This window comes from Dyella soli (assembly GCF_054482295.1).
This window is the reverse complement of record NZ_JBTFFU010000001.1, coordinates 2,090,630-2,144,665: the sequence shown is the minus strand read 5'-3', so window position 1 is coordinate 2,144,665 and position 54,036 is coordinate 2,090,630. Positions and strand designations below refer to the sequence as shown.

Below are 54,036 nucleotides of genomic sequence, written 5' to 3'. Positions count from 1 at the left end.
GTCGCACCTCCGATACCGCAGGGCCCAGGCGTGCCGCGCTGATCGGCATGCTGGCGTGCGGCGCCAGTGGCCTGCTGATGATCGTGGCCGCGCTGGCCCGCGGGACGCCGGCAATCTCGTTCGCCGTGATGCTGCTTGCCCGGCTTGCGCTCGGTATGGGCGAGAGCTGCGTTGCCACGGGCTGCATCATGTGGGGCATCGGCCGGGTCGGCAGCGCGCACACGGCCCGGGTCATTTCGTGGAATGGCATCGCCACCTACGGGGCGCTCGCCGTGGGCGCGCCGTTGGGCGTCGTGCTGGTATCGGTCGGCGGCTTCATCATGATCGGCATCGCCGGCCTGCTGCTGATGCTGCTGGCGCTCGCGCTGGCGTGGCGGCGACCGGCCGTGCGGGTCGAGGCCGGCGAGCGGCTGCCGATGCGCCATGTGTTCGGTCGTGTCGCAGCCTACGGCATGAGCCTTGCGCTGGGCTCGGTGGGCTTTGGCGTGATCGCCACCTTCATCACGCTGTTCTACGCCAGCCGGCACTGGAGCGGCGCCGCGCCCACGCTCAGCATCTTTGGCGTGTGCTTCGTGGGCGTGCGCCTGCTGCTTGGCTGGACCATCGCGCATTTCGGTGGCTATCGCGTGGCCCTGATGTCGCTGCTGGTCGAGTGCACGGGGCTGCTGGTGCTGGCGAGCGCCGGCCAGGTCGGCGTCGCGATGGCCGGCGCGGCCCTGAGCGGTATCGGCTTCTCGCTGATCTTCCCCGCGCTGGGCGTGGAGGCGGTGGCGCGCGTAAGCCTGAGCAATCGCGGCGCGGCACTGGCGGCGTATTCCGTCTTCGTCGACGTGGCGCTGGGCGTGACGGGTCCGCTTGGCGGATGGATCGTGGCGGGCGGCCGCTATGCGCCGATGTTCGTGGCGGCTGCGGTGATGTCGCTGGCGGCAGCGGCGCTGACCATCACCCTGCATCTGCGTCACGGCGGTGCGACGCGCGCATGAGTTGCGCGCCTGCGCCCCTCACAGCACCGGATCGAACAGTCGGGCCACGTGCATCGCCAGTCGCCTGAGGTAGGGCGCCCTCAGGTACTCCGCCTCAGTCACTTCATGCGCATGCGAGAAATCCTCGCGCAGCATGGCTTCCACTTGCATGGCGAAACGGCGGTCCACGTTCAGCGCACCGATCTCGAAGTTGAGCCGGAACGAGCGACTGTCGAGGTTCATGCTGCCGACCGAGGCCGTGTCGTCGTCGACCAGGATGACCTTCTGGTGCAGGAACCCCGGCTGGTAGCGAAACACCCGGATGCCGGCACGCACGGCGTCGTGCGCATAAAGGCCCGAGGCAAGAAAGACCGCGTGATGATCGGGGCGCGAGGGCATCAGCACGCGCACGTCCACGCCGCGAAACACCGCCAGCCGCAATGCGGACATCACCGCCTGGTCCGGCACGAAATACGGCGTGGTGATCCACAGGCGCTTGCGTGCGGCCTGGATCACCGAAACGAAGAACAGCGAGCAGGTTTCCTGCCGGTCGGCGGGCCCGGTGGTAACGATCAGGGTCTGCGAATGGCCTTCGCCAGGCTGGGGTAGCAGCAAGGGCGGCAAGGCGCCGGTGACCCAGTGCCAGTCCTCGGCAAAGCTGCGCTGCAGGTCGGCCACCGCGGGCCCGTCGATCTGCAGGTGGGTGTCGCGCCACGGGGCCAGCGGCGGCTTCAGGCCCAGGTATTCATCGCCCACGTTGAGGCCACCGACAAAGCCGCGCCTGCCGTCGATCACCACGATCTTGCGGTGGTTGCGGAAGTTCAGCTGGAAGCGGTTGCTGCGCCGCTGCGTGGCGAACGGATGGACGGACACGCCGGCATCGCGCAGCGTGTCCACGTACTGGTGCGGCAGCGCATGGCTGCCGATGCCGTCGTACAGCACGCAGATTTCCACGCCGGCGCGCGCGCGCTCGAGCAACACCTGCTGCATGCGTCGGCCGAGCGCGTCGTCGTGGATGATGAAGAACTGCACCAGCACGCAATGCTTCGCCTCGCCGATGGCCGTCAGCATGGCGTCGAAGGTGGCGTCGCCATTGACCAGCAGTCGCAGCGTCTGCCCGGCATGGAAGTGCGTGCCCAGCATGTGCGCGATTTCCGCATAGCGTGCGCAGGCCTCGCGCGAGGTCGCGCCCGTCTCCAGCCGGACGTTCGCCAGCGCGTGCATCTGCTCGCGCCGCACGCGGTGCAGGTCGACATAGCCGTGGAAGCGGCTGCGCCCCAGGTAGAGGTACGGCACCAGCGTGACGTAGGGCAGCAGCACCAGTCCGAGCGCCCAGGCGAAGGCGCCCTGCGGCGTGCGCGTATTCATGACCGCGTGCATGGCCGCGAGCACGCCCGCGGCATGCAGCAGCAGGACCACCACGCCGATGACCGTGCTCAACATGCGCGAGGCTCAGCAGGCGGGGTGTGCGTGTTGCCGTGGCTCGACATGAGGTCCTCGCAGGAAGCGTGTCATGACGCGGATAAGGTCGTTGATCAGGTCATTGCGTTGCGCACGGTATCGAGTACCTCGCGCTCGCGTTGCTGCAACGCCTGCTGCAGATGATCCACGAACAGGCGGATGCGTGCAGGCAGGTAGCAGCGGCTGGGATAGATCGCGAAGATGTTCGCCTCGGGCAGGATCACGTCCGCCAGCAGCGGTACCAGCCGACCTTCGCGCACATCGGCGGCGATATCCCAGGCCGACTTGAAGGCCAGGCCATGCCCGGCCACGGCCAGGGCACGCATCAGGTCGCCGTCGCTGCAGGTGATGCTGGGGTCGATGCGCAGCGTGCGCGGGCCCTCGGGCGTCTGCAGGATCCACGGCAGGATGGCCTGGCCGGGCCGATGCAGCATCAGGCAGTCATGGCCTGCCAGGTCATCGGCGCTGGCGGGGCGGCCGCGGCGTGCCAGGTAGGACGGCGCGGCGCAGACCACGCGGAAGTTGAGGGCGAGCAAGCGCGATACCAGGCGCGAATCGGTCATGGTGCCGCTGCGCACGGCCACGTCGACGCCGTGCTCGAACAGGTCGAGCATCGCGTCCGAATGGGTCAGGCGCAGCTTGAGCTGGGGGTGCTGCGCGGCGAAGCCGGCGGCGATGAGGCCGATGTACTGGCGTCCCATGTCGACCGAGGCGGTCACGTGCAACTGCCCGCGTACCTCCAGCTGCCCCAGCCCCACGGCGGCATTGGCGTCGTCGACGTCGGCGATGATGGCCAGGCAGCGCTCGTAGTAGATGCTGCCTTCCTCGGTCAGGGTGAGGCGGCGCGAACTGCGCTGCAGCAGTCGCACGCCCAGCGCCTGCTCCAGCCGGTTCATGCGCTTGCTGGCGGCCGCCGGGGACAGCCCAAGCTCCCGCCCGGCCGCCGAAAGGCTGCCATCGGTGACGGCACGGACGAACAGCCGCATGTCCTCGAAGTCGACCATCTTCAACTTTTTGGAAAGGATGCGTCTCTAGTTTGCTCAATTCACGGGGTCGGCGACAAGGCGCACAGTGGCGGGCCTCGCTCCCCGGACTGCCTGCATGAACTCCCCAACCCCCCTGGAGGCCGCCGGTCGCCTCCCGTCCGCCGCCCATGCGGCATCGTCGCGACTGGCGCTGTTTGCCCTGGCCGTGGCGGCTTTTGCGATTGGCACCACCGAATTCGTGATCATGGGCCTGCTGCCGGAAGTGGCCAGCGACCTGCATGTGAGCATTTCCTCGGCCGGCCTGCTGGTGTCGGGCTATGCGCTGGGCGTGGCCGCGGGCGCGCCGATCCTCGCCGCGCTCACCGCGCGCATGGAACGGCGCCATGCGCTCTTGCTGCTGCTTGGCCTGTTCATCCTCGGCAATGCGCTGTGCGCCATCGCACCAGGCTACGGCCTGTTGATGGTGGCGCGGGTGGTGGCGGCGTTCTGCCATGGCTCGTTCTTCGGCATCGGCGCCGTGGTGGCCTCGCACCTGGTGCCGCGCGAGCAGGCGGCAAGTGCCATCGCGCTGATGTTCACCGGGCTGACGCTGGCCAACGTGCTGGGCGTGCCATTCGGTACCTTCCTCGGCCAGTGGGCCGGATGGCGTGCGACCTTTGGCGCCGTCACCGTGCTGGGTGTGCTGGCGGCCATCGCGGTGTGGCGACTGGTGCCGGCCTTGCCCGACTTGCCGGCGCCGAACCTGCGCCGCGAACTGGTGGTGCTGCGCCAGCCGCAGGTGCTGCTGGCGCTGGCGATGACCGTGCTGGGATTCGGCGGCGTATTCACCGTGTTCACCTACATCGCGCCGATCCTGCAACAGCAGGCTCACGTAAGCGTCGGCGCCACCGGCTGGGTGCTGGTGCTGTTTGGCGCCGGCACCACCATCGGCAACATGCTCGGCGGGCGCCTGGCCGACTGGCGCCTGATGCCGTCGCTGGCAGGCGTGCTGGTGGTGCTGTCGCTGGTGATGCTGGCGTTTGCCTGGACCATGCACAGCACCGTCGCCGCCATCGTCACCGTGTTCGTGTGGGGCGTGTTTGCGTTCGCGACCGTGCCGCCGCTGCAGATGCGCGTGGTGCAGCAAGCGGCTGACGGCCCGCACCTGGCATCGACGCTGAACATCGCGGCGTTCAACCTGGGCAATGCCATCGGCGCCTTCATCGGCGGGGTGGTGATCGACGCCGGTCTTGGCCTGCCGTTCGTGAGCATGGCCGGCGCGGCGGTGGCCTTGCTGGGGCTCATCGCCACGCTTTCGAGCGCGGCGCTGGAACGCCGCCGCGTCAGCGCGTCCACGGCTGCCTGTGCCGTGGGTGCCTGAGCATCCGCGTCCGCTCGCCTGCACGCCGGCGATGGCCACGCCACTGTTTGATGACCTTGGCCGGCGCAGAATCCTTCCCCGAGCTTTCCCTTTCGTCCCGGAGCGCACCATGAAAGCCGTTGCCTATCGACACCTCCTGCCCCTTGCCGATCCGCAGAGCCTGCTGGATGTCGAGTTGCCGGCGCCACAGGCGCACGGGCGCGACCTGCTGGTGAAGGTCGAGGCCATCTCGGTCAATCCGGTCGATACCAAGATCCGCCAGCGCGTCGATCCACAAGGCGCGGACAAGGTGCTTGGCTGGGACGCGGCGGGCACCGTGGTGGCAGTGGGCGAGGAGGTGAGCCTGTTCAAGCCGGGCGATCGGGTCTACTACGCCGGTGCCATCGACCGCCCCGGCAGCAATGCCGAACTGCAACTGGTGGACGAGCGCATCGTGGGGCGCAAGCCGGCCACGCTGGATTTCGCGCAGGCTGCGGCGCTTCCGCTGACGACCATCACCGCATGGGAGCTGCTGTTCGACCGCCTGGGCGTGCCGCGCGGCAGCTCCGCGCGCAGTGGCGTGGTGCTGGTGATGGGCGGCGCCGGCGGCGTGGGGTCGATGGCCATCCAGCTGGCGCGACGGCTGACCAACGTCACGGTGATCGGCAGCGCGTCACGCGACGACAGCCGCGCCTGGGTCAGGGAGATGGGCGCGCATCACGTAGTCGACCATCGCGGCGACCTGGTGGCGCAGGTGAGGGCCGTGTCGCCGCAGGGCGTCGACTGCGTGCTCAGCCTCACGCATACCGAGCAGCACTTTCCTGCGCTGGTGGAGCTGCTCAAGCCGCAAGGCAGGCTCGGCCTGATCGACGACCCTGCCACGCCACTGGACGTGAAGCTGCTCAAACCCAAGAGCCTGTCGTTGCACTGGGAATTCATGTACACGCGCTCGCTCTACCAGACCGACGACATGCAGGCGCAGCACCAGTTGCTCAACGAGGTGGCCGATCTGGTCGACGCGGGCGTGCTGCGCAGCACCTTGCGCGAAAACCTCGGTGCGATCGACGCGGCCTCGCTGCGCAAGGCCCACGCGCAGCTGGAAAGCGCAACGACGATCGGCAAGCTGGTGCTCAGTGGCTTTGCCTGAGTGATGGATGCCGGGGGCCATGCGGCCCCTGGCGGGTCGATCAGGTGCCGATGATGCGATCGGCCAGCTGGCGGGCCTGCTGGCGGATTTCCGGCATCGCCGTGGACTCCCACAGCGTGCCGCGCAGCAGCGTGCCGATGGCGTAGAAATGCGGCCACGCCCGGCCGTCGTGTTGCAGATGGCCATCCGTGGTGGCGCGGCAGCCCAGCCCCAGCGGGTCGGGCGTTACATGGCCGTTGGTCGCCAACTGGCGGATCAGGCGATGGCTGGTGCGGCGCACGTCGGTATTGAGGCCCACGGTCTGGATCACCAGGTCGGCGTCCATCACGTGCAGGGCCTCGCCATGTGTTGCGCGAAGTTCGAGGTGCAACTTGTCGCCTGCCACCTCCACGCCCTGCAGGCGGCCGCGGCGGCGGTGCAGCTTTCCCGCGCGCTCCATCGCCTGCATCGACGCCATCACCTGCGGCGGCATGCGATGGCGCACGCGTTCCCACGCCCAGCGGGCATGGCGCAGGAAGCGGGCGCGTTCGGGCTCCGGCAGCAGGCGCCACAACAGCGGTGTGTGTGGCCGCAGGCTGTCGATCACCGTGCGCCAGTCGCTGCTGTGCGCGGCCGCTTCGCGCAGCAGGCGCATCCAGGTGCGGATGTCCGGCGCGTCGCGCATCGACTCGATCAGTTCGCTGCCGTCGTCCACGGGTGCGGACGCGGTTTCCATGTGCGGCTCAGGCAGCAGGCCGTGCCGCGACACGGCGACGAATTCCGCGTTCGGCCATTGCGCCGACAGTTCCAGCAGGACGTCCACCGCGGTCAGGCCCAGGCCGACCAGCACGACCTTGCGCGGGCGCGGGTCCGGTTTCACCGAGGCCAGGAAGCTCCACGGCTCGGTGACATAGCGGCCGCTGGCGAGCGCCGCCTCGCTGACGCCGCCCAGCGGTTGCGGTGGCAGCGAGCCGATCGCAAGCACCGCCGCATCGACGCGACTGCTTTCCTCGCCGTGGATGATGGTGACGCCATCGTTCTCCGGCACCACCGAGTCCACCGCGAACGGCAGCACGCGCACGTCATGCCCCGCGCTGGCGGCATGGTCCAGCGCGCGCTTCACTTCCGCTTCCAGGTAATCGCCATAGAGGCGACGCGGCAGGAAATCCGTGCCCGCGATGGTGTGGTCGCCGCGCTGGGCGAAATCGAGGAAGCCGCGCGGCTTGCCGGCGAACATGCTCATCGATGCCGCGCGCACATTCAGCAGGTGCTTGTCCGACCGCGTGCCATAGGCCACGCCACGGGCCGGCGTGCCACCGCCGGTATACCAGTCCAGATGCAACGGCTGCGACGGCTGGCGCTCCAGCAGTTCGCTCAGCAGTGCCGCCGCTGCAGCACCGCCACCGATGATGGCGACCCGTCGATACATGCCACTCCCTTGAATGATTGCCTTGTGCGACTCAGGCGTACAGGTGGCCAGCGATGGCGCTACGCTGCGGCTTGGCGAGCCACGGGCCGGATTCACCGGCTCGTTCGTATGCAACGTACTGTGCCAGATCACCGCCATAGACGTGAAGCGTCAGCGCGGTGTCGTGGCGTGAAAGGTTGCGGCAGCGGCGCGCGTAATGATCGTCGGCATCGAGCCAGCTGGCATCGCCGGGGCCCAGCCAGTCGCGGCCATGCATTCGCAGCGCCTGGCCGCGGCTGTCGCGCTCCCACGACTCCACTTCCAGCGCGCCGTGCAAGGCGAGTTCCAGGCCCCACAGTCCGCCGTGGTCGTGAACCGGCGTGGCATGGTTGGCCGGCCAGGCGGCGACCAGCACGCTGATGCCGGGCTTGACCTGCCGGGCGACCAGCCAGCGCTCGAAACCGCTGGCGTGCGTGCGCAGGTCGGCCAGGTCGGCACCCAGCGCCTGCCGGTTCTGGTGGACGAGACGGCTTAGGTCCCGGGCCATCGATGCCAGGTCGGGGTGCGCGCCGACCCCGTAGTCAAACGCAATATCACGCAGCGTCTTGAGGTGTTGCATGTGTCTGGCCATGCGATACGACTCGACGGAAACCGGGCCGCAGTGGACCATGCGTATCGTTAAAGTCCCGTAACCCGGCGGCCTGCCGAGGCGCGTCGGGCGCATGACTTCCGCGACATGCGAACAGCGTTGCAAAGGCGCAACATGATTTGCACGAGGGCCTTGAAGCAGGCCTCGACCGCCCGCACGACATGGCGGGCGCCCCGTCATACGGGAAGGAGAAACGTCATGATCGCGATTACCGTGCTCCTGATGCTGCTGGCCTTGTTCTGGGTGGCGGCCGTCCTGGTCGGCACCGTGTTCAAGCTGACATTTGCCTTGATCGGCGGCCTGTTCGGGTTGGTCAGCGCGACGCTCGGCCTGCTGTTGGGCGGGGTCGTGCTGTTGGTGGTGGCGCCGATCGTGGCGCTGGCGCTGTTGCCGTTGTGCCTGCCGGTGTTGCTGTTGGTTGCGGTGGTGTGGGCCATCGCACGCGCCACCCGCAAGCCCGCCGCGCCGGCGCCGGTGTCGGCGCACTGAGTTAGCGCTTGCCGTGGAGTGGCCCGGCCTGGCGTGGATCGCAGGCCGGGCCTTCCCTTGACTCAGGCGGATGGCGAACCGTTCGCCATCAAAGCTGGTTCAGGTCGAAGCTGACCGGGACACGCGCCCACGCACGCACCGTCCTGCCCTGCACGGTTGCCGGCTGGAACTTCCAGCCACGCAGCACCTGTTCGCGCGCGCTGCGATCCAGCACCGGGTAACCGCTGCTGTGCTCGACCGCCACCTCCTGCGGCACGCCGTTCTCATCCACCAGCACCTTGAGCAGGACGGTGCCCTGCATGCGTGCGTGCAGGGCCTGCGGCGGATACTTCAGGGGCACGGCGCGATAAGCCAGGGTCGCTTCCACCGGTTCCGTGCCGATGCTTGCCGGAGCCTCCGTAGTGGGTGCGATGGTGGGCTCCACCGGCGCCACCGCCATCGGGCTGTCCTCGCTGCTGTCGGTGACGGGAGGCGCCACCGTCCGGGGCTGCACGCGCAGCTGCGGTGCGGTGCGGGGCAGGGGCTTGAGGTCGAGCACCGGCGGTTCGACCGGTTTGGGCGGCGGCGTGATCAGGCGGACCTGGGTTTCGGCCAGGTGCCGGACCTGCTCGATCCACTGCGGCGCCATCGGCCGCATCGCGGCGACCAGGGCGATGAGGTTCACGGCGATGGCGGCACTCAGCGCGGCGATGCGCCGGCTGTCGGGATGGGCATGACGGGGTACGGCCAGGCTAGCGGACGACATGAGCGACCTCCTGACGGTTCGATGTTGGGATGGCCTCCGCGACGCTGCGTGGGGACGCAGTGGGATCGTGCGGTGGCGATTCCAGCCTAGGACCGTCAAAAAGACTTGCGCAAGTGGCCGTATGGAAGGCTATTCTGGGTGGAGTGGCCGGTGCTTCCGCGCCAGGGGTTTTTTCAGTGCGCCACCAACATCGGCACATCGCCATGCATGAACAGGTGGCGGGTCGTGCCGCCCAGCACCATCTGCGCCAGCCGCGAGCGGCTCCATGCACCCATCACGATCAGGTCGGCGCCGAACTGATGCGCCGCCGCCTGCACGGCAGGGCCGGCCGCGTGGCTGGGGCCGGTGCCGAACGTTTCGATCCTGGCCTGGATACTGTGGCGCTGCAGCCAGTCGGACAAACCCGGCGGCGGCAGCACGGGCAGCATTTCGGCGTTCATCTCGCTGCCGTCGAGCACCAGCACCTCGTCCGCCTTGCGCAGCACCGGTATCGCGGCGGCCAGCGCCAGCGCCGATTCGCGGCTACCGTTCCATGCCACCAGGATCTTCGCGCCGATGCTCGCGACCGGCGCGATGTCGGGGACCACCAGCACCGGGCGACCGCTGGCGAAGACGCAGCGCGATACGGAGCCGAAGCCCACCGGTGCATCGCTGCGCGCCTGGCTGCGTTCCATGATCAGGAAGTCATAGCCGGAAGCCGCCTGGCTGACCGTCTGCGCCGTATCGCCCTGGGTCACCCGCCAGGTGCCGGCCAGTCCATGCGCGGCCAGCGCCTGTTGCCAGGCAGGCGCTTGGGTCTGCGCTTCGGCCACCCGACGCTGGGTCTCTTCGAGCTGGACAGGCACCGCTTCCGGCAGGCTGAAGGCGGTGGCCGGCAGGTCGGCCACGTACAAGGCATCCAGGCGGGCTTCGAGCCGGCGCGCCAGGGCGAGGGCGGCACGTGGCGCGGCCACCGTCAGGTCGAGGTGATCCAGATGCAACAGTAGGTCGATGGTGGACATCGCACAGTTCTCCCGATTCCTGGCCCGCGTCCAGCTTAGAACCTGCCGACGATGCGGGTGTAGTCCATCCGCCGCCATTTGGCCGGATGGCGGCGACCGGCGCAAAAAAAGCCCCGCACAGGGAGGCGGGGCGCTAAGTCGGGCGTCGGGGGAGAGAGAGGGGACGCCCGCTCCGATTATTCTCGTCGCGCCTGGCTTGGGTTGGCGTACAGCCCGGGTGAAGAGGCGATTCACGCATCTGATGGCGGATACTGCCAGCATCGTCGCCTGTTCCAGAACCGATCCGATCCTGAGGAGACACGGCCATGACGATGGGGAAGATCCTGGGCGCGGCAGCGCTGGCATGGGCGGGCTGGATGGCGTCGCCGGCACATGCGGGCGACATCGAGTGCAAGATGAATTTCCGCCTCGCGGGCTGGTCGGTGTTCTACCAGACCGCCGAAGGCAGCGGCACGGTTCGCTGCAACAACGGTCAAAGCCTGAATGTGAAAATCCGCGTGAAAGGTGGCGGCCTGACCTTCGGCAAGAGCGAGATCGACAACGGCGTGGGCAAGTTCTCCGGCGTCAGCAGCATCAGCGAGATCAAGGGCCATTACGCCGATGCCGGTGCGCATGCGGGTGCGGCGAAATCGGCCGGTGCGCGCGTGATGACCAAGGGCAATGTCTCGCTGGCGCTCAGCGGCACGGGCAAGGGCTGGGACCTGGGCGTGGCGTTCGGCGCGTTCATCATCGAGTGACGTGGGGCACGCGCGCGGACTTTCAGGCCCATGCTCGGCTTGCATTCGAGGGCGGGCCGGCTAAGGTGGCGGGGCACGTACGCTCCTGTACGTTGCGTCTTACCCCGATGAGGACTGCCCATGTCCGCCACTTCCGGCACGACTGTCCCCCACTATGCCTTTGGCGATGAGCTCGCCAGTTCCGTCATCCATGGCATCGGCATCCTGCTCAGCATCGTCGGCCTGGCGACGCTGGTTGCTTTTGCTGCGCTGTATGGCGATACGCGGGCCGTGGTGGCCAGTGCCATCTTCGGCACCACGCTGATCCTCTGCTACACGGCCTCGACGCTCTACCACTCCATTCCCGGCGTGCTGGCCAAGCGCGTGTTGCGCACGCTCGACCACATCGCGATCTTCCTGCTGATCGCCGGCACCTATACGCCGTTCACGCTGATTGCCTTGCCGGGTGCCTGGGGCTGGAGCCTGTTCGGCATCATCTGGGCGCTGGCGCTGATGGGCAGCGCGCTTGAACTGGGACTGCTCAAGAAGTATCGCAAGCTGGCCGTGCTGATGTACGTGGGCATGGGCTGGGTCGGCCTGATCGCGTTCAAGCCGCTGAGCGAGCATTTGCAGACGGGCGGCATGGCGCTGCTGATCGCCGGTGGCGTGGCCTACACGCTGGGCGTGCCGTTCTACCTGTGGCGCAAGCTGCCGTACCACCACTCGGTATGGCATTGCTTCGTGCTGGCCGGCAGCGTGCTGCATTACCTCGCCGTGCTGTTCTACGTGATTCCCGACGCGCCGGTGTGAACGCCGGGCTCGAAGCGCTGCGCCGCGATCTCGAAGACGCCGCCACGCACCTGGGGCGGCCGCACGACCTGCGCGTCAAACCGATGTTCGGCGGCTTGATGGCCTATATCGGCGAGAAGCCGTGCGCGTGGCTCTCCGCGCAGGGCCTGGCGCTGAAGCTGGCCGCCATCGACCAGGACGAGCTGCTCGCCTGCGAAGGTGCCGTGCGTTTCCAGCACAAGCCGGGCGGGCCACCGAGTCGCGGTTACATCATCGTGCCGCCGTGGCTCTGTCGTGACACGGCACGGTTGGCGCAATGGCTGTCGCGCAGCGCCGAAGCGGCTTCCGCCACGCCAAAAAAGAGGCCGCGCCCGAAGGCGCGGCCTTGATGACTGACGGGAGGCGGGCGCCCCGTCAGGCGTGGATCATTATTTCTTCTTCTGGGATGGAATGAACTGCGTGCGCACCGCTTCGGCGAGCTGCTCGGGTGGCAGCAGGCCCTGGCCGATCACGAAGTCGTTGAAGGCCTGGCGATTGAAGTCCTTGCCCAGCGCGAGCTCGGTGTTCAGGCGGGTCTGCTGCAGGCGCATGTAACCGTAGAAGTACGCGGTTGCCTGGCCCGGGCTGTTGAAGGTGTAGCGGTCCAGCTCCTGCTGGGTCATCGCTTCGGACAGGCCCACGTCGTTGTGCAACACGTCGTGCGCGCGTTCCTTGCTGATCAGGCCCAGGTTGAGCATCGGGTCGAGATAGGCGCGGGCGGCACGCTGCAGGCGCGCCTGCAAGGCCACGAACTGGCCTGCCGGCGGTTCGTACGGCAGCATTTCCGATTCCGCGTACAGCGCCCAGCCTTCCACGTTGACGCTGTTGAAGGCGAACAGGCTGCGGGCCAGCGAGACGCCGCGTTCCACCATCGCCGCGAACTGCAGTTCGTGGCCAGGGCGGCCCTCATGCGAGGTGAGCGTCCAGGCGGCGGCCTTGTAGGTGAAGTCGTCGTACGACTCGGACTTGCCGTTGCCCGGGTTGCCCATGGTCAGCACGAAGGTACCCTGTTCGCCGTGGTTGTTGATGAAGGGCGGCGGGTCCATGTGCGGTGCGGGCACGGCCGCAGTCTCGGCCTCCGAGGCCAGGCGCATCTGCATCTTGCGCTGCGGCAGCGTGATGATGTGCTCGCGGCGGATAGTGTCTTCGATCTTGCCGATGATCTCGTGGTACCACGGCACCACGTCGTCCTTGCCGAGCTGCTGTTGCTTGAGCGCCTTGAGCACATCGCGATAGTCGTTGGACGGGATGTTCTCGGCCTTGGCCACCACCGGGGCCAGCATCTGCATCATCGAGCGCAGCTCGACGAATTCCAGCTGCGCCTGCTTGATCAGCTCCTGCGGCGGAATGTCGATGCCGACCTGCTTGAGGTTGTACGCGTAGAGCGGTTCGGGCAGGCGGAAGTCCTCGCGCTGGCGCGGCACGATGGTGGTGCGCACCCAGGCGTCATAGTCCTTGAGCTGGCTGTCCAGCGCATCGAGCGCGGCCTTGCCCTCGGGCGTGTCGAGCTTGTACTTGCCAAACAGCTGGCGGATGCCCTGCGCGTAGCGCGACGTGTTGGAAAGCTTCTGCTCGACTTCGTTCTTGTACGGGCCGATCAGGTCCTTCTCGCCCAGGCGCGCCGTGGTCTGCGCCTTGGCCAGTTCGGTGATGGGCGTGCAGCCCGGCGCCTTGCCCACGTAGCATTCCAGGCGCTTGACCGCGGACGGGCGGCGCTTGGCGTCCACGTCGTCCTTCAGCAGCGCGAATTCGCCCTGGAAGACGGTCTGGCCCACGTCCTGGTAGGGCAGCATGTATTTGTGATTGAGGTCGATGCCCTCGATCTGCCGGTCGACGGCCTTGATCATGATCTGCAGGTCCTGGCGGACGTTGTCGTCCTTCTCGCCTGCCAGCATCTTCTCCAGCTTGCCCTTGGCGTCACTCAGTGCGGCGCGCATGCGTACATCGACGTCGGGCTTGAGGTCGACCACCTTGTCGTCGAAGCCGGGTACGCCAATCTGCGAGGCAAACTCGGGATTGAAGCGCGCCAGCACGTCGAGCAGCACCTTGGCGTCGGTGTTGCTGCGCTCGATCCAGGAGGGTGGCTTCGTGGCGGCATGGGCCGATCCGGCGGCGACCAGCGATACCGCCAGGGCGAGTGCAAGGCGTTTGGACATGAGGCGTTCCCCAGATGATGGTCCGCCGAGCCTATAAGGCGTGCGGCGGCGAGCGCCATGTGCCGAAGGTCGCGGTGGGCCGACCGGGTTCTCAGCCCGCCAGCATGCCCAGGGCGAACAGGCCGATCATCATGAACGAGATGACCAGCTTGACCAGGGCGCCGAACAGCAGGCCCAGCCAGGTCGCCACGCCGACGTGGGCCGAGCGCAGCACGCTGGTGCCAGAGGCCAGCTCGCCCGCCAGTGCCCCCGCGAACGGCCCGAGCAGCAGGCCCGCCACGCCGAAGAACATGCCGACCAGGGTGCCGAACCCGGCGCCCCATAGCGCGAGCTTGCTGGCGCCAACCCGCTTCGCGCCGAGCGTGCCGGCGACCAGGTCGACGATCACGCCGAGCGTGCCCAGCGCGCCGATGGCCAGCAGCCACCACAGGCCCAGGTGGCGATAGCCATCCAGCGCGGCGACGAGCCAGATGCCGCCGAAGATCATCGGGATGCCGGGCAGGGTGGGCAGGATGGTGCCGGCCAGTCCTCCCACGATCAGCACGGCAGCGAGCAGATAGAGCGCAAATTCCAGCATGGCGTTCCCTCGGATGGCCGGGGCCAGCATATCGGCTGCGTGCAGCCTGCGATGAACGACGGGGCGGCAGAGTCGGCGGTTCGTCGCCTGATGGGCCACAATATCGCCAGCCGCGGCGCATGGCGCCGGCTTGCGGAAACACCGTGGACAACTCGCACAACACGCTGCTCAAGGCCGACGAGCTTGGCCGCATCGAAATTGCCGAACGCGATGGCGTGCGGGTGATCCGTCGGGACATCCGCGCGGCGCGCTGGTGGGCGCGGGCGTTCGCGCGCAGCGCCGCCGCCCGCGAGGCGCGCGCGCTGGCCAGGCTCGCCGGCACCGACGGCGTGCCGGCCCTGCTCGGCTGGGACGGACGCGAACTGTTGCGTGGCTACATTGCCGGTGCGCCGATGCAGCAGGCGCAACCGCGCGATCGCGCCTACTACCGCGATGCGCTGCGCCTGCTGGCGCGGCTGCATCGCCGCGGCATCGTCCACAACGATCTGGCCAAGGAACCGAACTGGCTGGTGCGCACGGATGGCCGGCCCGCGCTGGTGGATTTCCAGATCGCGTGGACGCGCGGTCGCCGCGGTCCGCTGTTCCGCCTGCTGGCGCGCGAGGACGTGCGTCACCTGCTCAAGCACAAGCGCACGTATTGCCCCGAGGCACTGAGTGCACGCCAGCGCGCCATCCTCGACACGCCTGCGCCGCATGCGCGCTTGTGGCGCGCCACCGGCAAGCGCCTCTACAAGTTCGTCGCGCGGCGCATCTTCGGCTACTGGGACAATGAAGGGCAGGGGCGCGTGCGCGACTGAGCGCGCGTGTTGCCGCTCACTTCTCGACGAAGGCCCGCTCGATCACGTAATCGCCCGGCTCGCGCGTGCGCGGCGATACCTGGAAGCCGCGGCCATCGAGCAGGGCGCAGGTATCGTCCAGCATCGACGGGCTGCCGCACAGCATGACGCGATCAACCGCCGGATCGAGCGGCGGCAGGCCGATGGCCCCGCCCATGACGCCGTCCACGATGGCATCGGTGATGCGCCCGCGGTGGCGGAACGGCTCGCGCGTCACCGAGGGGTAGTAGACGAGCTTCTCGCGCACCAGTTCGCCGAGGTATTCGTGCTGCGGCAACTCGTGCTCGAGGTGGTGCGCATAGGCCAGGTCGTTGACGTTGCGCACACCGTGGGCGATGACGATCTTGTCGTAGCGCTCGTAGGTTTCCGGGTCGCGCGCCAGGCTCAGGAACGGCGCCAGTCCCGTGCCGGTGCCGAGCAGGTAGAGATGCTTGCCCGGCCGCAGGTCGTTGAGCACCAGGGTACCGGTCGGCTTGCGGCTGACGATCAGCGGATCGCCGGGCTTCAGGTGCTGCAGGCGCGAGGTCAGCGGGCCGTTGGGCACCTTGATGCTGAAGAACTCCAGGTGTTCCTCGTAGTTCGCGCTGGCGATCGAATACGCGCGCATCAGCGGACGCCCGTCCACTTCCAGTCCGATCATCACGAACTGGCCGCTGTCGAAACGGAAGCCGGGGTCGCGCGTCGTGCGGAAGCTGAAGAGACTGTCGTTCCAGTGGTGCACGTCGATCACGTGCTCCGTCGCCAATGCCACCATTGCCGGTTACCGTCGTCAGAGAACAGGGTGCTGCAAGCGGGGCAGCGGCCAGGGCCGCTGCCGGACTCGTCCGGGGAAGGCGCAGCGCCGCTGCGCCTGACGAGTGCTGCCAGTGCAGCCGAGGCGCGCATTATGCCATCGCCCGGCGCCCCGTTCATGACGAGCCGGCGCAGGTCGCTGCGGCATCATGGCGCGCTGTCGGGGGCGGGCGGCTCACCGCCGACGTCGATGACCACCTTGCCCTGCGCCTGCCGGTGCTCCAGCCATGCGTGTGCTTCGCCAACCGTCGTCAGGTCGAAGCGTCGCGCGTCGATGTTCGGCGTGATCTGGCCCGACTCGGCCAGCGCGGCAACCTTGCGCAGGATCTCGCGATGGTGCGCCTTGCCTTCGCCGGTCAGCAGCGGAAGCAAGGTGAACACGCCCGAGTACGAGGCGGCGCGGAACGACAGCGGCGCGAGCGCATGCGTGCCCCAGCCCAGCGCGCTGACCACATGGCCGAAGCGCTTCACCGCCTTGAACGATGCGTCGAGGCTGGCGCCGCCGGCGGTGTCGTAGACGATGTCGAAGCCGCGTCCGTCGGTGTGCGCGGCGACATAGTCCTCCACCGCGATGGCCTGGTAATCGATCGGCGTGGCGCCAAGTCCTGCGATGTCCGCCGCCTTGCCGGCCGAGCTGGTGGCGAACACGCGCGCACCGAAGGCGCGGGCCAGCTGGATCGCGGCCTGGCCCACGCCACCGGCGCCGCCCTGCACCAGCACGGTGTCGCCGGCGCGAACCCCCGCGCGGTCCACCAGTCCTTCCCACGCGGTGATGAACGCCAGCGGCAGCGAGGCCGCTTCGCGCATGCTGAAGTGCGAGGGCTTGCGGGCGACGAGTGATGCATCGACGGCGGCGTATTCGGCCAGCGAACCCTGCACGCCGCCGACGCCGCCGGTCATGCCGAACACCTCGTCACCCACGTCGAAGCCCGTGACGCCGGGGCCGACTTCCTCGACGACGCCGGCGAGGTCGAGGCCCAGGATGGCCGGCAGCGGGTGCCGGGCGTGGCTGGCCTGGCCGGCGCGGATCTTCAGGTCCAGCGGATTGACGGCGCTTGCCTTGATGCGCACGAGCAACTGGCCGGGTGCTGCAACTGGACGCGCCACCGTGGTGTAGCCGAAGGGAGCGCCGTGGCTCTCCAGTACGGCGGCACTCATGGTGGGGGTCGGGGACATGGGTATTCCTGGGAAGCGGGACTGAAAGCCACGCTACGCCAAACCTAATCGCATGAAAATGAAAGAAAATGCAGAAGTTCCATGCAAAAATGCATGGAGTGGTATTCGGGACCGCTGGCGCGGAAAGGTGACGGCATGGCGGCGATGGAATGGAGCGACCTGCGCGTGTTCCTGGCGATCGCCCGTGAAGGCACGCTGGGCGGCGCGGCCAGGAAGCTGGGCCAGAGCCAGCCGACCATGGGGCGGCGCCTGCGTGCGCTGGAAGAGTCCGTGGGACAGCGGCTGTTCCAGCGCACCAGCGAGGGCTTCGTGCTCACCGATGAAGGCGCCGCCGTGCGCCGGCACGCGGAGCAGATGGAAGAAGAAGCGCTGGCATTCCAGCGCGCGCTGGCCGGCCAGCAACAGCAACTCGAAGGCGTGTTGCGGATGACATCCTCGGACTGGTTTGCCGCGCACATGCTCACGCCTGTCATCGCCGAGTTCTCGCGTGCTCATCCGCAGGTCATCGTGGAGTTGATGACCGATACGCGTTTCCTCAGTCTCTCGCGACGCGAAGCCGACATGGCCTTCCGCATTCGCCCCTTCGACGAGCCGGACGTGGTGTCGCGCCGGCTGCTGCGCATGCCGTATGGCCTTTACGCGAAGAAAGGCGCCAGGCCTCCGCAGGTTGGCGACGGCATCGGCACCGGCCTGGTCATCATGGACGTGGCCTTCGGCGACATGCCGGATGTGGCGTGGCTGCAGCGCATATTGCCGCGGGCGCAGGTGGCGTTGCGCAGCAACGCGCGCGACGTCCAGGCGAGGGCGTGCGCCCTTGGTGTGGGCGTTGCCGTGCTGCCGCGGCCGCTGGGTGACGCGACGAAGGGACTGGCACGCATCGACCTCGGCGAGGATCCGCCATCGCGCGACACCTGGCTTGGCTATCACCGCGACCTGCGGCAACTTGGCCGCCTGCGCGCGTGGCTGGACCTGGTGACGGAACGCCTCGGCAGCTGAGTGCCCGCATCTGCGCGCCGATGCGCGTATTCACCGCCGCCCCGCGTCCGCTACGCTGCAGTCATCAGCGTGCACGGCCGGTTGCGCGAGGAAGAAGACCGGCTGGCGCATCGGGAAACGGGATCAGGAGGCAGCATCCATCGTGACGACGCAACTCTTTCACGCCGACACCGACGAGCAGATTGCAGCGACCTTCGACGTCATGCAGCAACTGCGCCCCCATCTCGAGCGGCCGCAGTACGGCGCGCTCATCCGCGGGCTGATGGCCAGCGACGGGCTGAGGCTGCTTGCGCTGGCGGACGGAGGCGTAGTCAGGGCAGTTGCGACGTATCGCATCATGAACATGCTCTATTGCGGACGGCTCATGTATATCGACGATCTCGTCGCCGACGAGCAGTCGCGTTCGCGCGGCTACGGTGCGCAACTGATCGCCAGGCTGAAGGAGGAGGCGAAGGCACTGGGTTGCACGGAACTGCAGCTGGTTTCCCGCGTCACCCGCGAGCAGGCCCACCGGTTCTACTTCCGCGAGGGCTTCGGCATCGAGTGTTTTCATTTCCGCGCCAGAGTCGAATGAGCCAGAACATGTCGGGCACCAGGATCGAGTGGGCCGTTCGCCTCGCGCACTGGTCGGGCTGATCGCCGGCCGCCGACATGGCCGACATGCAACCCCAGGATGAAAACAGGCCTTGCTGCCGGGGCGGACCGGCGGCATGCTCGATCCGCGCGCTTCCTATGCGGGGCGGGCAGGGCGGATTGCGGATCTTGTCCAGGCCGGGAGATGCTTCATGGCGAGCGACTCGGGTTCACCGATGCAAGCGCTGTTTGATCGCGGCGGCCTGCGGGCCATCTTCGACCACGCCAGGAATGTGGTGGTGGCAACGATCATCATCACGGCTGGGCTGGAAACGGCGAAGCGGGTCGATACCACCGACCTCATCGGCTTGCACAACCCCTTGTATGCCGGCTACGTGGTCGCCGGCGTGGGCTGCATTCTCGTCGTGCTGAACTTTATCGATGGACTGCGCAGGCTGGCACGCCTGCCATCGCATCGGTTGATGCAGATTGCACTGGGCATCGCCTATCTGTTCGTGTCGGTCCGCATCGTCCAGTTGGTCATCTTGCTGAGGTCGCTTTCCTGCTGAATGCCGCTACGGCCGCCCGCCGCCATGCCAGCGCAAGGACTTGCGGGCGACCGGGCAGGTTATCGGCAGCGGCGGCCCAGGTGGCTCCCGGACGCAACCTTTGCTCGCAGCGCGAGCACCCACCCCAGATCCTCCTGCAGCCCAGACCGACGTCGACGCCATCGCTCCAGTGCCTCATCATTGCCTGCGATACGGGCGCCACGACGCCCGACCGATGGCAGGCGCTCCAGGCGGCCTGCAGTCCGTCGCCTGGGCATCCGCCGTCGGTGGCTGGCGTTTCATCGCGAGTCCGGGTGGCGGGGCGAACAAGGTTTTCCGCACTGTCTCTTTCATTGGTATGACGAGGGTTACTGCTCATGAACAAACTTGTTAATCGCTCGCTGGCAACCGGTGCCTTGATCGCCGCGATGGCAATGGCGACTTCCGCGTCCGCTGCGATCAGCCAGGGCGCCACCGCACCCGACTTCACCGCCCAGGCCAGCCAGGCCGGCAAAGCCACCACCATCACGCTGGCCAAGGCGCTCAAGAGCGGACCCGTGATCGTGTACTTCTTTCCTTCCGCCTATACCGGTGGCTGCGATATCGAAGCGCATGCCTTCGCCACGGAAGCGGCGAAGTTCACCGCTGCCGGCGCGACGATCATCGGCGTGTCGGCCGACAGCATCCAGCGACTCAACGCCTTCTCGGCTGACCCGAACTACTGCGCCGGCAAATTTCCGGTAGCGTCCGACCCCGAAGGCAAGATCGCCGCTTCCTACGACCTGAAGATGTCGGCGGCCGAGCCCAATGCGACCGACGTGCGTGGCGCGGTCATCGACCACGGCTTCATTTCGCGCACGACCTTCGTCATCGGTCGCGACGGCAAGATCGCGGCGGTGTTCTCCTCGGAAGCGGACCACCTGCATCCGCAGGACCATGTCAGCAAGTCGCTTGCCATCGTCGAACAGTTGCAGTCCGCCAAGTCGCCCTGAGTGGCATGAGGCAACCGCGCGCGCCAGGTGGCAGGGCGGGCGCGGCCCTGCAGTGATGCAAGCATGAAGCGAGCGTGCCCGCCCTGGCAGGCGGGCACGCCCCGTGCGTTTAGTCGTTGGCGCGCACGCGCAGGGTCAGGCCCTTGAGGAAGTTGCGCAGCGCCTGGTCGCCGCAAAGGCGGAAATTCTTGTGGCCGGGCTGGCGAAACAGTGCGGTCAATTCGGGCTTGGAGATCGGGAAGCCGGCGTCCTCGAAAGCCTGGTGCATGTCGACATCCTTCAACTGGAAGGCGACGCGAAGCTTCTTCAGCACGACGTTGTTGGTGATGCGCTTCTCCACCGGTCGTGGCGGCAGGCTTTCGTCCTTGCCGCGATAGTGGAAGACCAGCCCGTCGAGAAAGTGCGCCAGCACCCGATTGCTGCACTCGACGTAGCCTTCGTCGTCTTCCTTCTTCAGGAAGGCCTGCACGTCCGACTTCTCGATCGGGAATTCGGCATCGGCGAGCTTGGTGATCTCGACTACCTTGATGTCGCTGAGATCGAGCATGTAGCGCACGCTGCGCAGTACGTCGTTGTTGATCATTGCCTGTCCTGTCATGCCGCGTCCGGAACATGGCGGACGCAACAGCTTCTCGTTGATGTCCTTCAGCATGGATAGCGACCGACAAGCGGTTCCGCGTCCAGCCAGCTGCGGCGTGGTCGGCCGGGCATCCATGGCACGGCTCCGTCTGGCGACAGCCACGCCGGTGCTTCGAGGGGATGTGCTGGATCCCCGGGCTGGCCGCTCCCGAGTTTAGTCCGGCCACGGCGAGAAGTCCGCTATTCAGCCTCGGCGTACGCGGATTGCCTGGCCGCCTGCACATCGAGCAGGCCTTCCGGGCGCAAGCCAGCCTGGCGCCCAGGCACGGTTGCAGGACCGGCGCATGTGGGCAAGCAAGGCGCGGCCCATGGATCGCGCATGGGGCCACATGCATACTGCGAGCAGGCATCGCGAGTACGCGTTTAGTTTGTATCGCCGTGACGGCTCCAGGGGGAAAACATGACGGGAACGATGGAAAACACATCCGGGGGTGGTTCCAGGGCGATCGTGCCAGCCGAGATTGATCGCTGGAACTGGGGTGCCTTTCTCCTTACCTGGATCTGGGGCATAGGCAATAGCACCTTCATCGCCTTTCTCATGTTCGTGCCCCTCGTCAATCTCGTGATGTGGTTCGTGCTCGGGGTCAAGGGCAGTGCCTGGGCCTGGCAAAACAAGCACTGGGAAAGCGTCGAAGACTTCAAGGTCGCGCAACGAAAGTGGGCCATGTGGGGAGCTGTCGTTCCGGTTCTGTTCGTCCTCCTGTTTGGCGGCACTTTCTGGACCGTTGCGAGCACCATGAAGAACTCCGACGCCTACAAGCTCGCCGTCGGCGAGTTGCAAGTCAGTCCCGGGGCAACCCAAGTGCTTGGCGCGCCGATCAAGACGGGGATTCCCATGGGAAGCATCCAGATATCAGGGCCCGATGGAAAGGCCAGCCTCGCTTTCAGTGCCGAGGGTCCCAAGGGCAAGGGCACGGTGTATGTCATGGCGGCGGAAACGATGGGCCAATGGCGATTGGACCAGGCCGTGTTCGAGGATGCGGCCACGAAGCGACGTATCGATCTCCGCGAGTAGCATCAACGATCGGCAGCGACTTGTTCCTGTCTGCGTGAGATATGTCTGCCGTCGACGCGGGGCGCACACTTCGTGCTGGATCTTCGTGTGGAACGATCCGGTGGTGTGTCGCAACTTGCGCACAAAAATCCGATCCATGCATACTGGATTGGCCGGGCCTCTGCCTTGGAGGTCCATGGCCACACATTCAACAGGGGATGGAAACACATGGAATGGTATCTGGGAGTACTCAAGAAGTACGCCGAGTTCAATGGTCGTGCCCGCCGCAAGGAATACTGGATGTTCGTGTTGTTCAACATGATCATCTGCTTCGCCCTTGGCTTCATCTCGGGGCTGGCTGGTTCACGATCAGGGCCGAACCTGCTGGTCAATATTTACCAATTGGCAGTCCTGATCCCCAGCATTGCAGTGGGCGTGCGACGCATGCATGACACTGACCATAGTGGGTGGTGGATCATTGTTCCGTTCGTCAATCTCGTTTTTGCGTGCACGGAAGGAACCTCCGGCGAAAACCGCTTTGGTTCCAACCCGAAGATGACTGCGCAACCTGCGTGATTGACGGGCGCCAATGTTTTTGGCGCGACGCTAGGCTCATCGCCCGCCGCGGCGATGAGCATCACGCCACCAGGACATCAGGCGCCTGCATGACCTCTCGCGTGTTGGTATCCGCAGTCTTGGCCGTTGCGCTGCTCCTGGGGTCCGGTTGTGCCCTGAAGAGAGAAGCTGACGCTCAGTTTGGCGATCAGAATTTCAAGACAGCTGTCGCGCTTGTCGAGCTTTATAAAGCACGCCATGGGTATTACCCCGAGTCACTGAGCGGTCTCACCTTCATCGGAAAATGGGACGTCTTGGCACTCAACTCGGTGGAATACAAGCGCGTCGACAACGGCTATGAGCTGGACATCGTGCGAGGTTGGGTAGGCCAACCAGAACTTTCCTATCCGCCGGATTTCTGGCGAGGACTTGGGTTGGTCTCCTCGAACGTTGCAGGTGCACCACGTCGCGCGACGCACCCCTAGCCGGCATCGCCAACGGCATGCGACAGACCGGGACCACCGACGCCACCGAGTCGGCTATTTCCGGGATGAGCTTCGTTTCCGGGAAAGCAGATAAAGTGCGATGCCCGGGCCTGGCAGCCGGGTTGGTACGGTGGCATCCCGGAGGGGGCATGTCATTGGGCCCGACGGGCCGTCCATCAGATAGCCAAGCATTGCAGGGGGAAGAATGTCGGACCAGACGTATATCGCTTCGCCGGCGGGACTGAAAGAAGCTGCATCACCCACGATCGCTCTCTACTCGCCCACGCAGGCGTCTGCCGGGGCATTCCTGGGTGGCCCGGTCGGGCTTATCTATTTCCTGTATCGAAACTTCGCGGCGCTTGGAAAGAAGTCCGAAGCACGCATGACCCTGATACTCGGCGCCGTGCTTGTCGTGGCACTGTGGGTGGTCCTGCCAATCCTTCCGCAAAAGATGTCTGGTGTTCCCTTCACCGTGGCGTACATGGTCATCGCCAGGCAGGTGGCAGAGAAGTATCAACTCACCAAGCAGGTCATCGCCTCGTCAAGCCAATACACCTTCCAGTCCAGCTGGAACGTCGTTGGTATGGGTGTGCTCTGCGTGCTCGGCTCCGTCGTGCTGATCCTCGGACCTTTCGTCGTGTTGTACGCGACCGGGGTGCTGAAGTAACGATTGCACCGTGCGCAACCGGGTGTGTTGCGCGCGGGCCCTGTTTCCGCCCCAAAGACTTGCCGACGGTGGTGGTTTCTACCTGTGGTACGACCCAGGCCGACATGGTGACGGTTCCAACGGCGCGCCCAGGCGGTGGGGCCGGTGCTAAGTGCCAAAACCGCCGCAGCACCGGCTGCAGGCGGGCAGAAGGCCTCCGGCCTCGGCGAGTGTTGTCCGCAGCGCTTCTATGCTCGAGTGTTTCCAGATGCCTTCAAGGCCGGCGTCGCGGATATTGGCGATCGGAAACCGATAGCACCGTCCATGAACAGGCACAGACTCGCCGTCAGCATCGACCATCAGGATGCGAAAGGCGTCGTGGCAACGGCGGCCAATGAATTGCGCGGGGTGGTGATAATAGATGTCGAGGTCGGCCTCGCTCGTGCGATCAGGGTGGATCGTGACGGCGAACGGCCAGGTCGCCGCCCTGATGTCGGCCAGCTCGTCGGCCAGGCGAGCGACGTCGATCGTCGTCGGATCGGATTCGAAGCTGTTCGAGGCCGTCGCAGGATAGGTCGCGCCATAGAGCGCATTGTGTTCATTGGCCAGTGCCGGCGTCACGAAGTTGTTGTGGATCAGCCCAACCTGTTTCAGTGGCAGATCACTCATGTCGGCAAGGAAGGTCTTGAGGTGCCCGACGTTGTATTCGCTGATCGTGCAGAAGACGGAGATTTCGGGCGCGCCCTCCAGCGCCGCTACGGCACGGATCCCCTCCACGGCCCGCGCAAAGCTGCCGACATGGCGCCGGATGCGATCATGCAGGGCCGCCGGACCATCGAGCGAGACGAACAGGCTGCGGCAGCGGCCCGACGCAAACTCGGCTGCCCGCTTTGGCAGCAGCAGGCCATTGGTGGTGACGGTCGCATGCAAGCCCAGCCCAGACGCATAGGCCAGCGCGTCGCCGAGCGGCCGCCAGGCGAGCGGCTCGGTGAAGGCGAAGCCCAGGTGTGCCTCGGGGCAGAAGGCCGCCATGTCATCGGCGATGAGTTGAAACAGCTTCCACGGCATGACCCGCGTCCGTGCACCCATCAGATTTGCGCCGAAGTTGGTCTCGGCATTGCCGGTGCCAACGTCACACATGACGCAACGCAGGTTGCAGAAATTGTTTACCCCGAGAACGACGTGCCTGGGCCGCGGTCCCGCCGTGAGGCGTTCTTCGAGAGCTGGCTGGCTGAGTGCGAGCATGGTGGGTGGATTTCCTCTGGCGATCGCGTTTGCTTCTTTCGGCTCCAGCTCGAGGCATAAACAAGCCTGCGCCCGGTGTTAGTGCCGTATGGGGGCCATATGGTTTACGGCCGCCGTCGGGGCGAGGGCCTGTCACGTAGCTGCCACACCGCTGATCCACCGATGAAAGGGCGAGTTCGTGGCAGCGGGGAACTGCAAGATCCTGCGGTGCGCCGATCCAGCGGCGACGCCGGCCGGACAAAAACGCCCCGTTCGCCCTGCAGGTCGGGCCATACCCTTCCGATACCACCTGGTCCGGCTGACCCGCCGGCGCAGCGCGCCTCGGCAGACGTGGCTTTCCGGTGTGGGTCATGGTTTCGCTCCGGGGGCCCGCAGGCGAATTCGCCCGCCAGGTGCTGGCTGATCGACGACCAAGGGATGGACTTCGAAGCGGCCGTCCTGATACTTCGAAATCCCATGGTCATTCCAGGTGACGTCGACGCGTCGAATACGCCAGGCTGGCCTTACCCGATGCCCGGGCTTTCTCTCGATGCCGTTCGTCAGATGGTGTACGACCCCGACGGATACAGGCCATTTGACGTCCGCTTTCAGCCCGCAGCAGTCCATGAGATCCACGGCGTTGAACGCAAGGGCGCAGGCCCGGCACCCGATGGTCGCCACAGAACGCAGCTTGCGTAGCCCGTATCAACAGGTATCTTTGGTTTCATCGTGCTTGACCACCAACAGGGGAAGTTATGGCTAGCAGCACAGAGGACCTGGAACGGTTCGTGCGGAGCGCGCTCATGCGTGGCTGCTCCAGGCAGAGCGTCGACAAGGCGCTTATGGATGCGGGCTGGGCGCCGGAGCAGGTGCGCACTGCCTTGTGCAGTTTTGCCGAGGTGGAATTCGCCGTACCCGTGCCCCGGCCGCGGCCCTACTTGTCGGCGCGGGACGCGTTCGTCTATCTCGTGCTGTTCACGACGCTGTACCTGAGCGTCTACCACTTCGGCAGCCTGCTGTTTGAGCTGATCAACCGCAGCTTTCCGGACGTGGCCACTCCTTACGGCAATGGCGTTGCGCGAAGCATCCGCTGGTCGGTGGCCTCGATCCTGATTGCTTTCCCGGTTTTCCTGTGGCTGTCCGCGAGGATTCGGGGCGAGGTAAGCCGCCAGCCCGTGAAACGGCAGTCCGCCGTGCGCCGATGGTTGACCTATCTCACCCTCTTCGTTGCCGCCGTGGTGCTTATCTGTGACCTGATCACCCTGGTCGATGGCGTGCTTGGCGGGGAAATCACCGTTCGCTTCGTGCTCAAGGTCGCCGTCGCCGCCGTCATTGCCTGTACCGTCTTCGGCTACTACCTGTGGGATTTGCGTGCCGACGAGCGTGTTGCATGACGGCCCGCACCGGCGTGCGAATCCTTGCCGTCGCGGCTTCCATCGGCATGGCGGCTGCCATTCTCGCGGGCCTCCTTGTGCTCGGCTCGCCCATGCATCAACGTGCGCTGCGACTGGACTCGCGCAGGGTGTCCGACCTGAGCGTGATCTCGTTGCAGATCACCGAGTACTGGTCGCAACACAAGGCCCTGCCGCCTGACCTGGCATCGCTGGGTATGGCACGCAACCTCACCGGCGACCCGGTGAGCGGGGCAGCCTACGAGTACGCCGTCATCGGGGCCGAAAAGTACCGCTTGTGCGCGAGCTTCGATGCCGCCTCCGAACCATCGGGACGGTCTTCGGGCGCCTATATCCCGGCGGGCTCTGCGCTTCGCTGGGACCATCCGGCCGGGAAGCATTGTTATGAGCTTGGCGCGAAGCATGGCAGTGCGGTGGCGGAACAGATGACCAGCATGGGGCCGTAGGGAAGCGGCGTTGCCGTTGCGGTGACCTCGCCGCGGGCTTCCCGCCTCGCGGAATGCTCCTGGTTCAGAACGAGAGCCCGGGCGCCAGGCGCATCAGGACGCTTGGCGCCACTCACTCCGTCTCGTCATCAACCTCCCGGCCATTCGCCTTTTGCAGTGGGCGATGGTTGTCGGGGAAGATTTTCGAGAACGAGTGGATCTGGTCCTGGGACATCTGGATGGGATGCGAAAGCACGATCCAGCGCACGCCTTCCGAACATGGCGGCGTCGTCAGCGAGCCGCTGTAGACATAGGCCTCATGATTCCTGGGAAGCACGGAGGCAAGGTCCACCGACACGGAGGGCTTGCTCTCGGTGGCCGCTTTCTCCCCGGAGGCAGGAAGGTGGCTGAACAGCGCAGCGAGGCTGTCGTTCTTCTTGCCAAGCTCGACCAGGACGCCCACGACGACGATCTTCTTCCGGTCATTCTGATTGACGAAGTGGATCTCCAGCGGAAAGCGCTTGCCGTCGGTGGTGTGCTCGCTCGGCGTGTGGAAGTGGAACTGGGCCAGCCGATAGGTGTCGCCATCGAAGGCCACGGTGTCCTTGGGATCGCTCACATTGGCCTGTTCCGTATGCCCGTTGTTCACGACGGAAACGGTGCCTTTCTCGTAGTCGATATGGAACTCGCCCGCCTTGCCGGCCTTGGCAGTGCTCGACACGAGGTCGATGGGCGACTGGGTCGCGCCTGTCGCGCAGGCGGAGAACGCCGGGTCCATGGTTGACCAGTGCGTGGGACCGGTGTCACCCGAATAGGACCAGTGCGGAGCCGCCGCATGGTCCGCCGCTGAGGGCAGGGGCAAAACGCTGATGGATACTGCCGCGACCGCCATCGCAGTCAATGCAGCCATGGACCATTGGGAAGTGCGCATGAGCTTTCCTCACGACTTTGCGTTTCGTTGGTCGGGTACCGGCCGTATCGACCTTGTCGTCAATCGGTGGTGATGCCGCCGGGATCGAGGTGCCGCCGATCCAGCCTTGCTTTCCGGCAGGCAACCGGCTCGCCATACGATTCTCGCGCCTGGTCCTTCGCGTCCCTGTGAAGAGCCGGCGGGTCGCAAGCTCCACGGTGCGGGCATTGGCCGCCCGGGCGTCCGACCGTGGCGGTGACCATTCGATGAGACCGGCCACCAATCCCTTGGCAACTTGAGATGTCCCTCGTGGCGCCCCTTGGGGCGATGACAGCAGGGCGCCGGACGAGATCGTGGTGATGATGCAACTGCCATTCGGCACCATGGCGGGCAGTAGTCGCGTCGCCGACTCCGGCCCCATACTGCGAAGCATCCTTGCCATCGGTCCGGAGTCTTCATGCGTCGTCGCGACTTCCTCACTGGAGCTGTAGCCGCCACGGCCGCCGCGTCCACGGCCCTCATGCTGGCCGGCCGCTCGGCGCAGGCCGCACCGGCCGCGGCCACCGCGCCGAATGGGCTGGCCGGATTGACCTCGATGACGACCGGCGCCAAGCCGATTCCGGTGGAAGAGCGCATGGCGCGGATCGCCAGGCTGCAACGGCTGATGGTCGAGCAGAAGATCGGCGCCCTGATCCTGGAGTCGGGCTCGAGCCTGGACTACTTCACCGGCGTGCAGTGGCATCGCTCGGAGCGTGCGACGGCCGCCGTGATTCCGGCGCGAGGTGACATCGTCGTCGTGACCCCGGCCTTCGAAGAACCCTCGATCCGCGAGACCCTGGCGGTGCGTGGCGACGTGCGGCCCTGGAATGAGCACGAGAGCCCGTTCGCCCGCCTGGTTGGCGCGCTTCGCGACCGCGGCGTGACCTCCGGCCCGATCGCCTTCGAAGCGACCACGCGATTGTTCATCGTCGACGGCGTACGCGACGCAAGCGCAGGGGCGTACAACGTGGTGTCCGGCGACGCCCTGGTCAAAGCGGTTCGCCTGATCAAGTCGCCGGCCGAACTCGCGCTGATGCAGACCGCCAACGACGTCACCCTGGCGGCGCTGCGCTACGTCCACGCCAACGTCCGCCCCGGCATGCGCCCCGGCGAGATTGCCGACATGATGAATGCCGCCACCATGGCCCTGGGTGGCGCGCCGGAATTCGCCCTCGTGTTGATCAACGAGGCCAGCGCCTATCCGCACGGCTCGCGCCAGGCACAGACCCTGCACGAGGGTTCGGTGATCCTGATGGACGTAGGCTGCGCCGTGCATGGCTATCAATCGGACATCTCGCGCACCTGGGTGATGGGCCAGCCGACCGCGAAACAGCGCAAGGTCTGGGATACCGTCAAGAAGGGCCAGGAGATCGCGCTGGCCACCGCCAGGCTGGGTACCCCGGTGGGTGCGATCGACGACGCCGTGCGCGCCTACTACGAAAAGGAAGGCTGGGGCCCTGGCTACAAGCTGCCGGGTCTCCCCCATCGCACCGGCCACGGCATCGGCCTGGACGGCCATGAGTCGCCCTACCTCGTGCATGGCGACGCCACGCCGCTGGCAGTTGGCATGTGCTTTTCCGACGAACCGGGCATCTACATTCCCGGCGAATTCGGCATCCGCCTGGAAGACTGCTGGCACATGACCGAGACCGGCCCGAAACTCTTCACCGAACTCGCGCGGTCGATCGACGACCCGATCTGATCGGTTCCGCGGTTATGGAAGTGGTGGACTGGTCGCTGTCGACGTAGGGGCCGCCTGCGCCCCGCAGCGGACCCTTCGCGTCGAAGTACGAGGTTCAGCTATCACTCGTCAGAACCTTCGTCCGCTCCGCTCGAACGATAGGCCCTGGCAACAGTCAACCTGGGAATAGCGATGCTCGAAGGAAATCGTCAGCGTGTCCAAAACCTGAGCGGCGGCGAAATTTGGATGTTCATCGTCGCGAGAGTCCTGCTTGGCTTTGCGGCCGGCGTGTTGGTGACCCGCTATTTTCCGGCCGTGGCTTTGTATCTTGCATGGCCTGCACTCGTTGGCGGTGCGCTTTTGTTTACGCTGGCCGCCAAGGGGTTGTTGCGGATTCAGCCGCCTGACTAATCATTCAAACGGCCCGCGAGCGCCGCATAGCCAGGTCTTCGAGCGTCCGCTTTCGACCCGAACGGACGCAAGCCGAGACTGCAAGGGGACAACAATCTCCATCACTGAGGCCTCTGGCCCTCATGGTTAGATATCGAGCTGATTGACTCTGGTCGGTGGTAGCTGCTTTGGCGCGAGCTATGTAGAGGATTCTCCGCGAGGCAGAGGCAGTTCACCGCGAGGTAAACTCTGTCGACGTGGGCAAAATGAAGACGTTGGATGAAGGGACTATTTCGAGTACGGACACTCACCGATGCAATGAGCCAGGAGCAGGACAACTTCCTGCTACTTCGCCTGGTGGCAGCCAGCTTGGTGATCTATGGGCACGGCCCGGCGATCAGTGGTGACACGACACACCCTGATCTGTTCACTTGGCTCGGCTGGGGCATCTATTCGGGCGACCTCGCGGTCAACGCCTTCTTTGTCATCAGCGGCTTCATGATCACCGGTAGCTATCTTCGCCGCCGTCATCTTCCCGGTTTCCTGTGGGCGCGCTTTCTGCGCATCTACCCCGCCTATGCGTTCTGCCTGTTGGGTTCAGCCTTTTTGCTTGGCGCGGCCTTCACCGAACTCCCGCTGCGGGATTACCTGCACGCCCCTCAGGTCATGCACTACGTCGCGAAGAATCTTGAGCTTGGGAGGTATCTTGCTTACCACCTTCCTGGCGTGTTCACCGGAAACCCGATGGATGGTGCGGTCAACGGTTCGATCTGGACCTTGCCCGCTGAGGTTCGAATGTATCTGTGGGTTGCGATCGCGGGTTCTCTGGGAATCCTTGGTCGCAGGTACCTGGCGATCACTCTGATCGTGGCGCTGTTTGTCTGGGGCCTGCTACGGCCTTCCAACATCCCACTGGTTCCGCTTCCGGACTTTATCCATCTGGCCGCGTACTTTGCCGTAGGCGCCTTCTGCTTCGTCAATCGCCAGTGGGTACCAGTAGGTTGGCCCGTCGCATTGGTGGCTATTGCCCTGGCCTGGCTCCTGCGAGACAGCCAACTTTACCCATTTGCCATGGGGGCGGCGTTGGTCAGCTTTGTATTTGCATTTGCCTACGCCATTCCGTGGCACGGCTACAATCGCTTCGACGACTATTCGTATGGGGTATACCTTTGGGGATTTCCCATCCAGCAGGCTGTGGCGCATCAATGGCCTGGCATGTCGTCACCAGCAAATGCTCTCATCTCGTGGCCCATGGCTTGTCTCCTGGCCATGTTCTCGTGGCACGTCGTCGAAAAGCCAGCCCTCTCACTCAAATCGCTTCCGCGCAAAATTTATTTGCGCGTTAAACCAACGGCGCATCGGGAAATACGCGGCGTTGCCGCCGATGGAAGGGGGACAATGTAACCCGAGCGCCGAGACCGTCCGTAGGCGAGCAAGCCGTGACCTGGCATGGCGCCGATCAAGGCCCGCACTTTGGCTGACGCGTTCCTGCACCGGTGTTTAACCCGACCGGAGTCCGCATCAATGTCCGCCTTCGACCCGGAGCGGACACCGACCTTGCCCGAGAATCACCAGGCCGAGGTGGAAGAGGCACAAGTGGCATTGAATTGTCCGGCGACGCCCGTGGTAACGCCATCGACTCACGTCCATTGCAGAATTATTGCCAACGACGACCCGCGGCCTGCCGAATGCAGCACGCGCTACCAGAGCACCATCGCGAGATTCGCCACCCCATGGATACGCTTGGATCAAACCGTGTCTGCCACTGCGTGCACCTGTATGCACAAGCGACCAGTGTGAGTGGCGTATCGCCATGAATTATCATCTGGAAGGATCTACAACCAAGGAGCGAAGGTGCTGACAAGAATGATGCGGCTGCGGCGATGGGCGCAGGATGTGCTACAGGAGGGGGCCGGGCTGGACGTGACGCGTTCCAGTTTCTACTCGCCGATTGTCGATCGCGCCGAAGTCAGGGACCGCGCGATTAGCGTGTGGTCACCGCAGACGCAGTCGCCAACCGACATGCCCGGGCTGGATTTTCGACCCGACCATCAGGCGACATTGCTCGCCGGACCGTTGGGAGGCTACATGCGCGAGTGTCGATTCGCCCCCGATGCGCCAGCTGACGGCACAGCCGGGTATTACCCTAACAACGGCCAGTTCGGCGAGATGGACGCGCGCATGCTGACCGGTATGCTTCGGCACTATGCGCCGCGAAGAGTCGTCGAAGTGGGCTCGGGCTTTTCCACGATCGTCATGAACGATGTGGTGGCCAGCCACTTTCGCGGCGCGATGAGCGTGACGGCCATCGAACCGTTCCCGCGCCCGTTTTTGGCGACGCTTCCCCACGTCCAACTCGTCCAGAGCAAGGTTCAGGACGTCGGGATGGCCACCTTCGAGCAGCTCGAGTCCGGCGACGTGCTATTCATCGACTCGTCGCACGTCAGCAAGACCGGTTCAGACGTGAATCACCTGTTCTTCCATGTGCTTCCTCGCCTTCGACCGGGCGTCTTGATCCACATCCATGACATCTGGCTTCCGCTCGAATACCCAGAGCAGTGGGTGCTCACAGAAGCGCGCAGCTGGAACGAACAGTATGTGCTTCGGGCGCTGCTTACGGGCTCGCACCTTTACGACGTAGAACTGGCAGGCATATATTTGAGCCACTTCCAGCGTCCGCTCCTGGAAGCCACGCTCGGTGACGTCTCCGCCACGATTGGAGTGGGATCGAGTTTCTGGATCCGGAAAGTCGGCTGACCCACCAGCGGACCTCCAGCGAGCGCAATTCTTCCGGGTCACCATCGATAGGCCGACAATGTCCGTTTCCGACCTGGAGCGGACATTCCACGAAGCGCGAAGTCGATGTAGCCAATGGCCGGCGGCATCGGCAAGGCTCGAACTATCGTTGGACCATGATTGCGCGCGGTCACCACATAACCCTTACGTAACTACTACACGCGCATCCTGCATGGGCGCCAGGATAGAAAGTCTCCTCCTTGGCAGGCGTCTCAGCCACGCGGTCCTCTCCCTAACGCCCTCTGAGTATTTCTCCGATCTGTATCGGAGTTTCGGCTTCGTCCGCTCTGGATCCGCCTTGCGGATCTCCACTGAAGGCAAATACTCATGTCCAACAACGATTCCAACGTTTCTCGCGTTAGCAGCAAGAACCTCGTCGACACAGCCGCCGCCAATGGAAGCTTCCATACCCTTGGAAAAGCCCTTGAAGCAGCAGAACTCACCAACGTCCTGAAAGGCACGGGGCCTTACACCGTCTTTGCACCGACGGACGAGGCTTTCGAGAAGCTGCCCAAGGACACGCTGGCCAACTGGCTCAAGCCGGAAAACAAGGCGGAGTTGATTTCCGTGCTGAAGTATCACGTCCTGCCGGGCCGCGCGTCGGCCGTGGACGTCGAGAAGCTCACTACGCCGAAGATGATGCAAGGTCAGACGGCGACGATCACCAAGGATGGCGACAAGCTCCGCATTGGCGGGGCCACCATTACCAAGTCGGATATCGCATCGAGCAATGGCATCATCCATGCGATTGACGCGGTGAATGTGCCAACCAAGCAGTAAGCTGCCCAGGTTTGTGGTGGGGCCAGCTCCACCACATTACCTGCTGGAACACCTGCCTGGATTTGCGTCCGCGATCTTGCACGCATCGAATGCGGCGGCGAGTTCGGTCACTGTCTCCGCTGGATAGGCGGAACTTGAAGCTGATCCACCGAGGCCACAAGTCGCCTGGCCTCATTCGCACGGCGCCAACCCCAAAGGTAACGCTCATGGCTGGCCAATTTCGCTATCAGTCCAAACCGTCCCGGTTTTCCAGGCTCACCCGATACGTCGTTGATCTGTTCGATTACATGTTCGGCGAGCCGTACACGCGGCTTTCTCCTGTGATGTCTCGAAGGCAGCAACTTGCCACGGCAATGGAAGCTGCACGAAGACTCAGGCGAGGCGGCGGGCGATGATGCTCGGTGCCCTCGCCAGGTTCGGGTATTTTTTCCGACCCTTCCGGCGAGGGGCCTATAAGCACGCACCGTCTATCGAAGAGCTGTACGTCTTGCGGAAGAGCAGGACGTTGCAGGTGAACGGTCTATGCAAGCGGCTCCTTCGCACCGTTCTGAAAGCAAGGGCAGGATAGCGGGCATGGCCCTCACGCGAGCTCAGCTTGTCGACGCATTCCTGTCTTTGGATGCAGAACTGCGTGGGCTCGAGACAGGCGGATTGTCCGAGGACGCGTCTCAGTTGGCGTTTGAGCGCATGGTCAACAAGTCAACGGGTACCGTTCGACCGCAAGATCGCCTGTGGTGGTGGGGCCAGCTGTATGCGGCCATGGACCAGCAGGCAGTTCGAGTCAAGCGCATGGCGGGACTGACTCATGAACTCGAATCCTGATCCGACCCACGAAGGCCAGTTGCGCTATCCGGCGACACGCGGATTCTTTGATATTGCCGTGTTCTTCGTGATGCGCAGAGGGCAGACGCGATGGGTATCCTGTCGATGCAGGTCGGGGTGCAGCCAACCTTGCATGGGCCGGTGCGGCTGCCAAGCCTGCGCCTGGCGCTCTGCGGCAGAGGGACCGGAGCGCAAGAGTTACTTCGTGAATGCTGGAGTGCCGTAACGTCCGCTTCCGACCCAAAGCGGACATAAAATACCTTGGCATGGCATTACTTCACGAACTTCACAGTGGAAAATGCCGGCGGCCGTGCCGTTGCCGCGCTCAGGGCTGCTGAGGGCGTGCGCCAATTCCGCGCAAAATACGTTGCACAATCTCAGCGCCTACGCGCTCGACTTCGCCCTGCGCCGGAGCTACGTTGCCGACCCGTAGCGCTGCCGCACCGTGCACAGTGCTCCAGGTGAACAACAGGTCTCCGGGCGACGGCGGAGCCACCATTAGGCCGGCTTCGTGCAGGCCCTGCAATGCCGCCGGCAGATATGAATAACTAGTCGGTTTGCCCGTGCGCAAAGCCTCGGCGCGGGCCTGGACGGCATGCGTACCAAAGATCAAGCGCCACATCGCAGGCTGTTCGTCGGCAAAGCGCAGGTACGCCACGCCCAGGCGGTGCAGGCGCGCAATCGCCTCCTGGGCATCTGCTGGTGGCGAGTGAAGATCGAATGTCTCAGCAAAACGTTGCTGGAGCTGGGCGATGCCGATGGCAGCCAGCTCGGCTAGCAAAGCATCGCGGCTGGCGAAGTGCCGGTATACAGCAGCGCCACTGACCCCCAGTCCGGAGGCTAGCTCCCGGAGAGAGATGTGCTCGATGTCTGCAGCCTTCGCCGCAGCCTCAAGCAGGGCTCGTCGCAGGTCGCCGTGGTGATAGCGCCCACCGGCGGACTCGGGGGGTTTATTCATAGGTCCATGTTAACACTGTTGACATTGGTGGTTTTGGGGTCTAAGTTAACGCCTATAACATCGCTTCGGTTGTCGGGGCGACCCGTGGGCTCCGCAGCAAATCTCGAGCCACTGACCTCACCCCTTCCAGAGACGGCCCCCATGACGCCTTCCGAACCCGATTCAGTCAAGACCCGGTCGATCCTGACCAACCTCAGTCGGTTAGCGGTTTACGATACCGGCATACCTAACCGCGCGGCGGCCTCGTCGGAGGTGCTGGTCCTTTGGCCTTCGGTTCTGGCTGACCACCGAATCTACGACGCGCAAGTGGCTGACCTGCGTGAACATCACCGACTGATCCTCATAGATGGCCCCGGTCATGGCGCCAGCGGCCCGTCCTCGGGGCGCTTCAGCATGGAGCAATGCGCGGATGCACTTTCGCAGGTGCTGGACACTCTCCAGATCGTCAAGCCTGTCGTTGTCATTGGCACGTCGTGGGGCGGCCTCGTTGCGGGCGAGTTCGCGTTAAAGCATCCCGGGCGCACGCGCGCTGTCGTCATGCTGAACACTCCCGTCTTCAAGACTCGAGCGCGCTGGCGCGATAGCTTCGTTAGTTGGGGTGCTCGCTGGCTGAAATTTACCAACAGATACGTACAGGGCGTGGCCGACGCCTACTTTATGCCCGAGACGAGAAAGCGTGAGTCCGCTTTCATGGAAGGATTCCGCAAGCATATCCGGGGAGTAAGCGGTGCAGCGCTGTCGCGGGCTGTTCGCTCGGTACTGCTGGAAAGAGAAGACCTGGCGTCGCGTCTGAACAGCATTGCCGCGCCAACCCTGTTCGTCGCCGGAACGCATGATTCCATGTACCCGGTGGACGATCTTCGGCACGCCGCCGCTCAGTTGACGCGCGGCCGCTTCATTGAACTACCAACGGCCCACCTCTCGGTCGTCGACGCTCCCTCTGAAACTACCCAAGCCATCGATTCGTTCTTGACCGAACTTCAATTGACGAGCTCTTTTAGCTCGCCAGGAGCTAAAGCTTGAAGAATGAGTCGCGAGTGATACTGGTCACGGGTGGCACGCGCGGGATTGGCTCTGCGATCGCATCCCAGCTCCGCGGACGGGGGCATCGCGTTTACGTGACCCAGCGCGCCCCAGTGGAGGGCGAGCCGCAGAGCGGCCTCGACGTGCTGAATCTCGACATTACTAGCGCGGCCTCGGTCGAAGCATGTGTGGGAGAACTGCTGCGGCGTGAGGGCCACCTCGATGTTCTTATCAACAACGCCGGTTACGACCTCTTCGGCGCCGTGTTAGAGACTCAGTGGCACGAATTCATGGACCAGCTGGACACGAACTTTCTTGGCGCTGCGCGCATGGTCCAAGCCGTCTTGCCGCATATGCTGGAGCGCCGCTCGGGTCGCATCATCAATATCAGCTCGATCGGAGGCGAGGTCGGCCTTCCGATGAACGCAGCCTACTCAGCTAGCAAGTTCGCTCTCGAGGGCTACACAGAATCGCTCCGCCAGGAGCTGATGCCGCTCGGCCTCTATGCTTGCACTGTCAGTCCGAGCCCAGTGGCCACTGGCTCGCTCGAGCAGTCGATCCGGGAAGTCAGTGCGGCTGACAATCCGTTCGCTGGGAGGCGAGCCGAACTAGTTAGGCGCATGCGCCGCGATGGCCTTATGAGTCGCACTCGGCCAGAGCACGTGGCGGCCGCTGTCGCACAGGCCGTACATGCCCAAGTGCCGGCACCGCGCTACCGGGTAGGTTCGCTCGCCCGTTGGATCCCTCGCCTGAAGGGATGGCTACCTGACTCGCTGTTTGAGCAATTCATGCGCCGCACCTTTCCCTGATCTGCAAGTCCCCTTGTACGAACCATTCGGCTTGGCCGTCGGAGAATCACCGTGATCGTCGACCACATTGGCATCGTTCTACTGGTTAGCGGCGCGTTTACGCTGCTGCCGATCGTGATCTTCCTACTTCCAGCACACGGGACAAGACTCTTGTTCGGAGTCGATGCGGCCGATGGGATCGGCGGGCTGCTCACGCGACATTGGAGCTTGCTGGCACCGAGCCTTGGAGCGCTATTGATCTACGCCGCGTGGCACCCGGAACTACGCGTTCCGCTGATGTTGGCTGCAGGTGTCGAGAAAGCCGGGCTGGTTGGATTGATCGTAGCCAGTTCGAAAGAGCCGTACGCGGCCCGTCTGCGCCCAATCGCCGTCTTCGACTCGGTCATCGTGCTGGTCTACGCCATCTATCTATGTCACGAACTTTGATTGGGCGACCAAGCCTGCGTTTCTCAAGGACACGGGCTCAACGAAGGATTCCCCAGCACTGCGCGGACAGCTGGCCGCTAGCCGCAAACAAGCCGTGACATCTAGTGATCCACTCTCAGTATTTCGGGACATCAGCCATGTTCTCCGGCTCATCAATGCTGCCGACGGCCCTGAGCGTGCCGCCACAACGAACGCGGATCTCGATTTCTACCCTAAAGACGGACCCTCGCCGTAACGCTTCGATGACACCACAGCACTCCCCGAACAGCTTGATCCGCGGGTGCGTCCTGGGCAGTTTGCTACGTCCCACCGCTTACGTAGACGGCTAGGCACTCGAAATGACCCGAAGCAGACAGCATTCGAACGCAGACCTCGGGGGTGGCAGACCGACATCTACCGACCGTCTGTTCATTTATTATGCTGTCGCTGACCAGCTTTCTCGAGAACCTCGCATGAAAAGCCAGTTGCGGGTCATCGGCGCCCTTGCTCTGTCACTCGCCGTTTTCATGATTGACGCGTTCACGACGGTAAATGGAGCTATCGCCGTCGTCTACATCGTGGCAATTTTTCTGGTTGCCCCTCTCGGCTTGCGAGCCATTATCGCGGCTGCCATCGTCGCCATCGCGTTCACGCTTCTGGCGTTCGGCCTTCAACATGGGGAGCAGCTCAACAGCAGCGCGCTGATCCGCCTTGTCGTTTGCATTGTCGCTATCTCGTTGACGACGGTCCTTATCCTTCGGGACCGAGCTACCCGCACATCACTGGTTGAGCAGGCCAGAATTCTTGAGCTATCACACGACACCGTCATCATTAGGGACAAGGACGATGTCATCGTCTATTGGAACGATGGCGCTGAGAAGCTGTACGGATGGATGCGCAGCGAGGCCGTAGGCAAGCATTGCGAGAGCCTTCTTAAGTGCCGCTTCTCCTCGGAAGAAGTACAGGCTGCCTTTGATCTTGAAGGCCACTGGACGGGTCAACTGATTCGTACACGCCGCGATGGTGCCTCACTTACCCTGGCAAGCCGTTGGCTCCAGCGTAAGGATGATGGAGGGCGCCCTGTTGGAGTCATTGAGTCGAGCGCGGATGTCACAGCGCAGCTACAGCATGACGAAGCGCGACGCGCCTCGGAACAACGATATCGGACCATATTCGAGACAGCCGGCTTTGCTACCTGGGAGTCGAATTGGCTTGATACCAAACGCGTGCTTGATCAGTACACAGGAGACATCAGCCAGTTCGAGGATTGGCTATTGGCGAATCCGCAGGTCACTCAAGCCGCCATCCGGGGGGCCATTATCCGCAACGCGAACCCCGCCGCTGTACGGCTATTCCAAGCAGGCAGCAACGAAAAGCTGTCAGGGACAAATCTGTGTGGTCGATATCTTCCCGAGAGTTTCCCTGCGATCGCACAGCTACTTGCGACACTACGTAAGGGCGAAATGGGCGCAGAGAACGAAGTCCGCTTGAAATCGCTGGCAGGGGAAGTTGTCGACGTGGTCCTTCGCGTCAATATCCTTCCGGACTCCCGGGACTGGGCACATGTATTGGTCATGGCTTTCGATGTGACCGAGCGGAACCTGTCGCGCGCCCGAATAGAGCAGACATCCGCGGAGCTTGCTCACGCTGCCCGAGTATCACTTCTAGGGCAGCTCTCCGCATCCATCGCGCACGAAGTGAATCAGCCACTCACAGCGATCCTCAACTACGCCCGCTCGGGCGAACGCTGGCTATTACGGGAAGAACCCGATCTCACGGAAGTTTCATCGAGTCTTCAGCGCATTGTGACCAATGGGAACCGGGCGGCAGAGGTGATCAAGCGAGTGAAGGCTTTAGCCAAGAAAACCGTGACTCCCGCGGCAAGCTTCAGTCTGCCAGAGATCGTCGAGGACGCTCTGGGACTCGTACGGCATGAGGCGAAGTTACAGGGAGTCAAACTAAAGCAATCATCGGAAGGAACTCTGCCCCTTGCCTTCGGTGACAGAGTCCAAGTGCAACAGGTTCTCGTGAACCTTATCGTTAACGGCCTACACGCCATGCGAGACGTGACCGATCGGAAGAGGGAGTTGCGGATCCTTCTTGGTGTCGCGCCTGCCGGCATGCTTCGCGTTGAAGTGCGAGATGTCGGTATGGGCTTTGCCCAGGAAGCCATTGGGAAGGTTTTCGATCCGTTCTTCACGACCAAAGCTGAAGGCATGGGTATGGGTCTTTCCATATGTCGGTCCATTATTGAGACCCAAGGAGGGCACATCATCGTGAGAAACAACGAGGGGCCGGGTGCGACTGTCACTTTCACCGTCCCCGCGACCCCGGAAAACACATAGGCGACGGTGTTACACCTATACATTCGGATGGTAGAGAACGGGACCTAAAACATGGAGAATGGCTCCGAAAGTCCCTGTACAGGGCATGGAGTTGTGCTTGAGCCAGGTTCACACCATAGGCGTCGTGGATGATGACGAGGAAGTGAGGGACAGCATCGTTGCTGTCTTTCGTTCCGAGGGCATCAGCGTGTGTGCCTTCCCGAGCGCCGAGACGCTGCTTGCTTCTCCTCTGATCGATACGCTGGAATGCCTCGTCACGGATTTACACATGCCCGGAATGGATGGGTTTGGCTTAAGGCGCGTGCTGATCGATCAGGGAAAGCCGCTGCCGGTAGTCATGATGACCGCGTTCGCGAGTCCCGAGACGCGAGAGATTGCCAATCGCCTTGGAATTGCGGAATTCCTCGAGAAGCCGACCGATCCGGACGTGCTCTTGAAAATAGTCAGGTCACTTCTCGCCAACTAGTAGCTCGATCATTCGGTGTCCATCCAACAGGTCGAGGCGCGCCTTGGAAACTGAACTGATTTGCGTGTTGGATGATGACGAAGAAGTCAGGTCGTCATTGGAAAGCTTGCTGCGTGCCGCGGGGTATGGGGTCCAGGGCTTTGCGACCCCCGAGGAATTCCTGGCATGTGATGCGGCCGACACGGCTGTTTGCCTTGTTCTTGACGTTCAGCTGGGTAGCGTTAATGGGCTGGATTTCCAGCAGGAACTGGTCGAGAGTGAAACGCCGATTCCCGTCATTTTGATCAGTGGCCACGGAGATATTCCGATGACGGTTCGCGCCATGCGGGCCGGAGCGGTCACGTTTCTACCCAAGCCGTTCGAGGAGCGTGAATTGCTCGCGGCCGTACAAGAAGCTGCCATCCGGGATCGCAACCGAAGAGCGGAGATCGATGCCTTTGCCTCCGTTCGCGCCAAATTCGATAGCCTCTCCGCCAGAGAGCGCGAGGTCTTTGGCCTTGTAACATCAGGTCTTCTCAATAAGCAGATTGCCGGTCGCCTCAAGCTGAGCGAGATTACCGTGAAGATCCATCGGGGAAACCTGATGCGAAAGATGCGGGCCGAATCGTTGGCGAACTTGGTGCGAATGGCAGAAGCGCTTGGCATTCGCGAGGCGGTCTCTCGCTACAAGCACGACTGAAAGCAGCTACGACCGCTCTGGACGACCGACGAAACCCGTACGAATCCTTTGGCCCACCGGCAAGACTGTCGGTGGGCCAATTTTAATGGTCATTCCCGAATGAACGCGAGCAGATCGCGATTGAGATCGTCTTCGCGAGTGATCGGCAGGCCATGCGGAGCGCCGGTGTAGACCTTCAGCTTTGCGTTGGGAACGAGCTCGACGGAGCGCTTGCCGGCGGCATCGATTGGAACAATCTGATCATCATCGCCGTGGATCACCAGTGTCGGCACTTGGATGCGCTTCAGATCGTCTGTGTAATCGACCTCAGAGAACTCGTGGACGCAGTCGTACTGTCCCTTGATGCTTCCCATCATCCCCTGCAGCCAGAATGATTGGCGAATGCCTTCGGAAACCTCGGCATGAGGTCGGTTGTACCCAAAAAATGGCAGCGTCAGGTCGAGATAGAACTGGGAGCGATTCTGGAGCACGGACTGCCGAATACCATCAAAGACCTCGAGCGGCGTGCCATTGGGGTTGCTGGCGGACTTCACCATGATCGGCGGAACCGCGCTCACAAGAACGGCTTTGCCCACTCGGGGGGCGCCCTGGTTTGCAACATAGCGTGCAACTTCACCACCACCTGTCGAATGACCGACAAGCACCGCGTTGCGCACATCCAGGTGATCTAAAAGCTCGGCCAGGTCGGCGACGTACTGGTCCATGTTGTTGCCATGCCAGGTCTGATCCGAGCGTCCGTGGCCACGGCGATCGTGCGCAATCACCCGATAGCCGTGGGTTGCCAGGAACAGCATCTGCGAATCCCAGGCGTCGGAAGACAGCGGCCATCCATGGGAAAAAACTACGACCGGTCCGGTTCCCCAGTCCTTGTAGTAGATATTGGTGCCGTCGGACGTTTTGAAAGTGCACATGGCGATGCCTCTTGTGGTGGTGGCCATGATGGTTGGGCATCGAGTACGAAAAGCAAAGGTGGAAAAGGCTTATACAAAAGTATGGAGGCGTGCGTAACCCTCCACTTGAGTGCGTGAGAAAACGCTTGGAAACAGCAGTTTAAGGCGCAATCCGTGCTCCATGTTCGGCTCGCTAATACCTTGGCATGAATGTCGTTCGTTCGATGGTGCTGCTTAGATGCGTTCGTCCTCGGCATCGACTGATGTCGCAGAAGACGAACCCATCTCGGAGCTTCTCCGAGTCAAGTCACTCGCTCACGGAGAACACCATGAAACGCATCAACGGCCTTTGGGCCCTCATCATCGGAGCAGCCGTCATGTCTCAGTCCGTTTCCGCCGAAGACTTCAAGAACAACACACACCTGGATCCAACCGTCCGGTCGTTCCTCACCGAACTCAGCAAGAATCCGAGTCCGTTCTGGCAGCTTCCACAGCCGAAGCCGCAGGAGATCCTGACGGCCTTACAGAACCAGACGCCCGTCGATATGTCTGGTGTGACGACGACGGAACGGACAATTACGCAAGACGGTCAATCCGTGAAGATCTACATCATGAAGCCAGATCACGCTGCGGCCAACCCCGGCGTCCTGTTCTTCATCCATGGCGGCGTCTGGATCGTCGGCAACTTTGACAACCATCAGCGCCTGCTGCGCGACCTCGTCGTCAAATCTGGCCAGGTCGGCGTTTTTGTCGAGTACACCCCGCTGCCACAGGCGAAATTTCCGACGCAGTTGGACGAGACCTATGCCGCACTGGTGTGGGTGGCAGCTCATGGTAAGGAGATCGGCGCAGACGGCAGCCGCATCGCGGTGGCGGGTAACTCGGTCGGCGGCAACATGACGGCGGCTATTTCTCTCATGGCCAAGGATCGCAAGGGCCCGAAGATTGCCTATCAGGTGCTGCTTGTACCCGCGACCGACGCCAGTGTCGATAGCGAGTCCTACAAGAAGTTTGCGGATGGCTACTTTTTGTCGCGTGCTTTCATGAAGTACGGCTGGGATCTCTATGCGCCTGACGCCAAGACGCGTGATAACCCGTATGTCTCGCCGTTGCGTGCAAGCAAGGATGAGCTGACCGGTCTTCCGCCTGCACTGGTCATTACGGCGGAGAACGATCCGCTCCGTGACGAGGGTCAGGCCTACGCGCGCAAACTAACGGATGCCGGCGTTCCGGTGGCGGCTGTGCAGTACAACGGAACGATCCACGACTTTGTTGCACTCAACGCTTTGCGCAAGGTCCCGACGACCGAGGCGGCCCTTGATCAGATCGCCGAAGGCATCCGTGAGCACCTGAACTGATCGGACGCGGAAGCACGAGCTTCGTCATATCAGCCACGTCCCCTGCCGTCATTTGACGGCAGGGGTCTGCCTCGTTCTTGGGAGCGCTTGCTATCGATCCAGAGCAGCCCTGTACATCGCAACGATGCACGGTGTGGAAGTGGTCCGCGCCTTTGCGGATCGGACATCTGCGATACCACAAAGTGATCTTACCTCTACCTTCAATAGTCTACGAATGCGTGGGCATACGAGAGTTGGCCTCCAACCGCCCAAAGCACAAGGCGGTAATGGCCATAAACGTCACGATCTGACGCTTTTGGGACCGGATCAGCGGAATTTGTGCGATCGCCGTTAGCAACAACGTCTAGCGCTCTAAGGCACGAATCATCGAGGAATCGCTATGAACAATTTCGAACCTAAGGACCTGCGCATGTCGCCGTTGCGGACGCGTAGCAATTTCCCACAAGAGATAGTCGCCAGCTTGGCTGGCGAGCTGAATGCGCTGCTTGCGGATGTCTTTTGTCTCTATGTAAAGACCAAGAACTTTCATTGGCACATGTCCGGTCCGCACTTCAGGGATTTCCATTTGTTACTGGATGATCAGGGCGCAGAGCTCTTTGGTGCTATCGATGACATCGCGGAGCGAGTCCGCAAGCTTGGAGGAACTACGATCCGGTCGGTCGGTCATCTGTCTCGCTTACAGCGGCTGAGCGATAGCGATGCGGATTACGTCACTCCGCCGGACATGTTGGCCGAGCTTCGCGAGGACAACCTGCGATTGTCGACCTACATGCGAGAAACACATGGGCTCTGCGATGAAGTGGGCGACGTCGCTTCGGCCAGCTTGTTGGAGAACTGGATAGATCAGGCGGAGAGACGCACCTGGTTTCTCTTTGAGGCGACGCGTAGTTGATGAAGTCGATGATGCGATCCGATGGCCTATTTATAGTTGACAGTGCCGGGGACGTTACCTCTGGAATTTTGCTCGTAATCAGCGCCATGCGTGTGGAGGTCAACGCTTCCTTTGGTCTCAGTGGGCGGAGGTGGCGAAGCGCTGCGCGCTTCGCCACCCGGCTTGGAAGAGGCGGCCTGGACGCCCCTTCCCACGCACCGAAGAAATCGTTGGCGGCGCCGAGCCTGTCGGTAAGTTGCTCGAGGCAGATGCGGACTGAGGAACTATCCACTTCCGACCCGAAGGGGACATGAAAAGTAAAGGGGTACGGCGACATGCTGCTCACCGATCACCGATCACCGATCACCGATCACCAGATCGATCAGCGATCCCTATTGCGCTTTTGCGCCGAAGCGGCCGAGTTGCTCGATAGCCAGGACTTTTGCGCATTGGCGCATCGTTTTGGCTATGAGATGGCGTATAACCGGAGGGCGTCGGATGTAATCCGGGCCGACTTCGCAGCCTGCCCGACTGGGGCCGATCCAGGACGTGGTCAGGTGATTCCGTGGCAAACAGTCAAGGATTTCAAGCCGAACGACACGAATCTGTTCGCCGCTGTTGAAGGAGTTGCGCACATGCCCGAGGGTCCATCGGTCCTGGTGGATCTCATCGTGACGGAAAGCGGGTCGGACCGATATGTCACTTCGGAAGACATCAGTCCCGCCCAGCGGCCGCGTGTGTGGCCCGCTTCCTACCCAGGCGGACATCCCAGGCCATCCCGGAAATGCGCCTTACCCCAGGGCGCATCTCCATACGACGGCCGTCGCCTCGCCGGTATGCGCCTCTATGAATGGACGCGGCGCCACACGACTTCGCCACGGGCGCCTTCAGCAGCACCGCTGGATGGCTTGGCGACGGTATAGGTCAGCTCGTCGCCATGGATGGTGTAACTGGACTTGCCGATGCGGCCGTCCCAGTTGGGGAACGACGCGTGCACGATTTCGCTGTGCAAGACCTGGGCGTCGGCGCTCATGTGACCGTAGTGGGCATTGCTGTCCATCGAGGCGGCGCGATACTCCGCAGGCGTGCCCTTGGATTTGTCGTTGGCTGCAAACGGCATGCGCTTGGCGCGCACGATCTGCATCATGTAGTCGCCCTGCGAGTCGATAAGCCACATACCCGTGGGGTTGGGGCCGTAGAGCTCCACGCGATGGCCATCGGGATAGACGTTGTCGCAACGGACCAGCGTCCACGCGCCGACCAGTTCCTTGGGAACCATGCCGTGGCCGGTGCTTTCGCCAGGCCTGATGGCGTCCTGGGCAGCCAAGGCCGGCGCTGCGGCCATGCAGGCAACGAGGCAGGCAATAAGCAGGCGTTTGGCGATCGACATGGCGACACCTCCGGTAGATGGGTGGGTCGGATCGTCGCTCATGCATTTGGATTTGATAATGGGTCTTCTCTTTGATTGACCTGCAAATGCTATTTGAAGATGATCCAGCCCAGGTCTCCCGCACCAGGGCTGGAACTCATGAACCGCTTCAGCGACATGCAGCTTCTTGTCGACGTGGCCGACCTCGGTAGCCTCTCGGCGGCCGGGCGTCGGGCGGGGCTTTCTCCTGCTGCGGCCAGCGCCTGCGTGCAACGGGTGGAGACCATGCTGGGGGCGCGGCTGTTCGAGCGCACGACGCGTCAATTGCGCCTGACCGATGAGGGGCGCATGTACATCGCCTCCTGCCGGGTCGCGATTGAAACCATGAAGGAGGCCGAGCGCGCGGTGCGCAGCGGCACCGACGCGGTCAGCGGAACGCTGCGGGTGTCGGCGCCGTCCGATCTGGGGCGCAACCTGCTGGTGCATATCCTCAACCGCTTCATGGAGCTTCACCCCGACGTGCGCGTGGTGCTGACGCTGTCGGACTCGCTCTCGCGCTTCGTGCCGGACGATGTCGACGTCGCCATACGCGTGGGTCCTTTGGCGGACAGCGACCTCGTCGCGCGCCATCTTGCCGACAGCTGGCGCGTGGTATGTGCATCGCCCGCATGCATCGAAATCCACGGCATGCCAACACAACCCGAGGAACTCGCCGAACTGCCCACGCTGGTATTGACCACCCATGCGGGGCCAAGAAACGAGTGGCAACTCGGCGAGGACGTCGTACGCGTCCGGCGCTATCACGAGTGCACTGACAGTGAGGTGATACGCACCTGGGCGGTCCTGGGGCGCGGCTTTGCGTATCGACAACTTTGGGCAGTCGCGGCGGATGTAAGCGCTGGCAGGCTGAAGCTCGTCCATGCGCCGGCCTGGTCCGCGCCATCCCCCATCCACGCGATGTACCACCCCAACGTGTTTCAGCCGCCACGCGTGCGCCGCTTCGTCGATTTCCTGCAGGAAGAATTTTCACGGCGGTTTGCTGCCGAGGGCGAGAACGCCTTGGCGTCGGCATTCAAGGGGGAGCCATAATCCGAGCGTCCGCTTGCGGCACCAAGCGGACTTGGGGGATGGATCCATTGGCGGGCGGGCAGTCGCCGTAAGTGCTGCGGGAGATAGCCAGCAACCGAAAGACGTTTTGAATAGGAGTGAATGCCCTAGCCAAGGACAGGCGCGAGGCCGATGTGACTGGAAAGCCGGTCCAGGCTGTGGACCTTCGCTGCAATCAAGCATCATCCGGGGGTGTCGTGACCAAGCGCCTGCTTTGCCTGATCATCGGCCTGGCTTTGTCGAGGCTTTGTCCTGCCGCGGACTTCAACCCGTTCGAGGGGCCGGAGCCGCTCCTGGTCGTCATGGAGTTCGACCCATGGTCGATGGTGCTGGGCGCCGATTCACCGCGGCTGGCCATTTACGAGAACGGCGACGCGATCTTTATTGGCAAGGATGGCGGTGACCGGGCTTACCGCTTCAAGCGACTGTCGACCAAGGAGCTGGAAGCGCTGAGGCAGCAGGCGGGCAAGGTGTTTCGCGGCACGGAGCTCAAACATCATTACGACCTGCGCGGTGTCACCGACCAGCCGGTGGCCGAGTTCTACTTCCACGACGCCAGGGGCTTCGTCGCTACCGAGGTGGTTGGCCTGGAGTGCGAGCCGTCGAAGCCATTTCCGTGGTACAGGGTGGTTGCCCCGCCTCCGCAGGCGCTGCTCGACTTGAACGCGTCCCTTTGTTCGCTGGACTTTCCCGGCAGCGAAAAATGGTTGCCGCCCTATGCGGAGGTCATGATGTGGGACTACCACTACGCACCGGGCACGTCGGTCCCGTGGCCAACGACCTGGCCAGGGCTGGGATCTTCCAGAACCCTCAGACGTGGCGAGGACTATTCGATCTTCATGGACGGAGCGATGCTCCCGCAGCTGAAGGCCTTCGTGCACGGGATCCCCGAGAAGAGTGCGGTGTCCATTGACGGAAAGAAAAAGAGTGTTTCGGTGCGGATCCCGTTTCCCAGCGAACCGGTCTGGCGTCGGGCGCTTGAATCCATCCGCTAGTTGGTGGGAAAGAGCTCCATGCGAACGTCTCGCGGCTGTCGCCCATCCAAGGTTCGCTGTCGGGGCCTGGCCGGCGCGTATGACCATGGTCTGAGGAATCAAAGTGACTGACATGTCGGATCGGTTCGCAGAAGCCTCGCCGCGCCTGATGGCCAGGATCACAGGCGTGGTCTATTTGCTGTACTTTCTGACCGCCATCGCCGCCGAGGTATGGGTCGGTCGAGGGCGACCGCTTGCCTACGAGGTCGTCACACTCGCAGCGCACCTGCTCTATGTCGCCCTGACGCTGTTTCTCTACGTCATGTTCAAGCGGGTGAACGCGAAACTTTCCCTGCTGGCGGCGCTTTTCAGTCTTGCCGGATGCGTTGTCGAGGTCCTTGGCATCTTCCACGTCCTTTCGCCTGGTGTCGGCTCGCTGGCATTTTTCGGGCCCTATTGCCTGCTGATCGGCTACCTGGTCTTCAGGTCAAGCTTCCTGCCGCGGCTGCTTGGCGTGCTCCTGATGCTCGCCGGTCTTGGCTGGCTGCTCTTCCTGACGCCACTCGCCAGCCATGTGGCAAACGGACTCAAGGTGCTTGGATTTGTCGCCGAGCTATCGTTTTGCCTGTGGCTTATCGTGATGGGCGTTGATGCGACGAAATGGCAGGAAAGGACCGACGCCTGACCGCTGGCGCGCACTCGCGGCTCGAAGGTATCGCAGCGAGCTACAGCGAAGAACATGCCTTCGTGCATGCCTCCGTCCAGGGCAGGCAGCTCGAAAGTGGATCGTGGATGCAACAAGCATCCGCTCGCTCGAGGCCTGCTCCGATTGCCTGCGCCTCGATGGAGTGGCCCAGCGACGCTGTCGTCCTGGCTGCGCGCCATCACGAAGTGTTACATCGCTGATACGGTCAGCTCGTGTTGTCGCCGAAGGCTCGTCGCGATCGGCACGACAAGACAAGACACGTGGCACAATGGCTTGCCGCGCCTGCGGTGGCGGATCATCGGCACACGCGCTGCTGGTCCGTTGATCGAACCTTCGTGTCGATCAACCAGCGACGGATCGCCTTGCAGAACCGCGCTCTCATGCATGCAAGCCTGCCGTAGATCCCGCTACTCCACCGTTCGGAAAAGTGCAGGGGGTCGGTGATGGTTTTCAACTCGCTCACGTTCATCGTGTTCTTCGCGGTCGTGCTGCTGTTGCACTCGTTGCCGTTGAACTGGGTGACGAAAAAAATCAATCTGCTGATCGCGAGCTATATCTTCTACGCGGCCTGGAATCCGCCCTTCGTGATCCTGCTGTGGATCTCGACCGTGGTCGACTGGTACGCCGCGCAGGGCCTGGTGCGCGCGCAGAGGCCTGCCAGCAGGCGCGCCTGGATGCTGCTGTCGGTGGTGGCGAATGTCGGCATGCTGGCCTACTTCAAGTACGGCAGCTTCCTGCTCGCGAACTTCAGCGCGTTGATGGCGGGGCTTGGCGTGGACTACCGGCCGCCGGCGTACGACATCGTGCTGCCGGTGGGTATCTCGTTCTACACCTTCGCCACCATGTCCTACACGCTCGACATCTTCCTGCGGCGCGCGCAACCGGCGCGAAATTTTCTCGACTACGCGCTGTTCGTGACGTTCTTTCCGCACCTGGTGGCCGGGCCGATCATGCGGCCAACCGAACTGGTGCCGCAGTTTGCGCAACCGCGTCGCGCCAGTTCGAGCCAGCTGCGCTTTGGCCTGGCGCTGATCACGCTGGGACTGTTCCAGAAGGTGGTGCTGGCGGACAGTTTCCTCGCCCATCCGGCGGAACTGGTGTATGACGGTGCCGCGATTCCGGGCGCACTCGACGCCTGGGTGGCCACGCTGGCCTTCAGCGGCCAGATCTTTTGCGATTTCGCCGGCTATTCGACCACCGCGATCGGTGTCGCGATGTGCCTTGGCTTCGCCATGCCCGACAACTTCCGCTTCCCGTATGCGGCGATCGGCTTTTCGGACTTCTGGCGACGCTGGCATATCACGCTGTCGTCGTGGTTGCGCGACTACCTGTACATCCCGCTTGGCGGCAATCGCCACGGCGAGCCGCGCACTTACCTGGCGCTGATGGCGACGATGCTGATCGGCGGCCTGTGGCACGGCGCCAGCTGGACCTTCGTGGTGTGGGGCGGGCTGCATGGCTTGTATCTGTCGGCCGAGCGGGCACTGCGCACGCGCTTTCCCGGCTATCGGCCCGGCCCAATCGCGCTGCTGGGGTTCGGCTTGCTGACCTATGCGTTGATCAACGTGACCTGGGTGTTCTTTCGCGCCAAGACTTTCGGCAAGGCGGGCGTCGTGCTGGGCGGAATGTTCGGGCAGAACGGCTCGGCGGCTCCGATCCTCGACACGGTGTATCTGGTCACGGTCAGCGGGATCATCGCCGGCATCGTCACCGCCCACTGGCTGATGCGCACGCGCACGCTCGAGTCGGTGGTCGCGCGCGCGCCGACATCGGTGCTTTCGGTCACCTGGGCCCTGATGGCCTTCGCGATCATCATTTCCCAAGGAACTGGCAATGCATTCATCTATTTCCAGTTTTGAACGAGCGGGCTTCGTACGCCTGACGGCGTCCGATCGGCCCGGCGTCGCGCAACCCGTGCCCGAGAGGGATGTGCCCGAGCGCCCCTGGCGTGGCATCTTCATTGTCGCGCTCGTGTTGACGGTGCTGCTGCTGGCGGCGTGGGAGTGGCGCTGGCGGGATTTTGGCGCCACCCCGGGCTACCGCAACAGCAACGGCCTGTGGGCGATGCAGCGTCGTCGCATTGACCAGGGCGAGGGCGATGCCACGGTGCTGATCGGCGCGTCGCGCGTGCTGTTCGACGTGCAGTTGCCGGTGTGGGAACGCCTGGCGGGCAGCCGGCCGATCCAGCTAGCGCTGGAAGGTACCTCGCCGCTGTTTGCACTCGAGGACCTTGCCGACGATCCCAGGTTTACCGGACGCTTGCTGGTGGGCATTGCGCCGGATGTGTTCTTCAGCGGCTTCCAGTATCGGCCCGGCCTGGTCAAATACTTTCGCAAGGAGACGCCGACGCAGCGGGCCGGGCAGTGGCTGTCGATGCACCTGGTCGAACCCTATCTCGCCTTCGACGATCCCGACTTCGCGCTGTTCACCGTGCTGAAGCGCCAGGCCTGGCCGGTGCGGCCCGGACGGCATCCGTTTGTCGACGTGCGCAAGCTGATGACGATGGAGGCAGATCGCAACTGCCATCTGTGGAGCAAGGTGGAAACCGATCCGGAATATCGCGATCTTGCCAGGCAGATCTGGATGCAACGCTTTGGTCCGCCGCCACCCGGCGCACCGACGGCAGCCGAGATGCCGGGCATCATCAAGGAGCAGATCACGCGCACGGCGGCGGCGGTGGCGAAGTTGCGTGCACGCCACGTGCAAGTGCTGTTCGTGCGGATGCCGAGCGCTGGTCCGTACCTGGCTTTCGAGAACAAGGTCTTTCCGCGCGAGAAGACCTGGGACGTGCTCATCGCCAGTACGGGCGCACCCGGCATCTTTTTCGCGGACTACCCCGAACTGAGCGGGTATGACCTGCCGGAGTGGTCGCATCTGTCTGCCGCCGATGCGGGGCGCTTCACCGCCTCGCTGTATCCGATCATCGAACGGGAGTACTGGCCTCGCGAGCAAGCGCGTTGAGCGAGGGCCGTGGAGTCAGGCGACCGACGGCAGGAAGGCGAGCATGCTCACGCATGCGTTGCGCGGCCTTGCCGTCGGAACGCGGCTCCGCAGCGTGTTCTTCGCGAAGTCGTCGCAACCTCGGTTTCGCGACATAGCGGAACGCTTCAGGTCTTTTTCGAGCGCTGCGGCCTGGTCGCCTGCTCGCAGCTGGCGCGGAAGTCACGGAGCTGGGCCTTGACGGGGTCGAGCTCGAGCGCGAAGCCATAGCGCACCGCGCCGCCCTTGTCGCTCAGCCAGGCGCCCATCGAGCGCGCCGCCGTCAGATGCGCCAGCTGGTCCAGCGGCACGGGACGAGTGATGACCACCGACTGGTTGACCGCGCTGATGCTCTCGCGTTCCTCCTGCAGGAAGGGCTGCAGGTCGATCTCGAAATAGGAATGCGCCCCGCGCGCCGCGATCCGCCTGGAGCGCTCGCCGCCAATCATGTAGTACGCCGTCAGCGTCAGTCCGTCGGGCTTGCACAGCATGGTGATCCGATGTTCGCCATCGCGGGCCGTCTGGCTCAGGGTCAGATACGGCGCGCCCGACATCAGGTGATAGATCGCCGTGGGCGGGAGCCGCCCGTTGTTGGCCAGTCCCGTCGACATCATCTGCTCGGCGGAGAGCCAGGTGACTTCACCGCCTGAACTCGCAGGGTCCCGCGCGAGTGCGGCCGGGCTGACGCCCATGTCCTTGAGATAGGAATCCAGTGCATCCGCCGCCCGGCCGTCGTCACCCGCCTTCTGGCCGGCCGCGTCGACAGGTTGCACGCCGAAGCGGTCGTTGCCCGACGGTGCCCAGCGGTACAGGCCGCCCATGTAGGCATACGAACAGGCGTTGGTGCAGAGCGCGGTGGTGGGCGGCGCGCCCGAACGCAATGGGCGCCTTGGTGTGCCCAGGTGGGTGGACATGGTGCCGGAACGGAACAGTCGCCCCAGGCTCAGGCCTGCATTGAGGTCGCCGCCGGGCGAGTTCAGATAGACGTCGGAACCCGGCGGTATCTTCGACGACCTCATCAGGGCAGCGAAGCGGTTGGGCGCATCGGCATCGATGACGCCGAACAGATAGACCTGCGGAACCTTGGCCGCCGCCAGCGTGAAGCGGTCGTCGTTGATCTGGATGGACAACTGGCCAGCGGCCGATGCCTGCGACGGGTGCCGGGTGGTTCCTGGTTCGCCATCCCTTGCATGGATCGTCATGGCCACGCCGACGCCGATCACCAGCGATGCGATGCCTGGCCAGCAACGCGCGCGTCGGCGGCAAGGGGAGGGGGTATCAGCCTGCATGAGTCGCACCGACGGAATCTCGCAATAACAGTCGCGCAGTTTCCCTTGTTTCACATGGCGCGCAGGTGAACGCGGCGCCGCTCGCACTACGGGCAACAACCATGCCAGCGCGCATCGCGTCGCGCGCACGCCTTCGGGCCTCAGTGCACGCCGCCAACGCCAAGCCGTCCGGCCATGGCGACGGCTTCGCTGCGCGTACGCGCATCGAGCTTGCGCAGGACCGCCGAGACATGATGTTCGACGGTTTTTTCCGAGCGTGCGATGCGACCGGCAATCTCCATGTTCGAGAGACCTTGCGTCAGCAGGGCCAGTATCTGCAGCTCGCGAATGGTCAGTCCGGCCGGGTTCGCCGTGGTGCTGGCGCGTGGGCCGCGCGCCATGCCTCGCACCCCGGCGCGATAGAGACACTCGCGGCAGCGCCGCAGCGAGGCGGTGGCCTCCAGCGCCGACAGCGTGGCGAGCGCTTCGATCATGCCGGCCTCGTCGCCCTCCAGCAGCGCGAAGGCGCGCTCGTAGGGGCAGCCGAGTGCCTGCCACGCCAGGGCGGCTGCGTCCCATCGGCCTTCGCGCTGAAGCGCGTAGGGCGCGTCGATCTCGCCCGTGGCGTGCCAGTGTCCATGGGTCCAGCGACACCAGAACAGCAGTTCGCCCAGCGCGCGCGGATCGTGGAGCCGTTCGGCCAGTTCACAGGTTTGTTGCACGATCGGGTCGGCGGTGGCGTCCTCGTCGCGCAGCCATGCGGCCTCGGCGCGCGCGGCCGCGACCGGCGCCAGCCGCTGCAGTTCGCCGGTGGCGCAGGCGATCTCGGAGACTTCCTCCAGCAGATCGTCGGCGCCCGGATCGCCACGACGCATGCGAATGCGTGCCAGCACGGTCATGGTCGGAATGCGCGTGACGATGGTGACGTCAGGTCGTGCAAGCAGCTGGTCGGCGAGTGCGGCCGCGGCATCCCAGCGGCCCTGTTCGAAATCCAGGCGCGCCTGGTAGGCCATGACATAGTGTGACCAGGAGTCGAGGTCGTGCTCGCAAAAATAGGCGCCGGCGCGGCTGATGAACCAGCCCGCGGCAGCATAGTCGCGGGTCGTCACGGCCGTGCTGGTGAGGTTGGCGTAGGCCCGCGCCACGTGCTCGCCGTAACCGTGCTCGAGCGCCAGCGCGAGGCTTTGCTCGAGCATGGCCATGCCTTCGCGATGGGCGCGCGCGGTGAGCGCCGTGCCCACGTTGTTGAGCGCGTGCGACAGTACCTCGTTGTCGCCGTGCCGTGTCGCCAGTTCGATGGCCCGCTTGCCCCAGGCGATCGCCTCGCCGGTGTGGCCCGCCAGCATGTGCAGCTGCGAACGGTTGCTCAGTGCCCATGCAAGCTCGGTTTCGTCGCCCTGCGTTTCCAGCAGGCGCACGGAAAGATCCGCATAGGCCTCGGCATCGGCATTGCTGCCGACGAACCAGCACATGCGCGAGAGCCAGCGCAGCATGTGGCCTTCCTGGCGCCGGTTGCCCAGCTTGCGCCAGATCGCCAGCGCGGAAGCGCAGGCATGGGTGGCGCAGTCGATCTGGCTGGTGAGGTAGCACTCGTAGGCATGGCGTTCGAGCAGTTCGGCGCGCTCCTCGTCGGACAACCGCTCGGGATGCGCGAGCGCCTTTCCATACAGCCACG

The 54,036-nt window shown here is 63.9% G+C and carries 55 protein-coding genes (2 of these 55 only partly in view); 37 read left to right on the top strand and 18 right to left on the bottom strand.

The genetic code is table 11. From position 1 onward, the window contains the following. On the top strand, positions 1 to 983 hold the 3' portion of the coding sequence (locus ACXU4B_RS09895; RefSeq protein ID WP_131410044.1) for an MFS transporter. The gene continues 217 nt to the left of window position 1, outside the view; only the last 983 of its 1,200 coding nucleotides appear in the window; its start codon lies off the left edge, out of view; the stop codon is at positions 981 to 983. Positions 984 to 1,001: 18 nt separating this feature from the next. Here the strand turns inward: ACXU4B_RS09895 and cls are convergent, their stop codons facing one another. Together cls and ACXU4B_RS09885 are read right to left on the bottom strand one after the other, a co-directional pair. Then, complete coding sequence (cls, locus tag ACXU4B_RS09890) at positions 1,002 to 2,405, bottom strand: cardiolipin synthase (RefSeq protein ID WP_131410042.1); 1,404 nt, start codon at positions 2,403 to 2,405, stop codon at positions 1,002 to 1,004. A gap of 92 nt (positions 2,406 to 2,497) precedes the next feature. Continuing rightward, positions 2,498 to 3,427 (bottom strand): LysR family transcriptional regulator, encoded by a 930-nt coding sequence (locus ACXU4B_RS09885; RefSeq protein ID WP_131410040.1) that lies wholly within the window; start codon positions 3,425 to 3,427, stop codon positions 2,498 to 2,500. Between the two features lie 97 nt (positions 3,428 to 3,524). Here ACXU4B_RS09885 and ACXU4B_RS09880 point away from each other — a divergent pair, with 97 nt between their 5' ends. Both ACXU4B_RS09880 and ACXU4B_RS09875 read left to right on the top strand, forming a co-directional pair. Then, positions 3,525 to 4,769: an MFS transporter gene (locus tag ACXU4B_RS09880; protein ID WP_131410038.1), complete on the top strand. Its 1,245-nt coding sequence runs from the start codon at positions 3,525 to 3,527 to the stop codon at positions 4,767 to 4,769. Positions 4,770 to 4,878: 109 nt separating this feature from the next. Continuing rightward, positions 4,879 to 5,895, top strand: a complete 1,017-nt coding sequence (locus tag ACXU4B_RS09875; RefSeq protein ID WP_131410036.1) for a zinc-binding alcohol dehydrogenase family protein — start codon at positions 4,879 to 4,881, stop codon at positions 5,893 to 5,895. 40 nt (positions 5,896 to 5,935) lie between these two features. Here ACXU4B_RS09875 and ACXU4B_RS09870 read toward each other — a convergent pair whose 3' ends face one another. Together ACXU4B_RS09870 and ACXU4B_RS09865 are read right to left on the bottom strand one after the other, a co-directional pair. Beyond that, the gene (locus ACXU4B_RS09870) at positions 5,936 to 7,303 is read right to left on the bottom strand and encodes an FAD/NAD(P)-binding protein (RefSeq protein WP_131410034.1); all 1,368 of its coding nucleotides are present in this window, start codon (positions 7,301 to 7,303) and stop codon (positions 5,936 to 5,938) included. A gap of 31 nt (positions 7,304 to 7,334) precedes the next feature. Next, entirely contained in the window at positions 7,335 to 7,901 is a 567-nt protein-coding gene (locus tag ACXU4B_RS09865) for a cysteine dioxygenase (protein WP_240734067.1), read from the bottom strand. Positions 7,902 to 8,129: 228 nt separating this feature from the next. Here ACXU4B_RS09865 and ACXU4B_RS09860 point away from each other — a divergent pair, with 228 nt between their 5' ends. Further along, positions 8,130 to 8,420, top strand: coding sequence for a hypothetical protein (locus tag ACXU4B_RS09860; protein ID WP_131410030.1), 291 nt, complete (start codon positions 8,130 to 8,132; stop codon positions 8,418 to 8,420). A gap of 88 nt (positions 8,421 to 8,508) precedes the next feature. Here ACXU4B_RS09860 and ACXU4B_RS09855 read toward each other — a convergent pair whose 3' ends face one another. Beyond that, complete coding sequence (locus ACXU4B_RS09855) at positions 8,509 to 9,165, bottom strand: energy transducer TonB (RefSeq protein WP_131410028.1); 657 nt, start codon at positions 9,163 to 9,165, stop codon at positions 8,509 to 8,511. A 173-nt stretch (positions 9,166 to 9,338) separates the two neighbouring features. Next, on the bottom strand, positions 9,339 to 10,166 hold the full coding sequence (locus ACXU4B_RS09850) for a universal stress protein (protein WP_165583178.1): 828 nt from the start codon (positions 10,164 to 10,166) through the stop codon (positions 9,339 to 9,341). A gap of 305 nt (positions 10,167 to 10,471) precedes the next feature. On the opposite strand from ACXU4B_RS09850, the gene ACXU4B_RS09845 reads away from it, so the two are divergent. The 3 genes from ACXU4B_RS09845 (at position 10,472) to ACXU4B_RS09835 (ending at position 12,060) form a co-directional block, all read left to right on the top strand. Continuing rightward, on the top strand, positions 10,472 to 10,903 hold the full coding sequence (locus ACXU4B_RS09845; RefSeq protein WP_205746546.1) for a hypothetical protein: 432 nt from the start codon (positions 10,472 to 10,474) through the stop codon (positions 10,901 to 10,903). A 120-nt stretch (positions 10,904 to 11,023) separates the two neighbouring features. Then, positions 11,024 to 11,692, top strand: a complete 669-nt coding sequence (gene trhA / locus ACXU4B_RS09840) for a PAQR family membrane homeostasis protein TrhA (protein WP_131410024.1) — start codon at positions 11,024 to 11,026, stop codon at positions 11,690 to 11,692. Then, positions 11,689 to 12,060 (top strand): TfoX/Sxy family protein, encoded by a 372-nt coding sequence (locus ACXU4B_RS09835; RefSeq protein WP_240734066.1) that lies wholly within the window; start codon positions 11,689 to 11,691, stop codon positions 12,058 to 12,060. Before trhA ends, ACXU4B_RS09835 begins: the two co-directional genes overlap by 4 nt. Positions 12,061 to 12,099: 39 nt before the next feature. Here ACXU4B_RS09835 and ACXU4B_RS09830 read toward each other — a convergent pair whose 3' ends face one another. Both ACXU4B_RS09830 and ACXU4B_RS09825 read right to left on the bottom strand, forming a co-directional pair. Next, entirely contained in the window at positions 12,100 to 13,866 is a 1,767-nt protein-coding gene (locus tag ACXU4B_RS09830; RefSeq protein ID WP_131410020.1) for a DUF885 domain-containing protein, read from the bottom strand. A gap of 91 nt (positions 13,867 to 13,957) precedes the next feature. Further along, on the bottom strand, positions 13,958 to 14,440 hold the full coding sequence (locus tag ACXU4B_RS09825; protein ID WP_131410528.1) for a DUF456 domain-containing protein: 483 nt from the start codon (positions 14,438 to 14,440) through the stop codon (positions 13,958 to 13,960). A gap of 122 nt (positions 14,441 to 14,562) precedes the next feature. On the opposite strand from ACXU4B_RS09825, the gene ACXU4B_RS09820 reads away from it, so the two are divergent. After that, complete coding sequence (locus tag ACXU4B_RS09820; RefSeq protein ID WP_131410018.1) at positions 14,563 to 15,240, top strand: RIO1 family regulatory kinase/ATPase domain-containing protein; 678 nt, start codon at positions 14,563 to 14,565, stop codon at positions 15,238 to 15,240. Positions 15,241 to 15,256: 16 nt separating this feature from the next. On the opposite strand, the gene ACXU4B_RS09815 is transcribed toward ACXU4B_RS09820, so the two are convergent. Next, positions 15,257 to 16,033: a ferredoxin--NADP reductase gene (locus ACXU4B_RS09815; protein WP_131410016.1), complete on the bottom strand. Its 777-nt coding sequence runs from the start codon at positions 16,031 to 16,033 to the stop codon at positions 15,257 to 15,259. Between the two features lie 185 nt (positions 16,034 to 16,218). Then, entirely contained in the window at positions 16,219 to 17,247 is a 1,029-nt protein-coding gene (locus tag ACXU4B_RS09810) for a zinc-dependent alcohol dehydrogenase family protein (RefSeq protein ID WP_131410014.1), read from the bottom strand. Positions 17,248 to 17,328: 81 nt separating this feature from the next. Between ACXU4B_RS09810 and ACXU4B_RS09805 the strand changes: the two genes are divergently transcribed. From ACXU4B_RS09805 to ACXU4B_RS09790, 4 genes are all read left to right on the top strand, one after another. Beyond that, positions 17,329 to 18,243 carry a LysR family transcriptional regulator gene (locus ACXU4B_RS09805; protein ID WP_240734064.1) on the top strand — a complete coding sequence of 305 codons (915 nt, stop codon included), beginning with the start codon at positions 17,329 to 17,331 and terminating at the stop codon, positions 18,241 to 18,243. Between the two features lie 142 nt (positions 18,244 to 18,385). Next, positions 18,386 to 18,817 (top strand): GNAT family N-acetyltransferase, encoded by a 432-nt coding sequence (locus ACXU4B_RS09800; protein ID WP_240734063.1) that lies wholly within the window; start codon positions 18,386 to 18,388, stop codon positions 18,815 to 18,817. A gap of 136 nt (positions 18,818 to 18,953) precedes the next feature. Then, positions 18,954 to 19,385: a hypothetical protein gene (locus ACXU4B_RS09795; protein ID WP_131410012.1), complete on the top strand. Its 432-nt coding sequence runs from the start codon at positions 18,954 to 18,956 to the stop codon at positions 19,383 to 19,385. 356 nt (positions 19,386 to 19,741) lie between these two features. After that, positions 19,742 to 20,356 (top strand): peroxiredoxin, encoded by a 615-nt coding sequence (locus ACXU4B_RS09790; protein WP_131410010.1) that lies wholly within the window; start codon positions 19,742 to 19,744, stop codon positions 20,354 to 20,356. A gap of 109 nt (positions 20,357 to 20,465) precedes the next feature. Here the strand turns inward: ACXU4B_RS09790 and ACXU4B_RS09785 are convergent, their stop codons facing one another. Further along, positions 20,466 to 20,939, bottom strand: coding sequence for a YehS family protein (locus ACXU4B_RS09785; protein WP_131410008.1), 474 nt, complete (start codon positions 20,937 to 20,939; stop codon positions 20,466 to 20,468). A gap of 456 nt (positions 20,940 to 21,395) precedes the next feature. Here ACXU4B_RS09785 and ACXU4B_RS09780 point away from each other — a divergent pair, with 456 nt between their 5' ends. The 4 genes from ACXU4B_RS09780 (at position 21,396) to ACXU4B_RS09765 (ending at position 23,696) form a co-directional block, all read left to right on the top strand. Further along, positions 21,396 to 22,010 (top strand): cytochrome c oxidase assembly factor Coa1 family protein, encoded by a 615-nt coding sequence (locus tag ACXU4B_RS09780; RefSeq protein WP_240734062.1) that lies wholly within the window; start codon positions 21,396 to 21,398, stop codon positions 22,008 to 22,010. 207 nt (positions 22,011 to 22,217) lie between these two features. After that, positions 22,218 to 22,565: a DUF805 domain-containing protein gene (locus ACXU4B_RS09775; protein WP_131410006.1), complete on the top strand. Its 348-nt coding sequence runs from the start codon at positions 22,218 to 22,220 to the stop codon at positions 22,563 to 22,565. An 89-nt stretch (positions 22,566 to 22,654) separates the two neighbouring features. Next, positions 22,655 to 23,029, top strand: coding sequence for a hypothetical protein (locus tag ACXU4B_RS09770; RefSeq protein WP_131410004.1), 375 nt, complete (start codon positions 22,655 to 22,657; stop codon positions 23,027 to 23,029). Between the two features lie 205 nt (positions 23,030 to 23,234). Continuing rightward, a complete protein-coding gene (locus tag ACXU4B_RS09765; RefSeq protein ID WP_131410002.1) occupies positions 23,235 to 23,696 on the top strand; it encodes a hypothetical protein in 462 nt (153 codons plus the stop codon). A 147-nt stretch (positions 23,697 to 23,843) separates the two neighbouring features. Here the strand turns inward: ACXU4B_RS09765 and ACXU4B_RS09760 are convergent, their stop codons facing one another. Then, positions 23,844 to 24,920, bottom strand: a complete 1,077-nt coding sequence (locus ACXU4B_RS09760) for a radical SAM protein (RefSeq protein WP_131410000.1) — start codon at positions 24,918 to 24,920, stop codon at positions 23,844 to 23,846. A 782-nt stretch (positions 24,921 to 25,702) separates the two neighbouring features. On the opposite strand from ACXU4B_RS09760, the gene ACXU4B_RS09755 reads away from it, so the two are divergent. Continuing rightward, positions 25,703 to 26,293, top strand: a complete 591-nt coding sequence (locus tag ACXU4B_RS09755; RefSeq protein WP_458910863.1) for a DUF5671 domain-containing protein — start codon at positions 25,703 to 25,705, stop codon at positions 26,291 to 26,293. Beyond that, on the top strand, positions 26,290 to 26,757 hold the full coding sequence (locus ACXU4B_RS09750) for a hypothetical protein (protein WP_131409997.1): 468 nt from the start codon (positions 26,290 to 26,292) through the stop codon (positions 26,755 to 26,757). The genes ACXU4B_RS09755 and ACXU4B_RS09750 overlap by 4 nt, the downstream gene beginning before the upstream one ends. A gap of 112 nt (positions 26,758 to 26,869) precedes the next feature. Here ACXU4B_RS09750 and ACXU4B_RS09745 read toward each other — a convergent pair whose 3' ends face one another. Continuing rightward, positions 26,870 to 27,667, bottom strand: a complete 798-nt coding sequence (locus tag ACXU4B_RS09745; protein WP_131409995.1) for a carbonic anhydrase — start codon at positions 27,665 to 27,667, stop codon at positions 26,870 to 26,872. Positions 27,668 to 28,103: 436 nt separating this feature from the next. Between ACXU4B_RS09745 and ACXU4B_RS09740 the strand changes: the two genes are divergently transcribed. From ACXU4B_RS09740 to ACXU4B_RS09715, 6 genes are all read left to right on the top strand, one after another. Beyond that, positions 28,104 to 29,387 carry a M24 family metallopeptidase gene (locus ACXU4B_RS09740; RefSeq protein ID WP_131409993.1) on the top strand — a complete coding sequence of 428 codons (1,284 nt, stop codon included), beginning with the start codon at positions 28,104 to 28,106 and terminating at the stop codon, positions 29,385 to 29,387. Between the two features lie 171 nt (positions 29,388 to 29,558). Then, positions 29,559 to 29,777 carry a hypothetical protein gene (locus ACXU4B_RS09735; RefSeq protein WP_131409991.1) on the top strand — a complete coding sequence of 73 codons (219 nt, stop codon included), beginning with the start codon at positions 29,559 to 29,561 and terminating at the stop codon, positions 29,775 to 29,777. A 258-nt stretch (positions 29,778 to 30,035) separates the two neighbouring features. Then, entirely contained in the window at positions 30,036 to 31,160 is a 1,125-nt protein-coding gene (locus ACXU4B_RS09730) for an acyltransferase family protein (protein WP_131409989.1), read from the top strand. Between the two features lie 462 nt (positions 31,161 to 31,622). Further along, positions 31,623 to 32,513: a class I SAM-dependent methyltransferase gene (locus tag ACXU4B_RS09725; protein ID WP_131409987.1), complete on the top strand. Its 891-nt coding sequence runs from the start codon at positions 31,623 to 31,625 to the stop codon at positions 32,511 to 32,513. Between the two features lie 366 nt (positions 32,514 to 32,879). Beyond that, entirely contained in the window at positions 32,880 to 33,332 is a 453-nt protein-coding gene (locus ACXU4B_RS09720) for a fasciclin domain-containing protein (RefSeq protein ID WP_131409985.1), read from the top strand. Between the two features lie 573 nt (positions 33,333 to 33,905). Next, the gene (locus ACXU4B_RS09715; RefSeq protein WP_131409983.1) at positions 33,906 to 34,154 is read left to right on the top strand and encodes a hypothetical protein; all 249 of its coding nucleotides are present in this window, start codon (positions 33,906 to 33,908) and stop codon (positions 34,152 to 34,154) included. Between the two features lie 325 nt (positions 34,155 to 34,479). Here the strand turns inward: ACXU4B_RS09715 and ACXU4B_RS09710 are convergent, their stop codons facing one another. Then, the gene (locus tag ACXU4B_RS09710) at positions 34,480 to 35,112 is read right to left on the bottom strand and encodes a TetR/AcrR family transcriptional regulator (protein WP_131409981.1); all 633 of its coding nucleotides are present in this window, start codon (positions 35,110 to 35,112) and stop codon (positions 34,480 to 34,482) included. Positions 35,113 to 35,253: 141 nt separating this feature from the next. Between ACXU4B_RS09710 and ACXU4B_RS09705 the strand changes: the two genes are divergently transcribed. The 6 genes from ACXU4B_RS09705 (at position 35,254) to ACXU4B_RS09680 (ending at position 40,839) form a co-directional block, all read left to right on the top strand. Continuing rightward, positions 35,254 to 36,135 carry an alpha/beta fold hydrolase gene (locus ACXU4B_RS09705; protein WP_165583177.1) on the top strand — a complete coding sequence of 294 codons (882 nt, stop codon included), beginning with the start codon at positions 35,254 to 35,256 and terminating at the stop codon, positions 36,133 to 36,135. A gap of 14 nt (positions 36,136 to 36,149) precedes the next feature. Next, positions 36,150 to 36,944, top strand: a complete 795-nt coding sequence (locus ACXU4B_RS09700; RefSeq protein WP_240734099.1) for an SDR family NAD(P)-dependent oxidoreductase — start codon at positions 36,150 to 36,152, stop codon at positions 36,942 to 36,944. 51 nt (positions 36,945 to 36,995) lie between these two features. Further along, positions 36,996 to 37,370 (top strand): hypothetical protein, encoded by a 375-nt coding sequence (locus tag ACXU4B_RS09695; RefSeq protein WP_131409975.1) that lies wholly within the window; start codon positions 36,996 to 36,998, stop codon positions 37,368 to 37,370. Between the two features lie 452 nt (positions 37,371 to 37,822). Beyond that, entirely contained in the window at positions 37,823 to 39,694 is a 1,872-nt protein-coding gene (locus tag ACXU4B_RS09690) for a PAS domain-containing sensor histidine kinase (protein ID WP_165583176.1), read from the top strand. 97 nt (positions 39,695 to 39,791) lie between these two features. Beyond that, the gene (locus ACXU4B_RS09685) at positions 39,792 to 40,160 is read left to right on the top strand and encodes a response regulator transcription factor (RefSeq protein WP_205746545.1); all 369 of its coding nucleotides are present in this window, start codon (positions 39,792 to 39,794) and stop codon (positions 40,158 to 40,160) included. A 43-nt stretch (positions 40,161 to 40,203) separates the two neighbouring features. Then, entirely contained in the window at positions 40,204 to 40,839 is a 636-nt protein-coding gene (locus ACXU4B_RS09680) for a response regulator transcription factor (protein ID WP_131409971.1), read from the top strand. A gap of 89 nt (positions 40,840 to 40,928) precedes the next feature. Here ACXU4B_RS09680 and ACXU4B_RS09675 read toward each other — a convergent pair whose 3' ends face one another. Next, the gene (locus ACXU4B_RS09675; protein WP_131410519.1) at positions 40,929 to 41,750 is read right to left on the bottom strand and encodes an alpha/beta fold hydrolase; all 822 of its coding nucleotides are present in this window, start codon (positions 41,748 to 41,750) and stop codon (positions 40,929 to 40,931) included. Between the two features lie 308 nt (positions 41,751 to 42,058). Between ACXU4B_RS09675 and ACXU4B_RS09670 the strand changes: the two genes are divergently transcribed. Both ACXU4B_RS09670 and ACXU4B_RS09665 read left to right on the top strand, forming a co-directional pair. Beyond that, entirely contained in the window at positions 42,059 to 43,087 is a 1,029-nt protein-coding gene (locus ACXU4B_RS09670; protein WP_131409969.1) for an alpha/beta hydrolase, read from the top strand. 379 nt (positions 43,088 to 43,466) lie between these two features. Next, positions 43,467 to 43,979, top strand: a complete 513-nt coding sequence (locus ACXU4B_RS09665) for a Dps family protein (protein ID WP_131409967.1) — start codon at positions 43,467 to 43,469, stop codon at positions 43,977 to 43,979. A gap of 823 nt (positions 43,980 to 44,802) precedes the next feature. Here the strand turns inward: ACXU4B_RS09665 and ACXU4B_RS09660 are convergent. Further along, positions 44,803 to 45,348, bottom strand: a complete 546-nt coding sequence (locus ACXU4B_RS09660) for a lipocalin-like domain-containing protein (protein WP_165583175.1) — start codon at positions 45,346 to 45,348, stop codon at positions 44,803 to 44,805. Positions 45,349 to 45,486: 138 nt separating this feature from the next. On the opposite strand from ACXU4B_RS09660, the gene ACXU4B_RS09655 reads away from it, so the two are divergent. From ACXU4B_RS09655 to ACXU4B_RS09635, 5 genes are all read left to right on the top strand, one after another. After that, positions 45,487 to 46,416: a LysR family transcriptional regulator gene (locus tag ACXU4B_RS09655; protein WP_131409963.1), complete on the top strand. Its 930-nt coding sequence runs from the start codon at positions 45,487 to 45,489 to the stop codon at positions 46,414 to 46,416. Positions 46,417 to 46,631: 215 nt separating this feature from the next. Next, positions 46,632 to 47,429 carry a hypothetical protein gene (locus ACXU4B_RS09650; RefSeq protein ID WP_131409961.1) on the top strand — a complete coding sequence of 266 codons (798 nt, stop codon included), beginning with the start codon at positions 46,632 to 46,634 and terminating at the stop codon, positions 47,427 to 47,429. A gap of 112 nt (positions 47,430 to 47,541) precedes the next feature. Further along, positions 47,542 to 48,093, top strand: a complete 552-nt coding sequence (locus ACXU4B_RS09645; RefSeq protein WP_240734098.1) for a DUF4386 domain-containing protein — start codon at positions 47,542 to 47,544, stop codon at positions 48,091 to 48,093. A gap of 464 nt (positions 48,094 to 48,557) precedes the next feature. Then, positions 48,558 to 49,973, top strand: a complete 1,416-nt coding sequence (locus ACXU4B_RS09640) for an MBOAT family O-acyltransferase (protein ID WP_131409957.1) — start codon at positions 48,558 to 48,560, stop codon at positions 49,971 to 49,973. Positions 49,974 to 50,043: 70 nt separating this feature from the next. Next, positions 50,044 to 51,075 (top strand): hypothetical protein, encoded by a 1,032-nt coding sequence (locus tag ACXU4B_RS09635; protein WP_458910862.1) that lies wholly within the window; start codon positions 50,044 to 50,046, stop codon positions 51,073 to 51,075. Between the two features lie 146 nt (positions 51,076 to 51,221). On the opposite strand, the gene ACXU4B_RS09630 is transcribed toward ACXU4B_RS09635, so the two are convergent. Both ACXU4B_RS09630 and ACXU4B_RS09625 read right to left on the bottom strand, forming a co-directional pair. Then, positions 51,222 to 52,295 (bottom strand): hypothetical protein, encoded by a 1,074-nt coding sequence (locus ACXU4B_RS09630; RefSeq protein ID WP_458910861.1) that lies wholly within the window; start codon positions 52,293 to 52,295, stop codon positions 51,222 to 51,224. A gap of 227 nt (positions 52,296 to 52,522) precedes the next feature. Then, positions 52,523 to 54,036, bottom strand: the 3' portion of a protein-coding gene (locus tag ACXU4B_RS09625; RefSeq protein ID WP_131409953.1) for an ATP-binding protein. The gene runs 1,072 nt beyond the window's last position; only the last 1,514 of its 2,586 coding nucleotides appear in the window; its start codon lies off the right edge, out of view; it ends in the stop codon at positions 52,523 to 52,525.

What these genes read in the sequence shown, in the direction of transcription:
- ACXU4B_RS09690 (WP_165583176.1), top strand. Translation starts at nt 37,823, where the DNA reads ATGAAAAGCCAGTTGCGGGTCATCGGCGCCCTTGCTCTGTCACTCGCC.
- ACXU4B_RS09805 (WP_240734064.1), top strand. Translation starts at nt 17,329, where the DNA reads ATGCAAAAATGCATGGAGTGGTATTCGGGACCGCTGGCGCGGAAAGGT.
- ACXU4B_RS09875 (WP_131410036.1), top strand. Translation starts at nt 4,879, where the DNA reads ATGAAAGCCGTTGCCTATCGACACCTCCTGCCCCTTGCCGATCCGCAG.
- ACXU4B_RS09750 (WP_131409997.1), top strand. Translation starts at nt 26,290, where the DNA reads ATGACGGCCCGCACCGGCGTGCGAATCCTTGCCGTCGCGGCTTCCATC.
- ACXU4B_RS09710 (WP_131409981.1), bottom strand. Translation starts at nt 35,112, where the DNA reads ATGAATAAACCCCCCGAGTCCGCCGGTGGGCGCTATCACCACGGCGAC.
- ACXU4B_RS09785 (WP_131410008.1), bottom strand. Translation starts at nt 20,939, where the DNA reads ATGATCAACAACGACGTACTGCGCAGCGTGCGCTACATGCTCGATCTC.
- ACXU4B_RS09735 (WP_131409991.1), top strand. Translation starts at nt 29,559, where the DNA reads ATGCTCGAAGGAAATCGTCAGCGTGTCCAAAACCTGAGCGGCGGCGAA.
- ACXU4B_RS09645 (WP_240734098.1), top strand. Translation starts at nt 47,542, where the DNA reads ATGTCGGATCGGTTCGCAGAAGCCTCGCCGCGCCTGATGGCCAGGATC.
- ACXU4B_RS09765 (WP_131410002.1), top strand. Translation starts at nt 23,235, where the DNA reads ATGTCGGACCAGACGTATATCGCTTCGCCGGCGGGACTGAAAGAAGCT.
- ACXU4B_RS09790 (WP_131410010.1), top strand. Translation starts at nt 19,742, where the DNA reads ATGAACAAACTTGTTAATCGCTCGCTGGCAACCGGTGCCTTGATCGCC.
- ACXU4B_RS09760 (WP_131410000.1), bottom strand. Translation starts at nt 24,920, where the DNA reads ATGCTCGCACTCAGCCAGCCAGCTCTCGAAGAACGCCTCACGGCGGGA.
- ACXU4B_RS09675 (WP_131410519.1), bottom strand. Translation starts at nt 41,750, where the DNA reads ATGTGCACTTTCAAAACGTCCGACGGCACCAATATCTACTACAAGGAC.
- ACXU4B_RS09705 (WP_165583177.1), top strand. Translation starts at nt 35,254, where the DNA reads ATGACGCCTTCCGAACCCGATTCAGTCAAGACCCGGTCGATCCTGACC.
- ACXU4B_RS09815 (WP_131410016.1), bottom strand. Translation starts at nt 16,033, where the DNA reads ATGGTGGCATTGGCGACGGAGCACGTGATCGACGTGCACCACTGGAAC.
- ACXU4B_RS09780 (WP_240734062.1), top strand. Translation starts at nt 21,396, where the DNA reads ATGACGGGAACGATGGAAAACACATCCGGGGGTGGTTCCAGGGCGATC.
- ACXU4B_RS09880 (WP_131410038.1), top strand. Translation starts at nt 3,525, where the DNA reads ATGAACTCCCCAACCCCCCTGGAGGCCGCCGGTCGCCTCCCGTCCGCC.
- ACXU4B_RS09830 (WP_131410020.1), bottom strand. Translation starts at nt 13,866, where the DNA reads ATGTCCAAACGCCTTGCACTCGCCCTGGCGGTATCGCTGGTCGCCGCC.
- ACXU4B_RS09810 (WP_131410014.1), bottom strand. Translation starts at nt 17,247, where the DNA reads ATGTCCCCGACCCCCACCATGAGTGCCGCCGTACTGGAGAGCCACGGC.
- ACXU4B_RS09730 (WP_131409989.1), top strand. Translation starts at nt 30,036, where the DNA reads ATGAAGGGACTATTTCGAGTACGGACACTCACCGATGCAATGAGCCAG.
- ACXU4B_RS09725 (WP_131409987.1), top strand. Translation starts at nt 31,623, where the DNA reads ATGATGCGGCTGCGGCGATGGGCGCAGGATGTGCTACAGGAGGGGGCC.
- ACXU4B_RS09855 (WP_131410028.1), bottom strand. Translation starts at nt 9,165, where the DNA reads ATGTCGTCCGCTAGCCTGGCCGTACCCCGTCATGCCCATCCCGACAGC.
- ACXU4B_RS09665 (WP_131409967.1), top strand. Translation starts at nt 43,467, where the DNA reads ATGAACAATTTCGAACCTAAGGACCTGCGCATGTCGCCGTTGCGGACG.
- trhA (WP_131410024.1), top strand. Translation starts at nt 11,024, where the DNA reads ATGTCCGCCACTTCCGGCACGACTGTCCCCCACTATGCCTTTGGCGAT.
- ACXU4B_RS09860 (WP_131410030.1), top strand. Translation starts at nt 8,130, where the DNA reads ATGATCGCGATTACCGTGCTCCTGATGCTGCTGGCCTTGTTCTGGGTG.
- ACXU4B_RS09655 (WP_131409963.1), top strand. Translation starts at nt 45,487, where the DNA reads ATGAACCGCTTCAGCGACATGCAGCTTCTTGTCGACGTGGCCGACCTC.
- ACXU4B_RS09870 (WP_131410034.1), bottom strand. Translation starts at nt 7,303, where the DNA reads ATGTATCGACGGGTCGCCATCATCGGTGGCGGTGCTGCAGCGGCGGCA.
- ACXU4B_RS09885 (WP_131410040.1), bottom strand. Translation starts at nt 3,427, where the DNA reads ATGGTCGACTTCGAGGACATGCGGCTGTTCGTCCGTGCCGTCACCGAT.
- ACXU4B_RS09670 (WP_131409969.1), top strand. Translation starts at nt 42,059, where the DNA reads ATGAAACGCATCAACGGCCTTTGGGCCCTCATCATCGGAGCAGCCGTC.
- ACXU4B_RS09850 (WP_165583178.1), bottom strand. Translation starts at nt 10,166, where the DNA reads ATGTCCACCATCGACCTACTGTTGCATCTGGATCACCTCGACCTGACG.
- ACXU4B_RS09845 (WP_205746546.1), top strand. Translation starts at nt 10,472, where the DNA reads ATGACGATGGGGAAGATCCTGGGCGCGGCAGCGCTGGCATGGGCGGGC.
- ACXU4B_RS09740 (WP_131409993.1), top strand. Translation starts at nt 28,104, where the DNA reads ATGCGTCGTCGCGACTTCCTCACTGGAGCTGTAGCCGCCACGGCCGCC.
- ACXU4B_RS09795 (WP_131410012.1), top strand. Translation starts at nt 18,954, where the DNA reads ATGCTCGATCCGCGCGCTTCCTATGCGGGGCGGGCAGGGCGGATTGCG.
- ACXU4B_RS09865 (WP_240734067.1), bottom strand. Translation starts at nt 7,901, where the DNA reads ATGCAACACCTCAAGACGCTGCGTGATATTGCGTTTGACTACGGGGTC.
- ACXU4B_RS09820 (WP_131410018.1), top strand. Translation starts at nt 14,563, where the DNA reads ATGGCGCCGGCTTGCGGAAACACCGTGGACAACTCGCACAACACGCTG.
- ACXU4B_RS09715 (WP_131409983.1), top strand. Translation starts at nt 33,906, where the DNA reads ATGGCCCTCACGCGAGCTCAGCTTGTCGACGCATTCCTGTCTTTGGAT.
- ACXU4B_RS09630 (WP_458910861.1), bottom strand. Translation starts at nt 52,295, where the DNA reads ATGACGATCCATGCAAGGGATGGCGAACCAGGAACCACCCGGCACCCG.
- ACXU4B_RS09640 (WP_131409957.1), top strand. Translation starts at nt 48,558, where the DNA reads ATGGTTTTCAACTCGCTCACGTTCATCGTGTTCTTCGCGGTCGTGCTG.
- cls (WP_131410042.1), bottom strand. Translation starts at nt 2,405, where the DNA reads ATGTTGAGCACGGTCATCGGCGTGGTGGTCCTGCTGCTGCATGCCGCG.
- ACXU4B_RS09660 (WP_165583175.1), bottom strand. Translation starts at nt 45,348, where the DNA reads ATGTCGATCGCCAAACGCCTGCTTATTGCCTGCCTCGTTGCCTGCATG.
- ACXU4B_RS09775 (WP_131410006.1), top strand. Translation starts at nt 22,218, where the DNA reads ATGGAATGGTATCTGGGAGTACTCAAGAAGTACGCCGAGTTCAATGGT.
- ACXU4B_RS09720 (WP_131409985.1), top strand. Translation starts at nt 32,880, where the DNA reads ATGTCCAACAACGATTCCAACGTTTCTCGCGTTAGCAGCAAGAACCTC.
- ACXU4B_RS09755 (WP_458910863.1), top strand. Translation starts at nt 25,703, where the DNA reads ATGCGTGGCTGCTCCAGGCAGAGCGTCGACAAGGCGCTTATGGATGCG.
- ACXU4B_RS09770 (WP_131410004.1), top strand. Translation starts at nt 22,655, where the DNA reads ATGACCTCTCGCGTGTTGGTATCCGCAGTCTTGGCCGTTGCGCTGCTC.
- ACXU4B_RS09745 (WP_131409995.1), bottom strand. Translation starts at nt 27,667, where the DNA reads ATGCGCACTTCCCAATGGTCCATGGCTGCATTGACTGCGATGGCGGTC.